General features: G+C 61.1%; 42 protein-coding genes and 2 tRNA genes. 27 read left to right on the top strand and 17 right to left on the bottom strand.

Annotation, left to right across the window (positions count from 1 at the left end; all coding sequences use genetic code 11):
- Positions 1 to 3 precede the first annotated feature (3 nt).
- Positions 4 to 79, bottom strand: a tRNA-Asn gene (locus NAV32_RS15015).
- Between the two features lie 53 nt (positions 80 to 132).
- Positions 133 to 1,329 (bottom strand): amino acid aminotransferase, encoded by a 1,197-nt coding sequence (locus NAV32_RS15010; protein WP_256053601.1) that lies wholly within the window; start codon positions 1,327 to 1,329, stop codon positions 133 to 135.
- Positions 1,330 to 1,571: 242 nt separating this feature from the next.
- Between NAV32_RS15010 and uvrB the strand changes: the two genes are divergently transcribed.
- The gene (uvrB, locus tag NAV32_RS15005; protein WP_256053600.1) at positions 1,572 to 3,590 is read left to right on the top strand and encodes an excinuclease ABC subunit UvrB; all 2,019 of its coding nucleotides are present in this window, start codon (positions 1,572 to 1,574) and stop codon (positions 3,588 to 3,590) included.
- Between the two features lie 13 nt (positions 3,591 to 3,603).
- Here the strand turns inward: uvrB and NAV32_RS15000 are convergent, their stop codons facing one another.
- From NAV32_RS15000 to NAV32_RS14975, 6 genes are all read right to left on the bottom strand, one after another.
- Positions 3,604 to 4,002, bottom strand: a complete 399-nt coding sequence (locus NAV32_RS15000) for a MerR family transcriptional regulator (protein WP_256053599.1) — start codon at positions 4,000 to 4,002, stop codon at positions 3,604 to 3,606.
- An 18-nt stretch (positions 4,003 to 4,020) separates the two neighbouring features.
- Positions 4,021 to 4,923, bottom strand: coding sequence for a hydroxymethylglutaryl-CoA lyase (locus NAV32_RS14995; protein ID WP_256053598.1), 903 nt, complete (start codon positions 4,921 to 4,923; stop codon positions 4,021 to 4,023).
- Positions 4,924 to 5,019: 96 nt separating this feature from the next.
- Positions 5,020 to 7,026 (bottom strand): acetyl/propionyl/methylcrotonyl-CoA carboxylase subunit alpha, encoded by a 2,007-nt coding sequence (locus NAV32_RS14990; protein WP_256053597.1) that lies wholly within the window; start codon positions 7,024 to 7,026, stop codon positions 5,020 to 5,022.
- Positions 7,023 to 7,823 carry a gamma-carboxygeranoyl-CoA hydratase gene (locus NAV32_RS14985; RefSeq protein WP_256053596.1) on the bottom strand — a complete coding sequence of 267 codons (801 nt, stop codon included), beginning with the start codon at positions 7,821 to 7,823 and terminating at the stop codon, positions 7,023 to 7,025. Before NAV32_RS14985 ends, NAV32_RS14990 begins: the two co-directional genes overlap by 4 nt.
- 80 nt (positions 7,824 to 7,903) lie before the next feature.
- Positions 7,904 to 9,511: a carboxyl transferase domain-containing protein gene (locus NAV32_RS14980; protein WP_256053595.1), complete on the bottom strand. Its 1,608-nt coding sequence runs from the start codon at positions 9,509 to 9,511 to the stop codon at positions 7,904 to 7,906.
- Between the two features lie 85 nt (positions 9,512 to 9,596).
- Entirely contained in the window at positions 9,597 to 10,760 is a 1,164-nt protein-coding gene (locus NAV32_RS14975; protein ID WP_256053594.1) for an isovaleryl-CoA dehydrogenase, read from the bottom strand.
- A gap of 232 nt (positions 10,761 to 10,992) precedes the next feature.
- On the opposite strand from NAV32_RS14975, the gene NAV32_RS14970 reads away from it, so the two are divergent.
- Positions 10,993 to 12,180: an acetyl-CoA C-acyltransferase gene (locus NAV32_RS14970; RefSeq protein ID WP_256053593.1), complete on the top strand. Its 1,188-nt coding sequence runs from the start codon at positions 10,993 to 10,995 to the stop codon at positions 12,178 to 12,180.
- Between the two features lie 155 nt (positions 12,181 to 12,335).
- Here NAV32_RS14970 and NAV32_RS14965 read toward each other — a convergent pair whose 3' ends face one another.
- Positions 12,336 to 13,574 carry an ABC transporter substrate-binding protein gene (locus tag NAV32_RS14965; RefSeq protein WP_256053592.1) on the bottom strand — a complete coding sequence of 413 codons (1,239 nt, stop codon included), beginning with the start codon at positions 13,572 to 13,574 and terminating at the stop codon, positions 12,336 to 12,338.
- A gap of 283 nt (positions 13,575 to 13,857) precedes the next feature.
- Here NAV32_RS14965 and NAV32_RS14960 point away from each other — a divergent pair, with 283 nt between their 5' ends.
- On the top strand, positions 13,858 to 15,636 hold the full coding sequence (locus NAV32_RS14960) for a PQQ-dependent methanol/ethanol family dehydrogenase (RefSeq protein ID WP_256053591.1): 1,779 nt from the start codon (positions 13,858 to 13,860) through the stop codon (positions 15,634 to 15,636).
- Between the two features lie 62 nt (positions 15,637 to 15,698).
- Here the strand turns inward: NAV32_RS14960 and NAV32_RS14955 are convergent, their stop codons facing one another.
- From NAV32_RS14955 to pqqA (NAV32_RS17690), 6 genes are all read right to left on the bottom strand, one after another.
- The gene (locus NAV32_RS14955) at positions 15,699 to 16,493 is read right to left on the bottom strand and encodes a phosphoserine aminotransferase (protein WP_256053590.1); all 795 of its coding nucleotides are present in this window, start codon (positions 16,491 to 16,493) and stop codon (positions 15,699 to 15,701) included.
- Positions 16,480 to 17,604, bottom strand: coding sequence for a 3-phosphoserine/phosphohydroxythreonine transaminase (gene serC, locus NAV32_RS14950; protein WP_256053589.1), 1,125 nt, complete (start codon positions 17,602 to 17,604; stop codon positions 16,480 to 16,482). Before serC ends, NAV32_RS14955 begins: the two co-directional genes overlap by 14 nt.
- On the bottom strand, positions 17,585 to 18,082 hold the full coding sequence (locus NAV32_RS14945; protein ID WP_256053588.1) for a urate hydroxylase PuuD: 498 nt from the start codon (positions 18,080 to 18,082) through the stop codon (positions 17,585 to 17,587). The genes serC and NAV32_RS14945 overlap by 20 nt, the downstream gene beginning before the upstream one ends.
- An 84-nt stretch (positions 18,083 to 18,166) precedes the next feature.
- Positions 18,167 to 19,309, bottom strand: a complete 1,143-nt coding sequence (gene pqqE / locus NAV32_RS14940; protein WP_256053587.1) for a pyrroloquinoline quinone biosynthesis protein PqqE — start codon at positions 19,307 to 19,309, stop codon at positions 18,167 to 18,169.
- Positions 19,278 to 19,571, bottom strand: a complete 294-nt coding sequence (gene pqqD, locus NAV32_RS14935) for a pyrroloquinoline quinone biosynthesis peptide chaperone PqqD (RefSeq protein ID WP_256053586.1) — start codon at positions 19,569 to 19,571, stop codon at positions 19,278 to 19,280. Before pqqD (NAV32_RS14935) ends, pqqE (NAV32_RS14940) begins: the two co-directional genes overlap by 32 nt.
- A gap of 55 nt (positions 19,572 to 19,626) precedes the next feature.
- Positions 19,627 to 19,701 carry a pyrroloquinoline quinone precursor peptide PqqA gene (pqqA, locus tag NAV32_RS17690; RefSeq protein ID WP_181087187.1) on the bottom strand — a complete coding sequence of 25 codons (75 nt, stop codon included), beginning with the start codon at positions 19,699 to 19,701 and terminating at the stop codon, positions 19,627 to 19,629.
- Between the two features lie 413 nt (positions 19,702 to 20,114).
- On the opposite strand from pqqA (NAV32_RS17690), the gene exaC reads away from it, so the two are divergent.
- The 21 genes from exaC to queF all read left to right on the top strand — a co-directional run bounded on the left by exaC (position 20,115) and on the right by queF (position 43,560).
- The gene (exaC, locus tag NAV32_RS14930) at positions 20,115 to 21,635 is read left to right on the top strand and encodes an acetaldehyde dehydrogenase ExaC (RefSeq protein WP_256053585.1); all 1,521 of its coding nucleotides are present in this window, start codon (positions 20,115 to 20,117) and stop codon (positions 21,633 to 21,635) included.
- A 313-nt stretch (positions 21,636 to 21,948) separates the two neighbouring features.
- A complete protein-coding gene (gene pqqA, locus NAV32_RS14925; protein WP_074436856.1) occupies positions 21,949 to 22,020 on the top strand; it encodes a pyrroloquinoline quinone precursor peptide PqqA in 72 nt (23 codons plus the stop codon).
- A gap of 48 nt (positions 22,021 to 22,068) precedes the next feature.
- Positions 22,069 to 22,980, top strand: coding sequence for a pyrroloquinoline quinone biosynthesis protein PqqB (pqqB, locus tag NAV32_RS14920; protein WP_256053584.1), 912 nt, complete (start codon positions 22,069 to 22,071; stop codon positions 22,978 to 22,980).
- Between the two features lie 82 nt (positions 22,981 to 23,062).
- Positions 23,063 to 23,815 (top strand): pyrroloquinoline-quinone synthase PqqC, encoded by a 753-nt coding sequence (gene pqqC, locus NAV32_RS14915; protein WP_256053583.1) that lies wholly within the window; start codon positions 23,063 to 23,065, stop codon positions 23,813 to 23,815.
- Positions 23,812 to 24,093 (top strand): pyrroloquinoline quinone biosynthesis peptide chaperone PqqD, encoded by a 282-nt coding sequence (gene pqqD, locus NAV32_RS14910; protein ID WP_156859994.1) that lies wholly within the window; start codon positions 23,812 to 23,814, stop codon positions 24,091 to 24,093. The genes pqqC and pqqD (NAV32_RS14910) overlap by 4 nt, the downstream gene beginning before the upstream one ends.
- On the top strand, positions 24,065 to 25,216 hold the full coding sequence (pqqE, locus tag NAV32_RS14905; protein ID WP_256053582.1) for a pyrroloquinoline quinone biosynthesis protein PqqE: 1,152 nt from the start codon (positions 24,065 to 24,067) through the stop codon (positions 25,214 to 25,216). Before pqqD (NAV32_RS14910) ends, pqqE (NAV32_RS14905) begins: the two co-directional genes overlap by 29 nt.
- Positions 25,217 to 25,325: 109 nt before the next feature.
- Positions 25,326 to 27,200 carry an alpha/beta hydrolase family protein gene (locus NAV32_RS14900; protein WP_256053581.1) on the top strand — a complete coding sequence of 625 codons (1,875 nt, stop codon included), beginning with the start codon at positions 25,326 to 25,328 and terminating at the stop codon, positions 27,198 to 27,200.
- 111 nt (positions 27,201 to 27,311) lie between these two features.
- On the top strand, positions 27,312 to 28,475 hold the full coding sequence (ercA, locus tag NAV32_RS14895) for an alcohol dehydrogenase-like regulatory protein ErcA (protein ID WP_256053580.1): 1,164 nt from the start codon (positions 27,312 to 27,314) through the stop codon (positions 28,473 to 28,475).
- Positions 28,459 to 30,183: a PAS domain-containing hybrid sensor histidine kinase/response regulator gene (locus tag NAV32_RS14890; protein WP_256053579.1), complete on the top strand. Its 1,725-nt coding sequence runs from the start codon at positions 28,459 to 28,461 to the stop codon at positions 30,181 to 30,183. The genes ercA and NAV32_RS14890 overlap by 17 nt, the downstream gene beginning before the upstream one ends.
- A gap of 18 nt (positions 30,184 to 30,201) precedes the next feature.
- Positions 30,202 to 30,570 carry a hypothetical protein gene (locus NAV32_RS14885; RefSeq protein ID WP_256053578.1) on the top strand — a complete coding sequence of 123 codons (369 nt, stop codon included), beginning with the start codon at positions 30,202 to 30,204 and terminating at the stop codon, positions 30,568 to 30,570.
- A 90-nt stretch (positions 30,571 to 30,660) separates the two neighbouring features.
- Positions 30,661 to 31,908, top strand: coding sequence for a TolC family protein (locus tag NAV32_RS14880; protein ID WP_256053577.1), 1,248 nt, complete (start codon positions 30,661 to 30,663; stop codon positions 31,906 to 31,908).
- Complete coding sequence (locus NAV32_RS14875; RefSeq protein WP_256053576.1) at positions 31,905 to 33,407, top strand: efflux RND transporter periplasmic adaptor subunit; 1,503 nt, start codon at positions 31,905 to 31,907, stop codon at positions 33,405 to 33,407. The genes NAV32_RS14880 and NAV32_RS14875 overlap by 4 nt, the downstream gene beginning before the upstream one ends.
- Positions 33,404 to 36,532, top strand: a complete 3,129-nt coding sequence (locus NAV32_RS14870; RefSeq protein WP_256053575.1) for an efflux RND transporter permease subunit — start codon at positions 33,404 to 33,406, stop codon at positions 36,530 to 36,532. The genes NAV32_RS14875 and NAV32_RS14870 overlap by 4 nt, the downstream gene beginning before the upstream one ends.
- Positions 36,533 to 36,870: 338 nt before the next feature.
- Positions 36,871 to 37,515 carry a response regulator transcription factor GacA gene (gene gacA, locus NAV32_RS14865; protein WP_256053574.1) on the top strand — a complete coding sequence of 215 codons (645 nt, stop codon included), beginning with the start codon at positions 36,871 to 36,873 and terminating at the stop codon, positions 37,513 to 37,515.
- Positions 37,515 to 39,335: an excinuclease ABC subunit UvrC gene (gene uvrC / locus NAV32_RS14860; protein WP_423836440.1), complete on the top strand. Its 1,821-nt coding sequence runs from the start codon at positions 37,515 to 37,517 to the stop codon at positions 39,333 to 39,335. Before gacA ends, uvrC begins: the two co-directional genes overlap by 1 nt.
- Positions 39,336 to 39,368: 33 nt before the next feature.
- Complete coding sequence (pgsA, locus tag NAV32_RS14855; RefSeq protein ID WP_256053573.1) at positions 39,369 to 39,926, top strand: CDP-diacylglycerol--glycerol-3-phosphate 3-phosphatidyltransferase; 558 nt, start codon at positions 39,369 to 39,371, stop codon at positions 39,924 to 39,926.
- Between the two features lie 69 nt (positions 39,927 to 39,995).
- Positions 39,996 to 40,071 (top strand) — tRNA-Gly (locus tag NAV32_RS14850).
- A gap of 246 nt (positions 40,072 to 40,317) precedes the next feature.
- Positions 40,318 to 40,725 carry a PA2817 family protein gene (locus NAV32_RS14845; RefSeq protein ID WP_256053572.1) on the top strand — a complete coding sequence of 136 codons (408 nt, stop codon included), beginning with the start codon at positions 40,318 to 40,320 and terminating at the stop codon, positions 40,723 to 40,725.
- 217 nt (positions 40,726 to 40,942) lie between these two features.
- A complete protein-coding gene (locus NAV32_RS14840; protein ID WP_256053571.1) occupies positions 40,943 to 41,872 on the top strand; it encodes an ABC transporter ATP-binding protein in 930 nt (309 codons plus the stop codon).
- Positions 41,869 to 42,648, top strand: a complete 780-nt coding sequence (locus tag NAV32_RS14835) for an ABC transporter permease (protein ID WP_256053570.1) — start codon at positions 41,869 to 41,871, stop codon at positions 42,646 to 42,648. Before NAV32_RS14840 ends, NAV32_RS14835 begins: the two co-directional genes overlap by 4 nt.
- 81 nt (positions 42,649 to 42,729) lie before the next feature.
- Complete coding sequence (gene queF, locus NAV32_RS14830; RefSeq protein ID WP_256053569.1) at positions 42,730 to 43,560, top strand: NADPH-dependent 7-cyano-7-deazaguanine reductase QueF; 831 nt, start codon at positions 42,730 to 42,732, stop codon at positions 43,558 to 43,560.
- A 54-nt stretch (positions 43,561 to 43,614) separates the two neighbouring features.
- On the opposite strand, the gene NAV32_RS14825 is transcribed toward queF, so the two are convergent.
- On the bottom strand, positions 43,615 to 43,881 hold the full coding sequence (locus tag NAV32_RS14825; RefSeq protein ID WP_256053568.1) for a DUF4404 family protein: 267 nt from the start codon (positions 43,879 to 43,881) through the stop codon (positions 43,615 to 43,617).
- Positions 43,882 to 44,073: 192 nt separating this feature from the next.
- Here NAV32_RS14825 and NAV32_RS14820 point away from each other — a divergent pair, with 192 nt between their 5' ends.
- On the top strand, positions 44,074 to 44,775 hold the full coding sequence (locus tag NAV32_RS14820; RefSeq protein WP_256053567.1) for an MlaA family lipoprotein: 702 nt from the start codon (positions 44,074 to 44,076) through the stop codon (positions 44,773 to 44,775).
- 27 nt (positions 44,776 to 44,802) lie between these two features.
- Here NAV32_RS14820 and NAV32_RS14815 read toward each other — a convergent pair whose 3' ends face one another.
- Complete coding sequence (locus NAV32_RS14815) at positions 44,803 to 45,102, bottom strand: PilZ domain-containing protein (RefSeq protein ID WP_256053566.1); 300 nt, start codon at positions 45,100 to 45,102, stop codon at positions 44,803 to 44,805.
- Positions 45,103 to 45,306: 204 nt separating this feature from the next.
- Between NAV32_RS14815 and rssB the strand changes: the two genes are divergently transcribed.
- Together rssB and rssC are read left to right on the top strand one after the other, a co-directional pair.
- On the top strand, positions 45,307 to 46,491 hold the full coding sequence (gene rssB, locus NAV32_RS14810) for a two-component system response regulator RssB (protein WP_256053565.1): 1,185 nt from the start codon (positions 45,307 to 45,309) through the stop codon (positions 46,489 to 46,491).
- The gene (gene rssC / locus NAV32_RS14805; RefSeq protein WP_256053564.1) at positions 46,488 to 46,970 is read left to right on the top strand and encodes an anti-sigma factor antagonist RssC; all 483 of its coding nucleotides are present in this window, start codon (positions 46,488 to 46,490) and stop codon (positions 46,968 to 46,970) included. The genes rssB and rssC overlap by 4 nt, the downstream gene beginning before the upstream one ends.
- Positions 46,971 to 46,979: the final 9 nt, after the last annotated feature.

Genomic DNA, 46,979 nt, shown 5'->3' with positions numbered 1-46,979 from the left:
ATTTGGCTCCGCGACCTGGACTCGAACCAGGGACCCAATGATTAACAGTCATTTGCTCTACCGACTGAGCTATCGCGGAACTGCGGTGCGTATCCTACTGTTTATTAAGGGTAAGTCAACCCTGGGCCCGGTTCAGATCACCTGTACGATGGCATCGGTGACGTGGTCCAGATTGTCGTGGTTCAGGGCGGCGGCGCAGATGCGTCCGGTGCCGATGGCGTAGACGCCGAATTCCACGCGCAGGCGCTCGACCTGTGCCGCTGTCAAGCCGGAATAGGAGAACATGCCGCGCTGCTTGGCGACGAAGCTGAAGTCCTGTTTGGCGCCTTTTTCGGCCAGCTGGCGAACCATGCTCAGGCGCATTTCCTGGATGCGGGTACGCATCTCGCCCAGTTCGGTTTCCCACATGGCGCGCAGTTCGGGATTGTTGAGAACGGCCGAAACCACGGTCGCACCATGGGTCGGTGGGTTGGAATAGTTGGTGCGAATCACGCGCTTGATCTGCGAGAGCACGCGAGTCGACTCTTCACGACTTTGGGTAACCATCGACAGCGCGCCGACGCGCTCGCCATACAGCGAAAAGGATTTGGAGAAGGAGCTGGAGACGAAGAAGGTCATGCCCGATTCGGCAAACAGGCGCACGGCGGCAGCGTCTTCCTCGATGCCGTCACCGAAGCCCTGATAGGCGATGTCGATGAAGGGCACATGATCCTTGGCGCGCAGGACTTCCAGCACCTGTTTCCAGTCTTCTGGCAGCAGGTCGACGCCGGTTGGGTTGTGGCAGCAGGCATGCAGCACCACGATGGAGCGGGGCGGAAGGCTGTTCAGGTCTTCGAGCATGGACGCGCGGTCGACGTCATGGCTGCTTGCGTTGTAGTAGCTGTAGTTCTGCACGGCGAAGCCGGCCGACTCGAACAGGGCGCGGTGGTTTTCCCAGCTCGGATTGCTGATGGCGACGACGGCGTCCGGCAGGATGCGCTTGAGGAAGTCGGCACCGATTTTCAGTGCGCCGGTACCGCCCAGCGCCTGGGTGGTGACGACGCGACCATCGGCAACCAGTGCCGAATCCGCGCCGAACAGCAGGCCCTGGACCGCCATGTCATAGCTGGCGATCCCTTCGATGGGGAGATAACCGCGTGGTGCATTCAGCTCCAGGCGCGCCATTTCCGCCGCGGCAACGGCGCGCAGCAGGGGAATGCGACCTTCTTCGTTGTAATAGACGCCAACTCCCAGATTGACCTTGTTCGGCCGCGTGTCGGCGTTGAAGGCTTCATTGAGGCCGAGAATCGGATCGCGCGGCGCCATTTCGACAGCAGAGAACAAACTCATGGTGGGAGGCTCGAAGACAAGGAGGTGAGTGATACAGCACCCTCGCTTCGCGCTGAGGGCTGTGCGCAAACGGGGCAAGAGTATAGCGGCCCCGGCTCTTCGTCGCGAGATGCCTGAGCGGTTTTTCTGACAGAATCGCTCGGTTCACACGGGCGCATTGCCGTTGTTCGGCGTCCGGAAATGGCACAATTGGCAATTCAGCCGCGCCCTGACAGGGTCGGTTCGCAATCCAAGAGGTCGCTATGTCGCAGCAGTTCGAATTGGTCACACGCTTCAAGCCTGCCGGTGACCAGCCCGAAGCCATTCGGCAGATGATCGAAGGCATCGAGGCCGGCTTGTCGCATCAGACACTGCTGGGTGTTACGGGCTCCGGCAAGACCTTCAGCATCGCCAACGTCATTGCCCATGTGCAGCGCCCGACGCTTGTGCTGGCACCGAACAAGACCCTGGCCGCGCAGCTCTATGGCGAGTTCAAGGCGTTCTTTCCGCGCAACGCGGTGGAGTATTTCGTTTCTTATTACGACTACTACCAGCCTGAAGCCTATGTGCCGTCGTCTGACACCTTCATCGAGAAGGATGCTTCGATCAACGACCATATCGAGCAGATGCGCCTGTCCGCGACCAAGGCGCTGTTGGAGCGCAAGGACGCCATTATTGTCACCACGGTGTCGTGCATCTACGGCCTGGGCGATCCGCAGTCGTACCTGAAGATGGTGCTGCACGTGGACCGCGGCGACCGGCTCGATCAGCGTGAATTGTTGCGTCGCCTGACTGGTCTGCAATACACCCGCAACGACATGGATTTCGCCCGTGCGACCTTTCGTGTGCGTGGTGATGTGATCGATATCTTCCCTGCTGAATCCGATCTGGAGGCGGTGCGTATCGAGCTCTTCGATGACGAGGTCGAAAGCCTGTCGGCCTTTGATCCGCTGACCGGGGAGATCATTCGCAAGCTGCCGCGCTTCACCTTCTACCCCAAGAGCCACTATGTGACGCCGCGCGAAACCCTGCTGGAGGCGGTGGAAAAGATAAAGGTCGAGCTCAAGGACCGGCTGGATTACCTGCGCAGCCAGAACAAGCTGGTGGAAGCGCAGCGGCTGGAGCAGCGCACCCGTTTCGATCTGGAAATGATCATGGAACTCGGTTACTGCAATGGCATCGAGAACTACTCGCGCTACCTTTCGGGCCGCGACAGTGGCGAGGCGCCGCCAACCCTTTATGACTACTTGCCGGCGGATGCGCTGCTGGTGATCGACGAGTCCCACGTCAGCGTGCCGCAGGTCGGCGCCATGTACAAAGGCGACCGTTCGCGCAAGGAAACCCTGGTGGAGTACGGCTTTCGCCTGCCTTCGGCGCTGGATAACCGGCCCATGCGCTTTGATGAATGGGAGGCGATCAGCCCGCAGACCATCTTCGTTTCCGCCACACCAGGCCCCTACGAGGCCGAGCATGCAGGTCGGGTGGTCGAACAGGTGGTGCGACCTACCGGACTGGTCGATCCGCAAATCGAAATACGCCCGGCGTTGACGCAGGTCGATGATCTGCTGTCGGAAATCAGCAAGTGCGTGGCCAAGGAAGAGCGCGTGCTGGTCACCACCCTGACCAAGCGCATGGCCGAGGATCTGACCGACTATCTCGGTGACCACGGCGTGCGGGTGCGCTATCTGCACTCGGATATCGACACCGTTGAGCGAGTCGAGATCATTCGCGACCTGCGCCTTGGGGTGTTCGATGTGCTGGTGGGTATCAACCTGCTGCGTGAAGGGCTGGATATGCCGGAGGTGTCGCTGGTGGCGATCCTCGATGCGGACAAGGAAGGTTTTCTGCGCTCCGAGCGTTCGCTGATCCAGACCATTGGCCGGGCCGCGCGTAATCTCAATGGCCGGGCCATTCTTTATGCCGATCGCATTACCGGGTCGATGGAGCGGGCGATTGGCGAAACCGAGCGGCGGCGTAATAAGCAAATTGCCTTCAATGAGGCGCACGGCATCATCCCGAAAGGCGTGTTCAAGGACGTTCAGGACATCCTCGAAGGCGCCACCGTGCCGGGTTCGCGCAGCAAGAAACGGCGCGGTGAGGCCAAGGCTGCGGAGGAAGCGGCGCGTTACGAGAACGAGCTGCGTTCACCCAGCGAGATCACCAAACGTATCCGTCAGCTGGAAGAAAGAATGCTTGCCCATGCCCGTGATCTGGAGTTTGAAGCCGCTGCACAGACGCGCGACGAGATCCACAAGCTGCGTGATCGGCTGTTGCAGGTCTAAACCCTCAAGCACCTCAGTCTGACTCCGCCTGTTCTGCTGTCGCCGTCAGCGCCTGCAGGCAGCGTTCCTCGGCAGTGTCGAGTTCCAGTTGCATTTGCTGGATATCCAGTAGCTGCTGTTCGAGTTGCAGGCGGCGTTCGGCGATCATGGCGAGCATGATCTGCAGCTGCTTCCGGTTGCCGGCACGGGGATCGTAGAGCTCGATCAGGGTCTTGCATTCGGCCAGGGAAAAACCGATGCGCTTGCCGCGCAGAATCAACTTCAAGGCAACGCGGTCCCTGGGGCTGTAGATGCGCTCCTGGCCGCGCCGCGTGGGGGCGAGCATGCCCTGTTCTTCATAGAAGCGGATGGCACGGGTGGTGATATCCAGTTCGTTGGCCAGATCGGAAATGCTGTAGGTCGGCTGCGCCATGAGACGTCTTCCTGTATGTCAAACGGCGTTCTGCCGCGCCCGCGCGACTCGCGAGGCGTTGGGGCGGCCCAGCACATCGCTGATGCGCTGTCCGGCGGCGACCAGCGCAGCCAGGTCGATGCCGGTGTCGATGCCCAGTCCGTCGAGCATGTAGAGCACGTCCTCGCTGGCCACATTGCCGCTCGCGCCCTTGGCATAGGGACAGCCACCGAGCCCCGCGACCGAGCTGTCGAATACGCAGAGGCCTTCGAGCAGGCTTGCATAGAGGTTTGCCAGTGCCTGGCCGTAGGTGTCGTGAAAGTGCCCGGCAAGCTTGTCGCATGGTACGCCGTGGCTGACTACTTCGATCAACTGACGGGTCTTGCCAGGCGTGCCGGTGCCGATGGTGTCACCCAGGGAAATCTCGTAGCAACCCATGGCGAACAGCTCACGCGCGACATGGGCGACGTGCGCCGGATCGACTTCCCCTTCATAGGGGCAGCCCAGTACGCAGGAGACATAGCCACGCACCTGAACGCCATTGGCGCGGGCCATTTCCAGCAGGGGAGCGAAACGCGTCAGGCTTTCGTCGATGGAGCAGTTGATGTTCTTCTGTGAGAAGGCCTCCGACGCGGCGGCAAACACCGCGACTTCACTGACGCCTGCCGCGATGGCCGCTTCCAGTCCCTTGAGATTGGGTGTCAGGGCGGCGTAGGTCACGCCTGGCTTCTGCTCGATCCGCGCGAAAACGTCGGCGGAACCGGCCATCTGCGGCACCCACTTGGGCGAGACGAAACTGCCGACCTCGATGTACTGCACGCCGGCAGCGGAGAGGTCGTTCACCAGTTGCACCTTGTCGGCGATGCTGATCGGCTGTTTCTCGTTCTGCAGGCCGTCGCGCGGGCCGACTTCGACCAGACGAACGTGTTTGGGCAGGGTCATACGTGCTCCGTAGGGTGGAAAACTGCGCAGCATTTTCCACCTGATCATGGTTTGCGTGTGGTGGAAAAACCTTCGGCGTTTTCCACCACACGATATTCAGGGTTCGTCCATCTCCAGCAAGACCGCACCTTCGCTGACCATCTCGCCTTCGCTGCAGAACAGGCGCTTGACCACACCGGCCTGGGCGCTGCGAATGCTGTGCTCCATCTTCATGGCTTCCAGTACGATCAGCGCGGTGCCGGCTTCAACCCGCTGGCCGACCTCGACCAGCACGCGGACGATGTTGCCGTTTATCGGGGCCGTCAGGCCGCCCTGGTGCGAGTGGTCGGCTTGCGCGGCGGCGATGGGGTCGAATGCCGTGACCGCCTGCAATTCGCCGTTCCACTGCAGATATAAAGTGTCGCTCTGGCGAAAGGCCTTCGGCTGGCGCGATACCCCTGTAGGCGCGAGCTTGCTCGCGAAAAGGGTTCTGGTTGAACTTGTACCGTCACCGTCACCGTCACCGTCACCGTCACCGTCGCGAGCAAGCTCGCTCCTACATGAAGCTGCCGCGAGTCGAACTCGACGGCTTTCACCGTTGCATTTCACATGCACGCAGATTTGCCTGGACATGCCCAAGCGCAGGCCCTCACGTTTCGCCCAGGGTGAATGCACATCGTCGCTGCGTACCCGAGCCGGTTCGGTTTCGACGAACAGCTCGGCAGCCACATGCCAGAATTCATCCGTCAGTTCGCCGGCTGTGCGCAGCAGCTCATCTGCATAGCGCGGGATAAAGCCGGTGTCCAGTTCGGCAGCGGCAAACGCCGGATGGCCGAGCACTCGACGCAAAAAGGCGAGGTTGCTGCGTACACCGCCAATATGAGTTTCAGCGAGCATCGCCAGCAGGCGCAGGCGCGCTTCCTCACGGTTCTCGCCCCAGGCGATCAGCTTGCCGAGCATGGGGTCGTAGAAGGGCGAGACGCTGTCGCCCTCGGTTACGCCGCTGTCCACACGCCGGCCGGGTCCGGCTTGAGGTTCACGGTACAGGTCAAGGCGACCGGTGGCGGGAAGAAAATCCCTGTCCGGGTCTTCGGCGTACAAACGCACTTCGATGGCGTGACCGTTCAGCGGAACCTGTGTCTGAGTAATCGGCAACGGCTCGCCGCGGGCGACACGAATCTGCCAGGCCACCAGATCCAGACCAGTGATGGCTTCAGTGACCGGATGCTCCACCTGCAGACGGGTATTCATCTCCATGAAGAAGAACGCGCCAGCGGCGTCGAGCAGAAATTCCACGGTGCCGGCGCCGACATAACCGATGGCCTGCGCCGCCTTGACAGCGGCCTCACCCATGGCGCGGCGCAACTCCGGCGAAAGGCCGGGGGCTGGTGCTTCTTCGACGACTTTCTGGTGGCGGCGCTGGATTGAGCAGTCGCGCTCGTTGAGGTAGAGGCAGTTGCCGTGCTGGTCGGCGAACACCTGGATTTCCACATGGCGCGGCTTTAGCAGGTACTTCTCCAGCAGCATGCGTGAATCGCCGAATGCCGACTGCGCCTCGCGCTGGGCCGACTGCAGGGCTTCGGCCAGATCGGCTTCGCGCTCGACCACTTTCATGCCTTTGCCGCCGCCACCGGCAGTGGCCTTGAACAACAACGGATAGCCAATGCGCCCGGCGGCGGTGCGGAAGCTGTCCAGCGTCTGGTCGTCGCCGTGATAACCGGGCACCAAGGGCACGCCGGCCTTTTCCATCAGCGCTTTGGCGGCGGACTTGCTGCCCATGGCGTCGATGGCAGAGGCGGGCGGGCCGAGAAAGATCAAGCCGGCGTCTTCGACAGCGCGAGCGAAATCGGCGTTTTCGGAAAGAAAACCGTAGCCGGGATGAATCGCCTGAGCGCCGCTGGTCTGCGCGGCGGCAATAATTTTATCGATCAGCAGATAGCTTTCGGCCGGCTTGGCGCCACCCAGATCGACACATCGGTCGGCCTCGCGGACATGCCGGGCGTCGCGGTCAATGGCGCTGTGAACCGCCACCGTGGTCAGGCCCGTGGCTTTTGCGGTGCGCATCACGCGGCAGGCGATCTCGCCCCGGTTGGCGACCAGCAGGGTATCGATGGGGCGGGTCATGATTGGCTCTCCTGCCAGGCAGGGCGGCGTTTTTCCAGAAAGGCATTCAGGCCTTCCTGGCCCTCGGGGCTGACGCGAATCTGCGCGATGGCGTTCTCGGTATAGCGGCGCAGGGCCGGGTTGAGCGAGGCGCTGGCCGTTTCACGCAGCAGATCCTTGCAGGCGCGCATGGCGTGCGGGCCGTTGAGCAGCAGGGTGCCGATCCAGTCCTCCACGCATGCGTCCAGCTCCTCGGCGGCGTAGATCTCCGACAGTAGGCCCAGCTCACAGGCCTTTTCAGCGCTGAAGCGCTCGCCAGTCAGGGCGTAGCGGCGTGTCGCGCGTTCGCCGATGGCCTTGAACAGCAACGGACTGATCACCGCCGGAGCAAGGCCGATGCGCACTTCCGACAGTGAAAACTCCGCGCTGCTCGCACCGATGGCCATGTCGCAGGCGGCAATAAGGCCGAGTGCGCCGCCGAACGCAGCTCCCTGCACCACGGCCAGCGTCGGCAGTTTCAGGTGGTAGATGCTGTACATCAGTTTGCCCAGCTGACGCGCATCGCCGAGGTTGGCCTCGAAATCCAGCGCTGCGCATTGCTGCATCCAGGCCAGATCGGCGCCGGCGCAGAAATGTCGCCCGCGCCCGCGCAGCAGCAGAAAACGCAATGACGGATCCGCCTGTACCTGGTCGATGGCGAGTACCAGTTCGCGAATCATTTCGGCATTGAAGGCGTTGTTCTTTTCCGGCCGATTCAGCCAGAGGGTGGCTAAGCCGCGCGGGTCGGTTTCAAGCTGTACGGTAGTGAAATCGGTCATCTGAACTCCAGCGCCGGGCGGGTGAAACCCGCGAGTGTTCGGCGGGCTGCGCCCGTCCTACGGTTATCACATGCGGCCCTTCACATACGGAATACGCCGAAACGCGTTGGCTCGATGGATGCATTGAGGCTGGCCGAAATCGCCAGGCCCAGCACGTCGCGCGTCTGCGCCGGATCGATTACGCCGTCATCCCACAATCGTGCACTGCAATAGTACGGGTGGCCCTGGCGCTCGTACTGTTCGAGGATTGGCTGTTTGATGGCTGCCACCTCTTTGTCACTGAGCGTGTTGCCGGCACGCTCGCTCTGTTCCTGCTTGACCTGGGCCAGTACGCCGGCGGCCTGTTCACCACCCATCACGGCGATGCGTGCGTTGGGCCACATCCACAGAAAACGCGGATCGTAGGCGCGCCCGCACATGCCGTAGTTACCCGCACCGAAGCTGCCGCCGATGATCACCGTGAACTTCGGCACCCGCGCGCAGGCCACGGCGGTGACCAGCTTGGCGCCGTGCTTGGCGATGCCACCGGCTTCGTATTTCTGCCCGACCATAAAACCGGTGATGTTCTGCAGAAACAGCAGCGGGATGCCGCGCTGGCAGGCCAGTTCGATGAAGTGCGCGCCTTTCTGCGCGGCTTCAGAAAACAGGATGCCGTTGTTGGCCAGGATGGCGACGGGGTAGCCGTGCAGGTGGGCGAAGCCGCACACCAGCGTGGTGCCGAACAGCGCCTTGAATTCATCGAACTCGCTGGCATCCACCAGTCGTGCGATCACTTCGCGCACGTCGTAAGGCTGTTTGGTCTGGGCTGGAATGATGCCGTACAGCTCATCAGCCGGATAGAGCGGCGGCCTTGGCTCGCGCACCTGCAGTTGTCCGTGCTTGCGCCAGTTGAGATTGGCCACACAGCGGCGGGCGAGTGCGAGGGCGTGTTCGTCGTTCTCGGCGTAATGATCGGCGACGCCGGAGGTCTTGCAATGCACCTCGGCGCCGCCCAGTTCCTCGGCGGTTACCACCTCGCCGGTGGCGGCTTTGACCAAGGGTGGGCCAGCCAGAAAGATGGTGGCCTGTTCGCGCACCATGATGGTTTCGTCGGCCATCGCCGGCACATAGGCTCCGCCTGCCGTGCAGGAGCCCATGACCACAGCGATCTGCGGGATGCCCAGGGCGCTCATATTGGCCTGATTGAAGAAGATCCGACCGAAGTGTTCGCGGTCGGGAAACACCTCGTCCTGGCGCGGCAGGTTGGCGCCGCCGGAATCCACCAGATAAATGCACGGCAGACGATTTTCCTGGGCGATGGCCTGGGCGCGCAGATGCTTTTTTACTGTCAGCGGGTAGTAGGTGCCGCCTTTTACCGTGGCGTCATTGGCAATGATCATGCACTCGATGCCTTCGACTCGGCCTATCCCGGCCACCACGCCGGCGGCGGGCACTTCTTCGCCATACACCGCGTGCGCGGCCAATGGCGACAACTCCAGAAACGCCGAGCCGGGATCGAGCAGGCTGTCGATGCGCTCGCGCACCAGCAGCTTGCCGCGTGAAACATGGCGTTGCTGGGCCGTTGCGCCGCCGCCTTCGCTGATACGACCGAGCAGGGTGCGTAACTCGTTCACCTGATCCAGCATCGCTTCGCGGTTGGCCGAGAACTCGGGTGAGCGGCTGTTGATCCGGGTATTCAGGATGGCCATGGTGTGGCTCCGGTTTCGGGTGGATGACGCTTTATCCATCCACCGGCTCTGGTGGAAAATGCTTGGTGATTTTCCACCCTACCGCTCACTTGGTTTCGTTGAACAACTCGCGCCCGATCAGCATGCGGCGAATCTCGCTGGTACCAGCGCCGATCTCATAGAGCTTTGCGTCGCGCAGCAGGCGGCCAGTGGGGAATTCGTTGATATAGCCATTGCCACCGAGAACCTGGATCGCCTGCAGTGCCATTTGCGTCGCCGCCTCGGCGGTGTACAGGATCACCCCAGCGGCGTCCTTGCGGGTGGTTTCGCCACGGTCGCAGGCTTGCGCAACGGTGTAGAGGTAGGCGCGGCTGGCGTTGAGCTGGGTGTACATGTCGGCCACCTTGCCCTGGATGAACTGGAACTCACCGATGCTCTGCCCGAACTGCTGGCGGTCGTGGATATAGGGCAGTACCACGTCCAGACAGGCCTGCATGATGCCGACCGGGCCACCGGCCAGCACTACGCGCTCGTAATCCAGACCGCTCATCAGCACCCTGACGCCACCGTTCTCGGCGCCCAGCAGGTTCTCTTCCGGGACTTCGACATCGTCGAAGAACAGCTCGCAGGTGTTGGAGCCGCGCATGCCGAGCTTGTCGAACTTGTTGCCACGGGAGAAGCCTTTCCAGTCGCGCTCGACGATAAAGGCGCTGATGCCATGCGCGCCTCCGCTCGGGTCGGTGCGGGCGTAGATCACGTAAGTGTTGGCGTCGGGGCCGTTGGTGATCCAGGTCTTGCTGCCGTTGAGGATGAAGCGGTCGCCTTTTCTCTCGGCACGCAGTTTCATCGAAACCACGTCGGAGCCGGCATTGGGTTCGCTCATTGCCAGTGCGCCAACGTGTTCGCCGCTGATCAGCCTGGGCAGGTACTTCGTCTTCTGTTCGGGGTTGCCGTTGCGGTTGATCTGGTTGACGCACAGGTTGGAATGCGCGCCGTAGGACAGCGCCACCGAGGCCGAGCCCCGGCTGATTTCCTCCATCGCCAGCACATGGGCCAGGTAGCCGAGGCCGGCACCGCCGTACTCCTCGGAGACGGTCACGCCGAGCAGGCCCATGTCACCGAACTTGCGCCACATGTCGTGGGGGAAGGCATTGTCGCGGTCGATGGCTTCGGCGCGCGGCGCCAGCTCGCTGGCAACGAAGTGCGCCACCTGATCACGCAGCATGTCGAGGGTTTCGCCAAGTGCGAAATTGAGCCCGGAATGATTCATCAAACCACCTGCCTGTTGTTGTTCTGGTCAGTGGAGCGCCGTGCGCTGGAAACAATTCGTTCCCTTTACGTTAACGTAAGGCGGGCCTTGCGCTATTGTCAATTGGGCTCAGCCTGCCCAGGATTTTCCAGTGTGATTTCAGTAGCGAAGGCTGTCCGGCACCCTGGCGTCAGAGGGTCGGGCCCGGTCGATGCCTTCAAGAAAACCTTTTCGGAAAGCCGCGGAGAAGACAATGAACACCGATTCAATCGTGATTCTAGCCAGCGCCCGCACGCCCATGGGCGGCTTTCAGGGTGATCTGAAAAACCTCCGTGCGCCGGAGCTGGGAGCGGCGGCCATTCGCGCCGCAGTGCAGCGCAGCGGAGTCGCAGCTGACAGCGTGCAGCAGGTGCTGATGGGCTGTGTGCTTGCCGCCGGCCTTGGCCAGGCGCCTGCGCGGCAGGCGGCGCTGGCTGCCGGGTTGGGCCTGGGCACCAGTTGCACCACGCTGAACAAGATGTGCGGCTCCGGTATGCAGGCGGTGATCATGGCCCACGATGCGCTGTGTGCCGGTAGCGTCGAACGGGTGGTCGCGGGCGGTATGGAGAGCATGTCCAACGCACCCTATCTGCTGGAAAAGGCCCGCAGCGGTTATCGCATGGGGCACGGCAAGGTGCTTGATCACATGTTTCTTGACGGCCTCGAAGATGCCTACGACAAGGGTCGACTGATGGGCACCTTTGCCGAGGATTGCGCGCAGAGCCATGGCTTTACCCGTGAGGAGCAGGATGCCTATGCCATGACCTCGCTGCAGCGCGCCCGTGACGCCATTGCCACTGGGCGATTCGCTGATGAAATCGTCCCGCTTCAGATTACACAGGGCCTCGAGCAGCGCGAGATTCGTGATGATGAGCAGCCGCCGAAGGCGATGCCGGAGAAGATCGCTACCCTCAAGCCGGCCTTTCGCGAGGGCGGTACCGTTACGGCTGCGAACTCCAGTTCCATTTCCGATGGTGCGGCGGCATTGGTGCTGAGCCGTCTTGGCGAAGCCGAGCGACTGGGCCTGACGCCACAAGCGGTGATTCGCGGCCATGCGGCGTTTGCCGATGCCCCCGGCCTGTTCCCGACGGCCCCCATCGGCGCCATCCGACGGTTGCTCGAACGCACCGGCTGGCGACTCGACGAGGTGGATCTGTTCGAAATCAACGAGGCATTTGCCGTGGTCAGCATGGTCGCCATGCGCGAGCTGGGTCTGGATCACGCCAAGGTCAATGTCAATGGCGGCGCTTGTGCGCTCGGCCACCCGATAGGGGCGTCCGGCGCGCGCATCCTCGTCACCCTGATTGCGGCACTGCGCGCCCGCGGCTTGCGCAAGGGCATCGCGGCCATCTGCATCGGCGGCGGCGAAGCGACGGCCATGGCCATCGAACGGGTTGGTTGATCGGGACTCGTCGACTCGATGGAGCGTGAACCGATTTACGAAGCCAGAGCGTGGGAGCGAATCCATTCGCGAGCTTTTCATGGCGTCCAGAGCAAAAGCTCGCGGACAAGTCCGCTCCCACCAAAAAGCCGAAGGCGTAATCCGGCGACCCGAGGCTATTGCAAGGTCAACTCTTCGCCACGCTCCTGTTGCCAGTCGTCCAGGCTGGGCGCCGCTTCTTCGCCATCCAGGCGGTGGATGATGCTGAAGTAATCCTGCTTGAAGCGGTCCTGCATGATGTCGTTGCGCGAGCGCACGCGCACGGCGTAGATGCCCTGCACGTTCTGGTGATCGAAACCGCGCCAGTACTGTTCGTCCTTGAGCAGGCTGTAGCGGTGGTCTTCGAGCGCCTCGATGACCGCCTGGCTCTCGACGCTGCCTGCTCGCTGCGCGGCAGCCGCCCATTGTCGGACAATGCCGTAGGCCGAGGCTGCGGTGCTGCCCGGATAGCTCTGATGCTGTTTGATATAGGCCTCGACGAACGCCAGACCCTCTTCGCTGCCCGTCTGCGCCGGAACACGCCAGGTCCAGGCCTTGGTGCCGACGACGTGCTCCATGACCTGTGGTCCGGCCTGTTCGACGATGCTGGCGGTCAGGTTGGGCACGATGACCTGTGCGCGCCTGTTGAACTGGAGATCGCTGGCAAGGCGCATGGTCTGTACCAGGTCCTGTCCCAGCAGCACGACCACCAGCACATCGGCATTGCTGGCCTCGGCCTTCTTCAGCGCCGCCAGGTAGTCGTCATGGCGTGCGCCATGGGCTGGAATGCGTGTGTAGCCGTGCCGTGCCCGGTCCCGGCTTTTGGTTGCTTCGCGCAAGGCCTGTTCCATGCTGTGACCCCAGGCATCATCGAGGCTGATGTAGTAATAGCGCCGGTTGGGCAGGTGCCAGCTGAGGTATTCGCCCAGCACCCGCGCGCTCATCCAGGCGCTGTTGGTCTCCCGGAACAGATGGCGATGACCTTCGCGGCCAGTGATTTCATTGGCATAACCCAGCGTGGGGAAATACAGCAGCCCCAGTTGTCGCGCGCGCTTGCCGGCGGCGATGGCCTCTTCGCTGGTGGCACCACCGAATATCATGCGCACGCCCTGGGCGGCGAATCGATCGATATTGGCCAGCGCCTTTTCTTCCCGTGCCGCCGAGTTTCGGCTGATGAGTTCCAGCGGCTGGCCCAATACACCGCCCCGGCGGTTGACTTCCTCGACAGCAAGCAGCGCGCCACGCCGCAACTCAAGACCTTCTGATTTGTAATTGCCGGTGCTGGGGTAGTTCAGCCCCAGACGGATCGTTTCGCTTGCCTGGGCACTGGCGGCAACAAGGGTCAGCAACAGGCAATGAAAGAGCGAACGGAACATGGCTCGTGTCCTTGTGAGCGGAGGAGGGGCTGTTGTACGGCGTGTGCAGGGTGCGCGAAATACTCTTTTCAGGCACATGGGACGCGACTTCGGTGCAGGTTGATGGCCCTTTGAACAGTCGAAACACAAGGTTTGCGCGCCCTCTGGTGGGGTATTGCTACCAAGGAAGGAGGGAAATCGGTACTGCGGGCAATTGTTGAGATGGCGCCTTGATCCAAGAATCGGCAGCAGACCGGGAAAACTTCCCGGCGACGATAACAATGAACCCGCAGAGGTAGCCGCAATGAAGCACACCGGTCTTCGCAAACCCTTCGCATTGACAGCGTTATGCGCCAGCATCGCACTGTCCAGCGTATCGGCCTGGGCCGTCACCGATAAGGACATAATCAGTGACGCCAAGACTACCGATCAGATCGTGACCAACGGGCTGGGGCTGCAAGGGCAGCGTTACAGCACGCTGGATACGCTCAATACCGAAAACGTCACCCAGTTGCGACCGGTCTGGGGCTTTTCTCTGGGTGGAGAGAAACAGCGTGGCCAGGAATCGCAGCCGATGATCAAGGACGGGGTGATGTACGTCACCGGTTCCTACTCAAGGGTGTTCGCCATCGACGCACGCACCGGTAAGGAACTCTGGCAGTACGATGCGCGGCTGCCGGACGGCATCATGCCGTGCTGTGACGTGATCAACCGTGGCGTGGCGCTGTACGGCGACCTGGTGATCTTCGGCACACTGGATGCCAAGCTGGTCGCACTGAACAAGGACACCGGCAAGGTCGTCTGGCGCAAGACGGTCGCTGACTACAAGGCCGGTTACTCCATCACTGCGGCGCCAACCATCGTCAAGGGCAAGATCATCACGGGCGTTGCCGGTGGCGAGTTCGGTGTGGTCGGCAAGGTCGAAGCCTACGACGCGAAAAACGGTGAGCTGCTCTGGAGCCGCCCGACCGTTGAAGGGCACATGGGCTTCGTGATGAAGGATGGCAAGAAGGTCGACAACGGTATATCCGGTGGCGAAGCCGGCAAGACCTGGCCGGGTGACCTGTGGAAGACCGGCGGTGCGGCGCCCTGGCTGGGTGGTTACTACGACCCGGATACCGACTCGCTGCTGTTCGGTACCGGTAACCCGGCGCCGTGGAACTCGCACCTGCGTCCCGGCGATAACCTGTACTCCTCGTCCCGTCTGGCCTTGAACCCGGATGATGGCTCGATCAAATGGCATTTCCAGACCACGCCGCATGACGGCTGGGACTATGACGGTGTCAACGAGCTGATTTCCTTCGACTACAAGGAAGGTGGCAAGACCATCCAGGCTGCCGCCACTGCAGACCGTAACGGCTTCTTCTACGTACTCGATCGCACCAACGGCAAGTTTATCCGCGGATTCCCGTTCGTGGACAAGATCACCTGGGCCAAGGGCCTCGACAAGAATGGTCGTCCGCTCTACAACGACGATTTCCGTCCGGGCGCTCCAGGCAGTGCCGACAAGGGCAAGTCGGTGTTCGTGGCGCCGTCGTTCCTCGGCGGCAAGAACTGGATGCCAATGGCCTACAGTCAGGACACCGGGCTGTTCTATGTGCCCTCCAACGAGTGGGGCATGGATATCTGGAACGAGGACGTGGCCTACAAGAAGGGCGCAGCCTATCTGGGCGCGGGCTTCACCATCACGCCGCTCAACGAGGAATACATCGGCGTACTGCGTGCCATCGATCCGAAGACCGGCAAGGAAGTCTGGCGCTACAAGAACTACGCGCCTCTTTGGGGCGGCGTGCTGACCACCAAGGGCAACCTGGTCTTTACCGGCAACCCGGAAGGCTATCTGATGGCCTTCGATGCCAAGAGCGGCAAGAAACTCTATGAGTTCAACACCGGCTCCGGCATCGTCGGCTCCCCGGTCACCTGGGAAATGGACGGCGAGCAGTATGTCTCCGTGCTCTCCGGCTGGGGTGGTGCGGTTCCGTTGTGGGGCGGCGAAGTGGCCAAGCGTGTGAAGGACTTCAACCAGGGCGGCATGGTCTGGACCTTCAAGCTGCCGAAGGAGCTGGTCACGGCCAAGCGTTGATAACAGGCGTGCTGTAACGAAGAAGGTCGGCTATCTAGCCGGCCTTTTTTCCGTCTGCCGTTTTATATCACTCGAACAATTCGCGACTGATTCAGCAAGTCTCCGGCAATCCCCGGACCCTGATGAAGCAGGGCGGTATGTATCTGCACCAGTTCGGCTCCAGCGGACAGGCGTGCCTGAAGGTGTTCGCGGGTCTGGATGCCGCCCACCGACATCAACGCCATATCCTTTGCGCACAGCCGATGTAATGCCTCGATCTGGCGGCAGGCCTGTTCCTGATGTGCAGGGTTTTGCCAATCCAGGTAGCGTTGGCGAGTCGCTGGCGGACCGGGGTCATGAGCGGCCAGCAAGCCGTCGTACCCCAGCTCGAGGAGCATTTGCGCCAGCGCCAGCGGAATCTGTCCGGGCAGGCTGCGCACCTTCACGGCCAGCGGTACATGGCGTGCCGTGGTTTGTTCCAGAGCGTGCCGCTGACGCAGGAGTTCGCTCAACAGGTGACACAGACGGGGTCGTTCCCGCCTGTCGAGCAGCACCTCGCTGCCAGGACCGATCAGGTTGAGCATCAGGTAGTCGGCGTGTGGCCAAGCGCGTGCAAGTCCCTGGCACAGCGCCTGATCAGAACGGCCTGGATCAAGCCTCAGATTGATCCCAAGGAGTGCGCTTCCTTGCAGGTTGAGCGGCAGCCTGTCCGGCAGTGATGCCGCGTCCAGACTGCCGATTTCATTGAAACCGAAACCCAGCGCCGATGCGCTTTTGCCCAAGTGACCGAGCGGGTCGAAACCGGCGGCGACGCCCAGCACGGTCGGGAACTCCAGCCCCATGGCCTGAATGCTTTGCCGAAGTTCAGGCCCAGCCATGACGCCGCTCGAATTCAGCCATGAATCCCAGCAGCCGCTCGACGCCCGCGAGCGGCATCGCGTTGTAGAGGCTGGCGCGAATGCCGCCCATCGCGGCATGTCCACGCAGATTGTGCAGGCCCTCGAACTCAGCCTGAGCGAAAAAGGGCTCCAGTAGACGATCATCGTTCAGATGAAAACAGGGGTTGACCCTCGAACGGTCGTCTGCGCGCTGTCGGCACCGATAGAGCGGGCTGGCGTCGATGAAGTCATACAGATGTGTACTTTTCTCCAGGCTGGCCGCGGCCATGCGTACCAGTCCACCCTGGTTCTGAATCCAGTGCAGCATCAGCGCGGTGCAGTAGATAGCGAACGTCGGCGGTGTGTTCAGGCGGCTTTGCTGCTGTGCTTGCAAGGTATAAGAGAAGGGGGATGGCAGTCCCGGTCTGGGCAGTCTGAGCAGGTCTTCATGAATGATCACCAGGCAAAGCCCGGCAATGCCGAGGTTTTTCTGAGCGCTGGCGTAGATGAGTCCGAAGCGCTCGATTGGCACCGGGCGGGTGAGAAAGTCCGAGGTCATGTCCGCCACCAGTGGCACCGCCAAGTCAGGGAAATGCTGCATCTGCAGGCCGTTGGCGGTTTCGTTGCTGGTGACATGGCAATAACCCGCATTTGGATCGAGGCGCCACTGGTGGCGTGGTGGCATGGCCTGAAAACCGTTGCCGGCGCTGCTGGCAATGACATTCAGCGGGGCATGGCGGCGCGCTTCCAAGATCGCCTTGGATGACCAGTGGCCACTTTCCAGATAGTCGGCGGACTGGCCGGGGGCGAGCAGGTTCAGCGGCAACAGTGCGAACTGGGCGCTCGCACCGCCCTGCATGAACAGCACCCGATAGTTCGAGGGGATCGCCAGCAACTGGCGCAGATCCGCCTCGGTCTGCTCCATGAGCGCCCTGAAGCGTGAACCTGTAAAGGGCTGCTCCAGAATCGACTGCCCACTGCCTTGCCAGTCGGGCAGTTCCTCGCGGATCTGTTCGATGACGGCCTGTGGCAGCATCGCCGGACCGGCGGCGAAGTTGTAGGACTCGGCCTGCGCTGCACGGGCGGGCGCCTTAAAGGAGATGCAGGCCATGACCGGCGAACGCCATCAGAAACAGCACAGGGAAGGACAGGATGGTGTTGGTGCGAGAGGACAAAAAGGTGATCCGTGAACAGCGAATCCGTTCTTCCAGCGTGGCCGGAACGAAGCCGAGCAGCTTCTTCTGGTGCGGCCAGAGCACCAGCCACAGGTTTAGCAGCATCAGGGTGCCCAGCCATGCACCCAGACCGATGGCGGCCAGCGGTCCTTGAAGCAACAGTGCATCCGGCAGCCAGCCGCGTTGCCAGAGCATGAACAGGCCGCTGAACCAGACCACCAGCGAGGCGTAACGGAAGATGCCGTGCTCACGCTTCATGCGTGCTTCCAGGTCGCGGTTCAGTGTCGTCACATCGATGCCGTTGTGCAGGGGGACGAACCTGGGGTTCTGCACGAAATTGGCGTAGTTGTGGCCAACCCAGACCAGCGCGAACAGCAGGTGCCCATAGCGGGCCAGCAGATCGAGGAAAGACATGCGTACTCCTAGACGAGCCAGCGCAACAGCAGATAACAGGCCAGTGTCAGCCCAATGCCGGCGCTGAGGGTGCCGGCAAAGGAGTCATGAGGCAGTTTCAATATTCACCCCCTGGCTGGCGTGCCGTGGAATCAATTGCCCATCGGCCGTCGGATGCTGTGCCAGTTCCACTGCCTGGCGAATCAGATGGTGGTGGGGCGATTTGCTGCAGGCCGGGTCGGTGTTGTCGCCGGAGCCGGTCAGCAGCAGTGCCTGACAGCGGCAGCCGCCAAAGTCCTTCTCCTTTTCATCGCAACTGCGGCAGGGCTCCGGCATCCAGGCGTCGCCGCGATACAAATCGAATACCGAGGACCCGTGCCAGATTTTCTCCAGCGGCTGCTGGCGCACATTGGGAAATGTCAGGTGGCTGAAGTTGGCGGCCTGGGAGCAGGGCAGTGCATCGCCATTGGGTGCAATGGTCAGGTGAATTGCCCCCCAACCGTTCATGCAGGCCTTGGGGCGGCCTTCGTAGTAATCGGGTATCACGAAGAAGATGGTCAACTGATCGCCCAGGCGCTGACGGGCTTCACGGACTTGCGCCTCGGCACGTTGCAGTTCGGCGCGGGTGGGCATCAATTGCTCGCGGTTGAGCAGCGCCCAGTTGTAATACTGGACGTTGGCCAGTTCCAGGTATTCGATGCCCAATTCGGCAGCGAAGGTGATGATCTCTGGCACCTGCGCGATGTTCTGCCGGGTGATGGGCACGTTGAGCACCATCGGAAAATCCATGGCCTTGATCAGTCGTGCCATGTCCCGCTTGCGTTGCCAGACATCGACCCCTGCCAGCTGCTTTGCGACCCCGGGGTCGGTGGATTGGAAGCCCAGCTGGATATGTCGCAATCCGGCTTCCTTAAGTGCACGCAGGCGTGCTTCGGTCAGGCCGATGCCGGAGGTGATCAGGTTGGTGTAATAGCCCAGGCGGTCGGCTTCGGCCACCAGGGTTTCAAGGTCCTTGCGCAGCGTCGGCTCGCCGCCCGAGAAGCCGATCTGCAGGGCGCCAAGGGCGCGCGCCTGGCTCATTACATCGATCCACTCGGCGGTGCTCAACTCGTCCTTGCGATAGTCGGCAAAGTTGCGCGGATTGCTGCAGAACACACATTGCAACGGGCACTGGTAAGTCAGTTCCAGCAACAGCCAGACCGGATTGCCACTGCCATCAAGCCTTAATTCGGATCCAGCCTTTGCCATGGGATACCTCCAGAAAATTCATGACGCCGCTGCGTACGGCGGCCAGATCCGATGCGCAATACAATATTGCAAGGTGTTCGATCAGTTTCTTGACACTCCTCTGGCCATCACAGAGATTGAGAATCTGCCCGCCGGTTTCATTCAACTTCACGATGCCTTCTGGATATAAGAGGACATAAGCCTGCTGGGATGCTTCCCAGCGAAACATGAACGGTGGGCGTATTTCGTAGATGTTCTGGGAACAGATGCCTGTATCTTTCATGGTTCCTCCCGCGAGACCTGCATGGCCAGAAGATCCGCCCATGCAGGCGATTCATCTAGCGAACGTAGACGTACGCCGTCACTTCAAAACCCAGGCGCAGGTCGCAAAACTCCGGATTGATCCACTGCATGTTGTGTCTCCTTCAATAAGTTCGGAATGAAGTGTTGCAAGTGGAAGCTAGAACGCTTGAAGGAATTGGCTAATACAACTTTCGGGCTGTTTTGATGCTCAGTTGGTAGTGTTCGGCTTGCTTATTTAAATTATTTTCATATCGGCTTGTTGATCTTGTCGTTGGTCAATTGTGTTTGGCCGAACAGGGTTAGATTGGCCGGTTTTTTCTGGGCGAAAGTGAAGCGGCGAGTCGATCTTTTCCATTCCAGCAGGCTGTTCCTGCGTCGGATCAAGGCCTTCGCGTCTACTACCAAATGAGGACGGCATCTGGTCATAGGGTGCATTCCGGTAGGCGACTCGGGCTGCCTAAGATCGCTCCATGTCCTGGCCATATCCCGGCCAGGCTCCAACAAGTGAAGAGAGAGGTCGCTCATGATCTACGCCAAACCCGGTACCGCAGGCGCCGTCGTCACCCTCAAGCCCCGCTATGGCAACTACATCGGTGGCGAGTTTGTTGCGCCGGTCAAGGGTGAGTACTTTGCCAACACCAGTCCGGTGGATGGTTCGCTGATCGGTGAATTCCCGCGCTCCGGTGCCGAAGACATCGACAAGGCCCTGGATGCCGCCCATGCAGCCGCCGATGCCTGGGGCAAAACGTCCGTTCAGGAGCGTTCGCTGGTCCTGCTGAAGATCGCTGACCGCATCGAAGCCAACCTGGAAAAGCTTGCCGTCACCGAGACCTGGGACAACGGCAAGGCCGTGCGTGAAACCCTGAACGCCGATATTCCGCTGGCAGCTGACCATTTCCGTTACTTCGCTGGCTGCCTGCGCGCCCAGGAAGGCAGCGCTGCCGAGATCAACGAGCACACCGCCGCCTACCATTTCCACGAACCGCTGGGCGTGGTCGGTCAGATCATTCCATGGAACTTCCCCTTCCTGATGGCCGCCTGGAAACTGGCTCCGGCGCTGGCCGCAGGTAACTGCGTGGTCCTCAAACCCGCCGAGCAGACCCCGCTGTCCATCACGGTGTTTGCCGAAATCATCGGCGACCTGCTGCCGCCAGGCGTGCTGAACATCGTTCAGGGCTTCGGCCGTGAAGCGGGTCAGGCGCTGGCCACCAGCACCCGCATCGCCAAGATCGCCTTCACCGGCTCGACCCCAGTCGGTTCGCACATCATGAAGTGCGCCGCCGAGAACATCATTCCGAGCACCGTGGAGCTGGGCGGCAAGAGTCCGAACATCTTCTTCGAAGACATCATGAATGCCGAGCCGGCGTTCATCGAGAAAGCCGCTGAAGGGCTGGTGCTGGCGTTCTTCAACCAGGGCGAGGTCTGCACCTGCCCGTCCCGTGCGGTGATTCAGGAATCGATCTTCGAGCCCTTCATGGAAGTGGTGATGAAGAAAATCCTGCAGATCAAGCGCGGCGACCCGCTGGATACCGACACCATGGTCGGCGCCCAGGCATCCGAGCAGCAGTTCGACAAGATCCTGTCCTACATGGATATCGCCCGTGGCGAAGGTGCGGAGATTCTCACCGGCGGCGCCGCCGAGAAGCTCGAAGGTGGTCTGGCGACCGGTTATTACGTGCAGCCGACCCTGATCAAGGGCCACAACAAGATGCGCGTGTTCCAGGAAGAGATCTTCGGGCCGGTGGTGGCCGTGACCACCTTCAAGGACGAGGCCGAAGCGCTGGCCATCGCCAACGACACCGAATTCGGCCTGGGTGCCGGTGTCTGGACTCGCGACATCAACCGCGCCTACCGCATGGGCCGCGCCATCAAGGCCGGTCGCGTCTGGACCAACTGCTATCACCTGTATCCGGCGCATGCCGCGTTCGGTGGCTACAAGAAATCCGGCGTCGGCCGCGAAACCCACAAGATGATGCTCGACCACTATCAGCAGACCAAGAACCTGCTGGTCAGTTACGACATCAATCCGCTGGGCTTTTTCTAACGCTTCTCGGTGGACCCGGCGCGCTTGCTCCCGCGCGTCGGTTGACTTGCAGAGCGCCCAAGGGCGCGGGCATTCCGGCCAGCGTTATCCCACGAGCACGGATGTCCATTGTTGCAGCGCGGCTCAGGCCGCGTTTTTTTTCGTCTGTAAATCGGCTTTCTCGCCTTGCCTCTCAGGCGCTCTGGTCTGCACCAAAGGCACTACCAATGCAGGTTGCTGTCTCCTTCCAAAGTACCATTCTGTTTGCAAAGGCATAGGGTGCTTAATGAGGTTGTCGGAATAACTCCGGCATCAACGACAAGAGGAACAAGCCATGTGGACCAAGCCTGCTTTCAGCGACCTGCGCATCGGTTTTGAAGTCACCATGTACTTCGCCAACCGCTGATCGACCAGCCCCGGCCCGGTCGGGGCTTCATATTTTCGGGAGCTGCCCATGTTCATCCAGATTCTCGGCTCTGCTGCTGGCGGCGGCTTTCCACAATGGAACTGCAATTGCGCCAACTGCGCCGGCCTGCGCGCCGGCACCTTGCGCGCACTACCGCGCACCCAGTCTTCCATCGCCATCAGCGACAACGGTATCGACTGGATACTGTGCAACGCCTCGCCGGACATCCGTGCCCAGCTGGAGGCCTTTCCCAAGCTGCAGCCGGCGCGCAAGCCGCGCGACACGGCCATCGCCGCGATCATCCTGCTCGACAGCCAGATCGACCACACCACCGGCCTGCTGACCCTGCGAGAAGGTTGCCCTCATGAGGTCTGGTGTACTGAGATGGTCCATCAGGACCTGACCAGCGGTTTTCCGCTGTTCAACATGCTTGAACACTGGAATGGCGGCCTGAAGTGGAATCCAATCCCCCTGCAGGGCAGCTTCGTCATTCCGGCTTGCCCGAACCTGCTGATTACGCCTATTCCACTGCGCAGTTCTGCGCCACCGTATTCGCCGCACCGCAATGACCCGCATCCGGGCGACAACATCGGCCTGCTGATCGAGGATCGCCAGAGCGGTGGCACGCTGTTCTATGCGCCGGGGCTGGGCCAGGTCAGCCCCGAGTTGCTGGAAACCATGCGCCGCGCCGACTGCCTGCTGGTGGACGGCACGCTCTGGCGTGATGACGAGATGCGCGTGCGCGAGGTGGGCGACAAGCTCGGCAGCGAGATGGGGCATCTGCCGCAGAGCGGTTCGGGCGGCATGATCGAAGTGCTCGACGGACTGCCGGCGACGCGCAAGATTCTCATCCATATCAACAACACCAATCCGATCCTGGACGAAGATTCCGTCGAGCGCGAAATACTCGGCGAACAGGGCATCGAAGTGGCGTTCGACGGTATGAGCATCGAACTCTGACGCTGGCCCTGCGCCATTGCCTCATAGACCATCAGCGCGCCTGTTCGAGCGACTGGCGGCGCACAACCAAGGAAGTCCCGTGATGACCCAGCCAGCCATGACCCCCACCGAGTTTGAGCAGGCCTTGCGCGCCAAGGGCGAGTACTACCATATCCATCACCCTTTCCACCGCGCCATGTATGAAGGGCGCTCGACCCGCGAACAGATTCAGGGCTGGGTCGCCAACCGCTTCTACTATCAGGTCTGCATTCCGGTGAAGGATGCGGCAATCATGGCCAACTGCCCGGACCGGGCTACGCGGCGCGAGTGGGTCCAGCGCATCATCGACCACGATGGCAGGCCCGGTGAGGAGGGCGGTATCGAGGCCTGGTTGCGTCTGGCCGAGGCAGTGGGGCTGGACCGCGAGCAGGTACTGTCGCAGGAACTGGTGCTGCCCGGCGTGCGGTTCGCCGTGGATGCCTACGTCAATTTCGCACGGCGGGCGGTATGGCAGGAGGCGGCCAGCAGCTCGCTGACCGAACTCTTCGCGCCCACCATCCATCAGTCACGGCTCGACGCCTGGCCGCAGCATTACGACTGGATCGACACGTCCGGTTATGACTATTTCCGTAAGCGCCTCACTGAGGCTCGCCGGGACGTCGAGCACGGCCTGCGTATCACCCTTGAGCACTACACGACCCTCGAGGCCCAGCAGCGCATGCTGAACATCCTCCAGTTCAAACTGGACGTGCTCTGGAGCATGCTCGACGCCATGAGCATGGCTTACGAGCTGGATCGCCCGCCCTATCACACGGTTACCCGCGAACGCATCTGGCACAGGGGCATCACACCATGACCCATGAAGACGTGCTGCCTCGGGTTCCCGTGCTTCGCCGCGGCTACCGTTTCCAGTTCGAGCCGGCGCAGGGCTGCCATGTGCTGCTCTACCCGGAAGGCATGATCAAGCTCAACGACAGTGCCAGCGAAATCCTCAAGCGGGTCGATGGCGCACGCACGGTGGGCGGCATCGTGGCTGACCTGCAGGCGAACTTCCCTGGTGCCGAAGGGATTGAAGAGGACATTCTGGCGTTTCTGGAGGTGGCCGTTGAACGGTTCTGGATCGAGCTTCGCTAAGCCGGACGTGGTTGTCGGCCCGCCGTTGTGGTTGCTGGCCGAGCTGACCTACCGTTGCCCGCTGCAATGCCCGTATTGCTCGAATCCGCTGGATTTCGCCCGTAGCCATGAAGAGCTGAGCACCGCCGAGTGGATCGAGGTGTTTCGTCAGGCGCGGGAGATGGGGGCGGCACAGTTGGGCTTTTCCGGCGGTGAACCGCTGGTGCGTGAGGACCTGGTCGAGCTGATCGCTGCTGCGCGCGAACTGGGTTACTACACCAACCTGATCACCTCTGGTATCGGCCTGACCGAAGCCAAGATCGCCGCCTTTGCCGAGGCCGGGCTCGACCATATCCAGATCAGCTTCCAGGCCGCCGACGAGGACGTGAACAACCTGCTGGCCGGCTCGAAGAAGGCTTTTGCGCAGAAGTTGGCCATGGCCCGTGCGGTCAAGGCGCACGGCTATCCGATGGTGCTCAACTTCGTCACCCATCGGCACAACATCGACAATATCGAGCGCATCATCCAGTTGTGCCTGGAACTGGAGGCGGACTTCGTCGAGTTGGCCACCTGCCAATTCTACGGCTGGGCCGAACTCAATCGTGCCGGCCTGCTGCCCAGCAAGGAGCAGCTGGTGCGTGCGGAGCGCATCACCAATGAGTGGCGTGAAAAGCTGGCCGCCGAAAATCACCCCTGCAAACTGATCTTCGTGACGCCCGATTATTACGAAGAGCGCCCGAAAGGCTGCATGAATGGTTGGGGCAATCTGTTCCTCGATATCACCCCGGACGGCACCGCCTTGCCCTGCCACAGTGCGCGCCAGTTGCCGGTGCAATTTCCCAGCGTGCGCGAGCACAGCATTGAGCACATCTGGAAGCACTCCTTCGGCTTCAACAAGTACCGCGGCTATGACTGGATGCCCGAACCCTGCCGCAGTTGCGATGAAAAGGAGCAGGATTTCGGCGGCTGCCGCTGTCAGGCCTTCATGCTTACCGGCGATGCGGCCAATGCCGATCCGGTCTGCAGCAAGTCAGCACACCACGGCAAGATTCTCGCGGCGCGAGAGCAGGCCGAGCAGGGCGCGCCGCTCGAGCAACTGCAATACCGCAACGAAAAGGCCTCGAAGCTGATACTCAAGGCATGATGGAGTCGGTGACGCTTTTTTCGCGGCTAACGCCGCTCCCACAATCTGGAGTATCACACCGACCCCGTGGGAGCGGCTTTAGCCGCGAAGCTTCTGGAGGTCCAAGACGATGATTCAGGCCGAATGGCCCCATGGCTTCTGGCCCAGCGACTGGAGCGCTGAGAAGGCGGCCTGCGCCAGCCGTGACTTCGCCGAACTGCGCGCCGGTCACGCGGGGCTGCTCTGGATCGAATACAACCCGGTGGACGCACGCTGCACGCTTTGGCACTGGGCAGGCAGCTCTGTCCGTTGTCTGACGCCCCCCGGCATATCCGTGCGCAGTCGTGTCTACGAATACGGCGGCGGCGCCTTCTGCCTGACCAGCGACGGCGTGGCTTATGTCGATGAGCAGGATCAGCAGGTTTACCTGCAACGAATCGAAGGTGATAGCACGCCGAGCATCCTGACCCGGCACCCGGACTGCCGTTATGGCGACCTGCAGTTTGATGGGCGCCACGCAGCCATCCTGGCTGTGGAGGAAAGTAGAGCGGATGAGTGCGTAGAGCATCGTCTGGTCAGTATCTCGCTTACCGATGGCCAGCGCAGGGTGCTGGCAGAGGGGGCCGACTTCTATGCATCGCCTACGTTGGATGCCAGCAGCGGTCGCCTGGCCTGGGTGCAGTGGCAGCGCCCCGAACAGCCCTGGACGGCGACCAGTCTCTGGGTTGCCGAGCGCACAGCAGAGGGTGGCTGCCAAACGCCTCGGTGCCTGGCCGGTGCGCAAGGGGGCGAGTCGTTGCAGCAACCGCGCTTCGCCGACGATGGCCGTCTGTATTGCTTGAGTGACCTTGGAGGCTGCTGGCAACCCTGGTGCGAGCAGGGTGATGGGCTGGTGCCGGTGGGCGGTTCGGCAGAATGCGATCATGCACCAGCGCCCTGGCAGCTGGGCACGGTCAGCTATCTGCCTTTGCCTGAAGGCTCACTGTTGCTGACACGCATGTTGGAAGGTCACGGCCTGCTCTTCGAGCAGTACGGCGGAACCGGCGAGCGCCATCTGGCCAGGGCATTCAGCCGGTGCCGGCAACTGGCAGCCGACGAACAACATTTCTACTGCATCGCCGGCTCGCCAGACCGGATGCCGGGCGTGCTGTCGATCGATCGCATCAGCGGCCAGACCCGCTTGCTTGCCGGGGGTGAGCAACCGCTGCCGGCTGATCAGTTGTCCAGGCCGCAACCGTTCAGCTTTCCAAGCGGCGCTGGCGAGACGGCCCACGGCTTTTGCTATCCGCCAGGCAATGCCCGCTATCGTGCCCCTGAAGGAGACAAGCCCCCACTGGTGGTGTTCGTCCACGGCGGCCCGACGTCGGCCTGCTATCCGGTGTTTGATCCGCGCATCCAGTATTGGACCCAGCGCGGTTTTGCCGTGGCGGACCTCAATTACCGTGGCAGCAGCGGTTTCGGGCGCGCCTATCGCCAGCGCTTGCGTGGCCAGTGGGGCGTGCTGGACGTGGAAGATGCCTGCGCCGCGGTGACCGAGCTTGCACAGCGCGGGCAGATCGACCCGGCGCGTAGCTTCATCCGGGGTGCCAGCGCTGGCGGCTATACCGCGCTCGGCGCCCTCGTGGCTGATGCCGGTTTCCGTGGTGGGGCGAGCCTGTATGGCGTCAGCGACCCCCTGGCGCTGCGGCGGGTCACGCACAAGTTCGAAGCCGATTATCTGGACTGGCTGATCGGCGATCCGCAGGCCGATGCCGAACGTTACCGGCAGCGCACGCCGCTGGCCCATGCCGGGCGGATTCGCGTGCCGGTGATTTTTTTCCAGGGTGGGCAGGATGCGGTGGTGCTACCGGAGCAGACCGAATCGATGGTGGCGGCACTGCGCGAACAGGGCGTCGCCGTTGAATACCGGCTTTATCCCGAGGAGCGCCACGGCTTTCGCCAGGCGCACAATCTGGCCGATGCGCTGGATCGGGAATGTCTCTTCTATCAGCGGCTGCTGGGTTGAAGCTTCGGGGCGAGAGGATGAATGCATCCATACATACATTCGGCACATTGCTTTAACAGTGGAAAGCAGTAGTCTTGCCGGTCGAGACACATAATAACTATAGGCCGTGGTATGAGCCCGAATCTTAGCCTGCAGCGCAAATTCGTTTCACCCGAGATCGTCTTCGGTGCGGGATGCCGGCACAGTGCCGGCAACTACGCAAAGAACTTCGGCGCCCGCAAGGTGCTGCTGGTTTCCGACCCCGGTGTGGTGGCAGCCGGCTGGGTTACGGATATCCAGGAAAGCCTGACGCGCCAGAACATTGAGCATCATCTGTTTACCCAGGTCTCGGCCAATCCGCGTACCGAAGAAGTGATGCTGGGCGCCGAGGTGTATCGCGCCCAAGCGTGCGATGCCATCGTTGCCGTGGGCGGCGGCAGCCCGATGGATTGCGCCAAGGGCATCGGCATCGCCGTCGCGCATGGACGCAACATCATCGAGTTCGAAGGCGTCGATACCCTGCGCGTGCCGAGCCCGCCGCTGATTCTGATCCCGACCACAGCAGGTACCTCGGCTGACGTCTCGCAGTTCGTGATCATTTCCAACCAGGACGAGCGGATGAAGTTTTCCATCGTCAGCAAGGGCGCAGTGCCCGACGTGTCGCTGATTGATCCGGAAACGACCTTGAGCATGGATCCGTTCCTTTCCGCCTGTACCGGCATCGATGCGCTGGTACACGCCATAGAGGCCTTCGTCTCCACCGGCAATGGCCCGCTGACCGATCCACATGCACTGGAAGCGATGCGCCTGATCAATGGCCATCTGGTGCAAATGATCGCCAACCCGGCAGATATCGAGCTGCGCGAGAAAATCATGCTGGGTAGCATGCAGGCCGGCTTGGCCTTCTCCAATGCGATCCTCGGGGCAGTACATGCGATGTCCCACAGCCTGGGGGGTTATCTCGACCTGCCGCATGGCCTGTGCAACGCAGTGCTGATCGAGCACGTGGTGGCGTTCAACTACAGTGCCGCGCCCGAGCGCTTCAAGACCGTCGCGCAGACCTTCGGTATCGATACGCGCGGCATGACCCACTCGCAGATACGTGATCGCCTGGTGGCCCATCTGATTCAGCTCAAACAGGCGATTGGTTTCAGCGAGACTCTGGGCTTGCACGGAGTGAATATCTCGGACATCCCGTTTCTGTCCAGGCATGCCATGCAGGACCCCTGCATCCTGACCAATCCGCGCTCTTCAACCCAGCGTGACGTCGAAGTGGTCTATGCCGAAGCGCTCTGAAAACAACGACGCGCTTGCCGGTCTGCTCGGTCTGGGCACGCACTCGGCACGCAAGAGTCACTACCCTGAACTGCGCACCCGCCTCGAAGAGCTGGAAGCCGAACGCAATCGCTACAAATGGCTGTTCGAGCATGCGGTGCATGGGATATTCCAGGCCAGTCTGCACGAAGGTATACGCGCCGCCAATCCGGCATTGGCGCGCATGCTTGGCTATGGCAGCGCCGAGGAAGCGCTCTGGGCGCTGACCGATCTTTCCCATCACCTGTTCATTGGTGGTGAAGAAGAGCTGCAGCAGATTCGCCACGTGCTGAGTACCCGGCTGGGCCTGTTCGGCTACGAAACCCGGCTGCGGCGCAAGGATGGCAGCGCCATCGACGTGATCATGAATCTGTTGCTCAAGCCGGACGAGGAGGGGCTGGTTGAAGGCTTTGTTGCTGATATCACCGAGCGCAAGCTGGCGCAGTTGCATCTGCAGCACCTCAACGAGCAGCTTGAGCAGCGTGTCGCCGAACGTACTCTGGAGCTGCGTCAGGCGCGTGATGCCGCCGAGGCGGCCAATCGGAGCAAGGACAAGTATCTGGCGGCGGCCAGCCATGACCTGTTGCAACCGCTGAATGCCGCACGTCTGCTGATTTCCACCCTGCGCGAACGGAGCCTGCCGAATGCCGAGCAGAATCTGGTGGAACGTGCGCATCAGGCGCTGGAAGGGGCCGAAGACCTGCTTACCGACCTGCTGGATATTTCCAAACTCGACCAGCAGGCGATCAAGCCCGACATCTGCATTTACCGCCTCGATGAGGTGTTGTTGCCACTGGTTTCTGAATTCGAGTCGGTGGCGCAGGCGAAAGGGCTTGGCTTTGAGCACTACATCCCGGCCTACGCGCTGCACAGTGATTTCCGGCTTCTGACGCGCATTCTGCGCAACTTTCTCAGCAACGCCTGCCGTTACACAGACCAGGGTCGCGTGCTGCTGGGAGCGCGCAAGCGCGGTGACAATCTGCGTATCGAGGTATGGGATACCGGGCGCGGCATCGCGGCGGATCAGATGCACTCGATATTCCTCGAATTCAACCAGCTGGGTGTCCAGCGAGCCGCCGAGCGCACCGGGGTCGGTCTGGGTCTTGCCATCGTTGATCGCATTGCGACGATGCTGGGTTATCAGATACTGGTCCGCTCGCAGCCGGCCCGCGGCTCCGTGTTCAGCATCGATGTGCCGTTGGCCGATGCTCCCGCGCCGCAGACAGGCGAAGTGCCAGTGCTGCCGGTACTGGGTGATCCTTTGCCCGGGCGGCGCCTGCTGGTGCTGGACAATGAGCTGAGCATCCTGCACAGCATGGCTGCGCTGCTCGGTCAGTGGGGCTGTGAGGTGCTGACTGCGACCGATGAGGCCGAGGCAAGTCTGGTGTTGGCGGGCTCGCCGCCCGAGCTGATTCTGGCTGATTATCATCTGGATCAGGGGGTGACCGGCTGGCAGGCGGTACAGAGATTACGGGCACGTTTCGGTTACCCGATTCCGGCGGTCATGATCACTGCCGACCGCAGCGACCAGTGCCGGCGCGAATTGCAGGGTGCCGGTGTGCCGGTCTTGAACAAACCGGTAAAAGCCGGGAAACTGCGCTCGGTCCTGAGTCATCTGCTCCAGAACAAGGGGCGCGATGGTTCCGAACAGCCCAAAGCCGATTCGGATCAAGTATCCGGACACCACTGAGCGGCTAGAATCCCTGCCATGAAACCTCTTCTGCGGCTCTGTCTGATGTTCCTGATCAGCTTCTCGCTTCCCGTCAACGGGATAGCGGCTGTCGGGCTGGTGACGGAGGCCTGTCAGATGACGGATGGCGAAATGACGATCTCCGCGCCGGCAGACCATACGGCCCATATGGCGCCGGTCGATCCAGGTGCCGGGGAAGAGATGGATCATTCCCATGGGCAGAATCCGCTCTGCAAGAGCGGCCACCAATGCAAGACAGCTTGCATGTTGCAGGTGGCTGTCATCAAACCGGTGCTGACGACGGCTGCCCACCTGCTGATCGCCTATGAACCCGGGTACATACCCTCCGGTTCGGGCAACGACCTCTGGCGCCCGCCACGCTTCTGATTCCGCTGACCTGACGCACCCATTGCTGAAACGCTGATGGGAGCCGTGTGCGTGCCCGTGGGCGCGCAGGATCTTCAAGGAATCAGAGAGATGTTCCGAATCTTGTGCAATATCCGGCCGTTCGACGCCGTGATCTGCTGTGCACTGATGCTGCCGAGCCTGGCCAGTGCACTGACCTTCAATGATGCGCTGAGGATTGCCGATCAGCAGGCGCCTTCTCTGCAGGCCGAAACCGCCAAGTTGCAGGCCGCCCGTAGCGACGCCATACCGGCTGGCGAGCTGCCCGACCCGAAACTGCTGCTTGGCGTGCAAAGCGTGCCGATCGAAGGTTCCGAGCGCTGGAGCCTGGACCGTGACGGCATGACCATGAGCATGGTCGGAGTGATGCAGGACATGCCCAACCGCGACAAGCGCCGTGCCCGCGTCGAAGTGGCGCGCGCCGGTATCGAGCGCGCCGCAGCCGAGCGCGATATCGAAGCGCTGAATGTTCGCCAGGCCACCGCCCAGGCGTGGATTGTCAGCCATGCCATCGAACGCAAGCTTGCAACATTCGACGCCCTGTACGCAGAGAACCGCCTGCTCGCCGAGATTGTGCAGGCGCGCATTGCCGGTGGGCGTGGACAGGTTGCCGAGAGTGTTCAGCCGCGTCAGCAGGCAGCACTGCTTGCCGAACGCGCTGATGAGCTGCAGCAGCAGCGCCGGCAGGCGCGAGCCACGTTGGAACGTTGGGTCGGTGATGTGGCACGCGAACCACTGGATGGCGGACTGCCACACTGGCAGCTCGATGCCCAGGCGCTGCAGCATCAGCTGCGCAATCATCCGCAACTGCAGGCCTATGCGCCGATGACGCAGCAGGCACAGGCGCGTATTCGCGAGGCGACGGCGGAACGGAAGCCGGACTGGAGCTGGGAAGTCGATTACCTGCGGCGCGGACGCGAGTTCGGCGACATGGTGAATCTGCAAGTCAGCTTCGACCTGCCGATTTTTCAGCGTTCGCGACAGAGTCCGCGTATCGCCGCCCGGCATGCCGAACTCAACCAGCTGGAAGCCGAACGTGAGGCGCTGGAACGTCAGTTTACAGAGCAACTGGGCAGCGAACTGGCTGAGCTTGAACGCCTGCAGCGTGCCCTGACGCGCACCCGCGAGGTGTTTCTACCGCTGGCGCGCGAACGCGCCGAACTGAGCCTGGCCGACTACCGCGCCGGGAGCGGCGAGCTGGGTACGGTGTTGGCGGCGCGCAGCGAGCTGATCGAAACCCAGCTCAAGCAGATTGACCTCGAAGGCCTGCAGGCAATTGCCGCCAGCCGTCTGTATTTCGCCTATGGAGATGCCCGATGAGCCGGATTGTTCTCAAAACTGGCGCGTTGCTTGTTACGACCGCCGCCCTGGGGCTGGTCGGCGGATATTGGTTCGCTCAGCAGCCGCCGCACAATGTTGTCCAGGATGCACCGGCCGGCGTTCACGACGAGCGCAGGGTGCTGTACTGGTACGACCCGATGGTCCCGCAGCACAGGTTTGATCAGCCGGGCCGATCGCCATTCATGGACATGGATCTGGTGCCGCGCTACGCCGATGATGATGCGGGCACCTCCGGCTCACCGACGATCAGCATCGATGCCGCCATCACCAGCAACCTCGGAGTGCGCCTGGCCAGCGTCAGCCGCGGGCAGTTGTCCCACTCCGTCGAGGCGGTGGGTGTGCTGGGCTTTAATGAGCGCGACGTGGCGTTGGTGCAGGTTCGGTCGGCGGGCTTCGTCGAGCGTGTCTACCGACTGGCGCCCGGCGATGTGCTGGAATCGGGTGCACCCCTGGTAGACCTGTTGATGCCGGAGTGGGTGGCCGCGCAGGAGGAGTTTCTCGCATTGCGACGCGCTGGCGACCGTGCGCTGCTTGAGGGTGCGCGCCAGCGTCTGCGTCTGGTGGGTATGTCGACACAGACGATCCGGCAACTGGAGCGTTCCGGGCGGGTCCAAGCGCAGCAGACCGTGCGTGCGCCCATAGGTGGTGTGCTGCAGGAACTGAATGTACGCGAAGGCATGAGCGTTGCCGCCGGAGCGCCGCTGGCGCGGATCAACGGTCTGGACAGCGTCTGGCTGGAAGTGGCGGTGCCTGAGGCCCAGGCCGGACACATTGTTGTTGGCCAGGCGGTGACCGCCCACTTGCCGGCGTTGGCAGGCGAGCCGGTGCAGGGCGCCATTACTGCTGTGCTGTCCGAAGCCACTGCGGCCACCCGCACCCTGCGTGTGCGGGTGGAACTGCCCAATACCGACGGGCGCTTGCGTCCTGGTTTCAGTGCGCGGGTCGAACTGGCTGCACAGCCGGCGCAAAGCACGCTGCTGGTGCCCAGCGAGGCGGTCATACGTACCGGCAAACGCACCCTGGTGATGCTCGCCGAGGCTGGCGGTCGCTATCGCCCGGTGGAAGTGCAGGTCGGTGACGACAGCGGCAGCCAGACTGCGATTCTGCAGGGTCTGGAAGAGGGGCAGCAGGTGGTCGCATCGGGGCAATTCCTGATCGACTCCGAAGCCAGCCTGCGCGGCATTACCGCCGTGGCCGAGCCGGCGGCGCATGAGCATGACCATGCACAAGAGCACGTGCTGGCTCCCGCGCTGCATGAAGCCGAAGGGCGCATCGTCGAGATAACCGGGCAGGGTGTGAAAATCGCTCACGGACCATTCCGAACACTGGGCATGGCAGGCATGACCATGCGTTTTGCCGTTGCCGACCCGCACCTGCTGCATGGGGTAAAGAGCGGTGACCGGGTACGCTTCGCCGTGCGCGAAACCGACAGCGGTCTGGTCATCGAACAGCTACAGCTTCAGGAGCCGCAGCCATGATTGCCGCACTGATTCGCTGGTCTGTATTCAATCGTTCCCTGGTGTTGCTGGTGACGCTGCTGATGACTGCAGTGGGCATCTGGTCGCTGCGTACCACGCCGATCGATGCCTTGCCGGACCTGTCCGACGTGCAGGTGATCATCCGCACGCCGTATCCGGGGCAGGCGCCGCAAATTGTCGAGAACCAGGTGACCTATCCGCTGACCACCACCATGCTCTCGGTGCCCGGTGCGAAAACCGTTCGCGGTTACTCGTTCTTCGGCGACAGCTATGTCTACGTGCTGTTCGAGGACGGCACCGACCTGTACTGGGCGCGTTCTCGGGTGCTGGAGTATCTGAGTCAGGTGCAGGGTCGGCTGCCGAGTGGTGCCAAGCCGTCGCTCGGTCCGGATGCCACCGGCGTCGGCTGGATCTACCAATACGCACTGGTCGACCGCAGTGGTAACCACGACCTGGCGCAATTGCGCAGCCTGCAGGACTGGTTTCTCAAGTACGAGCTGATCACTCTGCCCAATGTGGCCGAGGTCGCCACCATCGGTGGCATGGTCAGGCAATACCAGGTGGTCCTCGACCCGCTGAAGATGGCCAGTCTCGGTGTGCCGCAGTCACAGGTGATCGAAGCCATTGGCAGGGCCAATCAGGAAACCGGTGGCGCGGTGCTGGAGCTGGCGGAAACCGAGTACATGGTGCGTGCTTCCGGCTACCTGGAAACACTGGACGACTTCCGGCAGATTCCGCTGCAACTCAGCGTTGCCGGAGTGCCGGTGACTCTGGGTGATGTCGCGCGCATCCAGCTCGGCCCGGAGATGCGGCGTGGAATCGCCGAGCTGGACGGTGAGGGCGAAACCGTTGGCGGCGTGGTGATCCTGCGCAGCGGCAAGAACGCCCGGGAAACCCTCGCCGCCATACATGCCCGGCTGGAGGAACTGAAAGGCAGCCTGCCAGCGGGGGTGGAGATCGTCACCACCTACGACCGCAGTCAGCTGATCGACCGCGCGGTGGCAAACCTCAGCTTCAAACTGCTGGAGGAGTTCGTCGTTGTCGCGCTGGTCTGCGGCATCTTCCTCTGGCATCTGCGCTCATCGCTGGTGGCCATCGTTTCGCTGCCGATCGGTGTGCTGATTGCGTTTGCGGTGATGCGTTACCAGGGGGTCAACGCCAACATCATGTCGCTCGGTGGTATCGCCATCGCCATTGGCGCCATGGTCGATGCGGCGGTAGTGATGATCGAGAATGCCCACAAGAAGGCCGAAGCCTGGCGTCACGCCAACCCGAACAGAACGCTGGAAGGGGAAGAGCACTGGCGCGTGATGACCGCCGCCGCCCAGGAAGTCGGCCCGGCGCTGTTCTTCTGCCTGCTGATCATCACCCTGTCGTTCATTCCCGTGTTCACACTTGAAGCCCAGGAAGGCCGTCTGTTCGGGCCGCTGGCGTTCACCAAGACGTATGCCATGGCCGCCGCGGCAGGGCTTTCGGTGACCCTGGTGCCGGTGTTGATGGGGTACTGGATACGGGGTCGCCTGCCTGACGAATCGCGCAACCCGCTGAACCGTCTGCTGATTCGCCTCTACCGCCCGGCGCTGGATGCGGTGCTTGAGCATCCGAAGCTCACCATTGCGGTTGCGCTGCTGTTACTGGCGACTACGTTCTGGCCGATGACGCGTCTGGGTGGGGAATTCCTGCCGCCGATGGACGAGGGCGACCTCCTTTACATGCCATCAGCGCTGCCGGGGCTTTCCGCACAGAAGGCCGCGCAGCTGCTGCAGCAGACCGACCGGATGATCCGCACAGTGCCGGAGGTTGCCAGGGTGTTCGGCAAGGCCGGACGCGCCGAATCGGCCACCGATCCCGCGCCGCTGGAGATGTTCGAGACCACCATCCAGTTCAAGCCGCGCGAGCAGTGGCGTGACGGGATGACGCCGGAAAAGCTGATCGACGAACTGGATCGTGCGGTACAGGTGCCGGGGCTGACCAATATCTGGATTCCGCCTATCCGCAACCGCATCGACATGCTTGCCACCGGCATCAAGAGCCCCATCGGAGTCAAGATTGCGGGCGCCACACTGGAGGAGATCGACCGCGTTAGCCAGCAGGTGGAGGCTGTCGCCAAGGGCGTGCCGGGCGTCAGTTCGGCGCTGGCCGAACGCCTGGTCGGGGGGCGCTACATCGATATCGATATCGACCGTCAGGATGCCGCGCGCTACGGACTGAACATCGCCGATGTGCAGTCCATCGTTGCCAGCGCCATCGGTGGTGAAACCGTCGGCGAGACAGTCGAGGGGTTGGCGCGTTATCCGATCAGCGTGCGTTATCCGCGCGAATGGCGTGACTCGCCCCAAGCCCTGGAGCAACTGCCGATACTCACCCCGCAGGGGAGCCAGATCACCCTGGGCAGTGTGGCGCGGGTGCGCGTCAGCGACGGTCCGCCGATGCTGCGCAGCGAGAACGCGAGGCTGTCCGGCTGGGTGTACGTAGATGTGCGCGAGCGCGATATCGCTTCGGTGGTGTCCGATCTGCGCCAAGCAGTCAGCGATCAGGTTCCATTGCAACCGGGGGTGAGCCTGAGCTATTCGGGTCAGTTTGAATACCTCGAACGTGCCAATGAACGGCTCAAACTGGTGGTGCCGGCGACGTTGCTGATTATCTTCGTGCTGCTCAACCTGACATTCGGGCGCTTCGACGAGGCGCTGTTGATCATGCTCACCCTGCCGTTCGCGCTTACCGGAGGCGTCTGGTTCCTGTATCTGATGGATTACAACCTTTCGGTGGCTACCGGCGTCGGCTTTATCGCGCTTGCCGGCGTGGCGGCGGAGTTCGGGGTGATCATGCTGTTGTACCTGAAGAATGCCTGGAGTGAGCGACAACAGGCTGGTCAATGTGACGAGGCCGCTCTCTGCGAGGCCATCCGCGAAGGTGCGGTGCAGCGTGTGCGCCCCAAGGCGATGACGGTGGCGGTGATTGTTGCCAGCTTGCTGCCGATCCTGCTGGGTGCCGGCACCGGCAGTGAGGTCATGAGCCGCATTGCCGCTCCGATGGTGGGCGGCATGCTCAGCGCGCCCTTGTTGTCACTGTTCGTGATTCCGGCAGCCTACAGGCTGATGCGTCGCGGCAGGGCAACGCTGTAGCAGTGGTGCAGGCAACGCCTGTGTGACACGTATCAGCTGGAGTCGACTCGCCTCTGTTGCGAGACAGGATGAAGATGCCATGAGGCCACTGTCTCGCAACATTCGTCGCGCTTCGATGTCTTCCCACCTGGTGGCAGCCCTGTAATCAAAAGGCGCCATCTATGCGCTGGTTTTTGAGTGCGATAGCGAGCGAGTTGCATGATGCAGGCTGCTCGTGTGTGTATTTGAGTGATGTTATATGGCCATAACGTGACGTGCGGTCTGGGTATATGGGTCATTTTTTGGTAATGTCTGACGCTTGTGACGCGAGCTTTCAATACCATTGATGAGGTGTCTGCTTGATTAGGGTGCTGGTGGTCGATGACCATGACCTGGTACGCACAGGCATTTCCCGGATGCTCGCCGATATTGATGGCCTGCAGGTAATTGGGCAGGCTGACTCCGGTGAGGCGGCGATCAAGAAGTCGCGCGAACTCAAACCGGATGTCGTCCTGATGGACATCAAAATGCCCGGAATCGGTGGCCTTGAAGCGACCCGCAAACTGCTGCGCAGCCATCCGGACATCAAGGTCATCGCCGTGACCATCTGCGAGGAAGACCCTTTCCCCACGCGCCTGCTGCAGGCCGGAGCGGCCGGCTACCTGACCAAGGGCGCAGCGCTGGAAGAAATGATCCAGGCCATTCGCATGGTGTTTGCCGGGCAGCGCTACATCAGCCCGCAGATCGCACAGCAACTGGCGCTCAAGTCCTTCCAGCCGAAACTCAATGGCTCGCCCTTCGATCTGCTTTCGGAGCGAGAAATCCAGATTGCCCTGATGATTTCCAACTGCCAGAAGGTCCAGGCCATCTCCGACAAGCTCTGCCTGTCGCCCAAGACGGTCAACACCTATCGCTACCGCATCTACGAAAAGCTGTCGATCACCAGTGACGTTGAACTGGCCCTGCTGGCGGTACGCCACGGCATGGTCGACACCATCAACTGATGAGCGCGTTCGATTCTTCGGCGTTTCTCGCGTCATGCAGCGTGCGCCCCGGTGTCTACCGGATGTTCGATGCCGAGGCCAAACTGCTGTATGTCGGCAAGGCGAAGAACCTCAAAAAGCGCCTGGCAAGTTATTTCCGCAAGACTGGACAGGCGCCCAAGACGGCAGCGCTGGTGGCGCGGATTGCCCAGATCGAAATCACCATCACGGCGAACGAAACCGAGGCGCTGCTACTTGAGCAGACGCTTATCAAACAGTGGCGCCCCCCCTACAACATCCTCCTGCGCGACGATAAATCCTATCCGTATGTCTTCCTCTCCAGCGGTGATTTCCCGCGTCTGAGTATTCATCGCGGCGCGAAAAAGGAATCTGGACGCTACTTCGGCCCGTATCCGAGTGCCGGTGCGATCCGCGAAAGCCTGGGCCTGCTGCAAAAGGCCTTTTTCGTTCGTCAGTGTGAAGACAGCTTCTACCGCAATCGAACCCGACCTTGCCTGCAGTACCAGATCAAGCGTTGCAAGGCGCCCTGCGTGGGGCTGGTGGATGTCGAGGAATATGCTCAGGACGTGCGTCATTCGGTGATGTTCCTCGAAGGGCGCAGCAATGCCCTGACCGAAGAGCTTTCCACCAGTATGGAAACCGCCGCGATGGCGCTGGATTTCGAGCGTGCCGCAGAAATTCGCGACCAGATCGCGCTGCTTCGTCGGGTCCAGGATCAGCAGAGCATGGAAGGCGGCAGCGGTAATGTCGATATTGTCGCGGCGGTGGTCAGCCCCGGTGGCGCCTGTGTGCACCTGATCAGCGTGCGTGGCGGCAGAGTGCTGGGCAGCAAGAATTTCTTCCCCCAGGTCGCCATCGAGGAAAGTGTCAGCGACGTACTGCAAGCATTCCTTGAGCAGTATTACCTCGGCTCGATGGAGCGGGAGCTGCCTGCCGAATTGATCGTCAACAGTACTCATGAAGGCTTCGCCACACTGATCAGCGCCCTTATCGAACTGCGCGGCGAAGAGCTCGTCATCACCCATCGCGTTCGTGGGACACGCGCGCGCTGGCAGCAGCTCGCGCTGACCAACGCCGAGCAGGCGCTGGGTGCGCGCTTGGCGAATCGCCAGCATCTGGCTGCACGCTTCCAGGCGCTGGCCGAGGCGCTAGGCTTGGACAAGCCGCCGGCGCGGCTGGAATGCTTCGATATCAGCCATTCCAGTGGCGAGGCGACAGTGGCGTCCTGTGTGGTTTTCGGCCCGGAAGGGCCGCTGAAATCCGATTACCGCCGCTACAACATCGAAGGCGTTACGGCGGGTGATGACTATGCGGCGATGCATCAGGCCTTGTCGCGTCGCTTCAAGAAAGCGGCTGAGGGAACGGGGAAACTGCCTGATGTTTTGCTGGTTGACGGCGGGAAAGGGCAGCTGAACATGGCTCGCGAGGTACTGCAGGAACTTGCCGTGCCCGATCTGATCCTGCTCGGCGTGGCCAAGGGCGTCACCCGCAAGCCAGGGCTGGAAACGCTTTACCTGAACGATGTCGAACACGAATTCACCCTGCCGGGCGATTCGCCTGCACTGCATTTGATTCAGCAGGTGCGTGATGAGGCGCATCGCTTCGCCATTACTGGCCACCGCGCGCGGCGTGGCAAGGCGCGCACCACCTCGACGCTGGAAGAAGTGCCGGGTATTGGGCCGAAGCGGCGTCGCGAGCTGCTCAAACATTTCGGCGGTTTGCAGGAACTGAGCCGTGCCAGCCTCCCGGAAATCGCCAAAGCGCCCGGTATCAGTAAAAAGCTTGCCGAGTTGATTTATGCCAACCTGCACAGTGAGTAGAATCCCCTTCAAATTCGCGGACCCCTGGTATCAATGAACATTCCAAACATTCTCACCGTGTTGCGTGTGCTGCTGATACCGATCATCGTCCTGCTGTTCTATCTCCCCTTCAAGTGGAGCTATCTGGCCGCCAGTGCAGTGTTTGCATTTGCCGCCGTGACGGACTGGCTGGATGGCTATCTGGCACGACGCTTGAAACAGAGCACCCCGTTTGGCGCTTTTCTTGATCCGGTGGCAGACAAGCTGATGGTGGCTGTTGCTTTGGTATTGCTGGTGGAAGAGCACGCCAATCTCTGGCTGACCTTGCCGGCGGCGATCATCATCGGTCGCGAGATCGTCATCTCGGCCCTGCGCGAGTGGATGGCTGAACTGGGCGCAAGGGCGCATGTGGCGGTGTCCAGCCTGGGTAAGTGGAAAACCACTGCACAAATGGTGGCACTCATCATTCTGCTGGCAAATCCGCCGCTGATGACGATCTGGGTCGGTACCGGCTATACCTTGCTGATCATCGCTGCAGGGCTGACGCTGTGGTCAATGGTCAATTACCTGATGGCAGCCTGGCCTCACCTCAGTCCGACAGAAAAGAAATAAAGACTTTTTTAATCAAGGGGTTGACGGGCGGCGGCGAAACTATAGAATGGCGCCCATCACCAAGACGATGCGGGAATAGCTCAGTTGGTAGAGCACGACCTTGCCAAGGTCGGGGTCGCGAGTTCGAGTCTCGTTTCCCGCTCCAGATACAGATGCAGGAGGTTGAATATCTCTTGCAGTTGAAAAAAGGGACCTTCGGGTCCCTTTTTTCGTTTCGTTGTTCCACGTGTCGATTGCCTTCATGCGAATGACTTCTCGGGTCGTCGGTCCATTTGCCGTGTCGCGATTGGCGCTCAGTGCGAACCCGAGTGCTGTCAACGAGTCAACCGGACAGTCCCACTCGCTGGCGCGCGCACCTATAATCGCGTGCCCATATCAAGACAGGTGAAGCATGGCAAACGCATATCACGATCACAATCTGGCGCTCCTGGCCCATCTGCGCGGCATTCTGCTCGCCATGGGTGAAACCGGACAGGTTTCCGACGAGAGTCATGCACTGTTTCTCGAGCGTTTCGACGAGTTGGTCATGAATCTGAAAGACCTTCCCGAAGAGCGGCATCTGGGACAGGATCTGATTTGCCAGGTGTTCCACCGTTATCCGCAGATCGCTCATCTGGTACCGCGCGACCTGCTGTGGTTTTTCGGTGGTGACTGTCTGCATTTCATGCCGGACGAAGAGATTGAAGTGTTCCAGAAGCTGGAGGATCGCCGCTATGAAGCGCAGAGCAGTGGCGAGCCGTTTGACTGGAATATGGAAAAGCAGCTGCTCAGCATGTCCGAGCAAAGCGTCAGGCATTAAGCGTTGCGCTATTGCTGAGTTTGGCGGGCTGCCTTGGTCGCCGAGACGGGCAGCCAGGCTTGCCAGTAGGAATCCGAGCCGTGCAGACGTGGCCGGAAAAGGCGCGCGGTTGAAAATGCCTGTGCGCGTCCTCATCTAACTTCTTTGGTCGTTTCGTTTCGATTGTTAACGAAGTGGCTGCCCCTGGCTTTCATTTCCTGCGTTGTGTGCATTTTCTATGAGTACTGCTCTGTCCATTCGGCAGCTGACCAAGACCTATGGCAATGGCTTTCAGGCCCTCAAGGGCATCGACCTGGATGTGGCCGAAGGTGATTTCTATGCATTGCTCGGACCCAACGGGGCCGGCAAGTCCACCACCATCGGCATTCTGTCCACTCTGGTAAACAAGAGTGGCGGCACGGTCAACGTGTTCGGTCATGACCTTGATCGGGACCCCGCCGGGCTCAAGCGCTGTTTGGGCGTGGTGCCGCAGGAATTCAACTTCAACCAGTTCGAGAAAGCCTTCGATATTCTCGTCACCCAGGCTGGTTATTACGGTATTCCTGCGAAGATCGCCAGGGAGCGTGCCGAGCGTTACCTGAACCAGCTGGGTCTTTGGGATAAGCGTGATGTGTCGTCGCGGATGCTGTCCGGCGGGATGAAGCGGCGTTTGATGATTGCTCGTGCGTTGATCCATCAGCCGCGCCTGCTGATTCTCGACGAGCCAACGGCGGGCGTGGATATCGAGCTGCGCCGCTCCATGTGGTCGTTCCTCACCGAGCTCAACCGTGAGGGCATCACCATTATCCTCACCACGCATTATCTGGAAGAAGCCGAGCAGTTGTGCCGCAACATCGGCATCATCGACCACGGTCAGATCGTCAAGAACACCAGCATGCGTGAGCTGCTCAAGCAGCTGCATGTGGAAACCTTCCTGCTTGATCTGAAGGAGTCGCTGCTGGTGCCGCCGGAATTGGGCAGTTATCCGGCCAGGCTGGTCGATCACCACACGCTGGAAGTGCAGGTGGACAAGAGCCAGGGCGTTACCGATCTGTTTCGTCTGCTGTCGACGCAAGGCATCGAGGTGGTGAGCCTGCGCAACAAGACCAACCGTCTGGAGGAGTTGTTCGTGTCGATGGTGGAGAGCAACCTGAAGGAGGCCAAATGAACACGGAATTTCGGGCCAATCTGGTTGCGCTGCAGACCATCGTGTACCGAGAGATCCGCCGTTACATGCGGATTTGGCCGCAGACCCTGCTGCCGCCAGCGATCACCATGGTGTTGTACTTCGTCATCTTCGGCAATCTGATCGGTGCGCGGATCGGCGAGATGGATGGCTTCAGCTATATGGAGTACATCGTGCCGGGGTTGATCATGATGTCGGTGATCACCAACTCTTACAGCAACGTGGTTTCCAGTTTTTTCAGCAGCAAGTTTCAGCGTTCCATCGAGGAATTACTGGTTTCGCCGGTCTCGCCCCACGTGATTCTCATCGGTTTCGCACTGGGCGGCATCACTCGCGGGCTGGCGGTTGCGTTGATCGTCACGCTGTTGTCGATGTTCTTCACCGACCTGCAGGTGCACCATCTGGGCATTACGCTGCTTGTGATTGCCCTGACCTCGGCGATCTTCGCCCTGGGTGGCTTTCTCAATGCGATTTTCGCGCGCAACTTCGATGATATTTCGATCATTCCCACTTTCGTACTGACGCCGCTGACCTATCTGGGCGGGGTGTTCTACTCGATCAACCTGTTGTCGCCTTTCTGGCAGACGCTGTCGCTGGCCAACCCGGTGCTGCATATGGTCAATGCGTTCCGTTACGGTATTCTCGGGGTTTCGGATATCAGCATCGGTATTGCCATTGGCTTTATGGCGGCTGCTGCGGTGCTGATGTACCTGTGGTGTATTCGTCTGCTGAAAAGCGGTCGCGGCATGCGCCAGTAATCGCGGGTAGCGCCACAGCCGCTGGAAAAACCGCCGCGAAGCGTTAAACTTCGCGGCGGTTTCGTTCAGGTTCTTCTCAATATGCAGCATCCCGCCGAACTCTCACCGCTGGGCAAGTCCAGCGCCTATGTCGCGACTTACAGTCCCGAGCAGCTGTTTCCCATTGCGCGCGCGCCCAAGTGGGCCGAGCTTGGGTTGACGGCTGAAACGCTGCCCTATCAGGGCGTCGACATCTGGAACTGCTACGAGCTGTCCTGGCTGCTGCCGTCCGGCAAGCCGGTAGTTGCCATCGGTGAGTTCAGAATACCGGCCGACTCGCCGAACATCATCGAATCCAAGTCGTTCAAGCTCTATCTCAACTCGCTGAACCAGTCAGTCTTCGACAGTCGTGAAGCGTTGCTTGCAGTGATGACGAAGGACCTTTCAGCCGCTGCCGGCAAGCCGGTCGAGGTGCGTTTGCGTACGCTGGATGACGTCGCCGCAGAGGGCATCGCGCCCTTGCCTGGTCGTTGCATCGATGATCTGGACGTGATGATCGGGCACTACGATTCGCCCCGGGCCGAGCTGTTGCATTGCGATGCGGCACGTCAGGTTGAGGAGTGCCTGCACAGCCATCTGCTCAGATCCAACTGTCCGGTTACGGGGCAGCCGGATTGGGGCACGCTGGTGATCGATTATCGCGGTGCGGCGCTGGATCCGGCGAGCCTGCTGGCATACCTGGTGAGTTTTCGCCAGCATGCCGATTTCCACGAGCAATGTGTCGAGCGCATCTTTCTCGATTTGCAGCGCCTACTGAAGCCGGAACGGCTGAGTGTTTATGCGCGCTACCTGCGTCGTGGCGGGCTGGATATCAATCCGTATCGCAGCACCGAGACCGTTGCGGTCGATAACGGGCGTCTTGTCAGGCAGTGAGTGACCGCTGGAGGCGTGGGCGCTGTTGTCGCCCGGTCTCCAGCGTCGTGCTATCTAGATGCCCATGTTCGCCAGGGTCTGCATGATATTGCGCAGCGTCATGGCGGTATTCGGATGGCTGACTTCGAAGCGCTCCACGGCAAGGTGAACGCCATCGACCAGCGAATCGTTCTGATCGACAACACCTTGGTTGGCCAGGCGAAGTTCGATGTCCTGGGCAATGGCATGCAATGCGGCGCGTTCTTCTTCACTCAGTGGAGTGTCCTCGGCCAGGTGGCTGCGCAACTCCGCAAGCTGCGACTGCAGATCATGTTCCGGCATGGTGCTTCCCTCTCGTGTGGCCTGTTCGATGAAGGAAGGTTAAACCAGCGGCCTGGGCTTGTCTGTCTCTTTGATGCCTGGAGTGGCTCGGCAATGGCCGCATATCTGCGGACTGCCGATAACGCCCGGAATGGATTTATACTGCCGCGCACATGAGGCGGCGGCGCCATTTGAATAATGAGGAAGTTCAGCATGCAAATGATTGGCAAGGACTGGGTCGGATACTGCAAGGTCGCGCTGGTCGCTGCGCTGACCACCTTCGGTGCTTCATCTGTGCAGGCCGCCGAAGAAGACCCCTGGGAGGGTGTGAACCGTGTGGTGTTCCGCTTCAACGACACCCTGGACGCCTATACCCTCAAGCCGCTCGCCAAAGGCTATCAGAAGGTGACACCGGACTTTCTTGAGGATGGCATTGGTAATGTGTTCAGCAATCTCGGCGACTTTGTCGTGCTGACCAATGATCTGCTGCAGGGCAAGATCCGTGATGCCGGCATCGATACCAGCCGCATCCTGTTCAACAGTACCTTCGGCGTGCTGGGCTTCTTCGATGTGGCTACGCGGATGGGGTTGCAGAAGAACGACGAGGACTTCGGGCAGACGCTGGGCGCCTGGGGTCTGGGCAGTGGTCCCTATGTCGTGCTGCCGCTGCTGGGGCCCAGCACCGTTCGTGATGCAGCGGGGCGTGTGCCTGATTCGTTCCTGCAGCCCTATCCCTACATGGATCATGTGCCGACCCGAAATCTGACGCGCGCGACCAGCCTGGTCGATATGCGCGCCGGCCTGCTATCTGCCGAGAGGATGATTACCGGCGACAAATATATCTTCGTGCGCAACGCCTACCTGCAGAATCGCGAATTCCGCACCATGGATGGGCAGGTCGAAGACGATTTCTAGCAGGCTGAAACCCCTGGCGCGGCCGGCTTAGCTCATGGACAGGATGGCCAGCCCGAGGGCTTGGCGGCCATCCTCATGCTCTGCAACCCGCACGACTTCGGTCTCGGCATCCAGCCCCTTCAGTTCACTGTGCGGGGAGGGGATGTGGACCTGAACCCGGTCACCCAATTGCAGTGCGGTTTCGGCCAGCACCTGCATGCCCGTGCTTGAAAGGTCCAGGCAAACGCCGTCACAGGACTGATCGCCATGGGTAAGGCTTATGGCCGTTTCGACCTGCATGCGGATGAAGTCGCGTTTTTCGCTGTAATAGCGGTCACTCTGGGTCATGTTTCTATCCTTGCAAGTGAGGCTGTACGCGTTCTTATAGCCCCCGTTTATCGGGCCTGTAAAGCCGGGCGGGGTAACCCCACCCGGCTTGAAACGCATGTCGTATGGGAGTACCGTCTGCGCCTTGAAAAGATCCCTTTGCCCAGCGCCTGCGCGGGGCCGATGCTTTCGCCAGTAACCCTGGCGATACCGCCTGGTAGGAACATGCACAACCCAAGCGCGACGCTACTGATCATAGATGACGACGATGTAGTACGGGCCAGTCTGGCTGCCTATCTGGATGACAGTGGTTTCAAGGTCCTGCAGGCCCAGAACGGACCTCATGGGCTGGAGCTGTTCGACGCCGAACAGCCTGACCTGGTGATCTGCGATCTGCGCATGCCGCAAATGGATGGCCTTGAGCTGATCCGTTTGATCAGCGAGCGCCAGGCCGATCTTCCCGTCATCGTCGTGTCAGGTGCCGGTGTCATGACTGATGCCGTTGAGGCGCTACGTCTGGGCGCTGCGGACTACCTGATCAAGCCCCTTGAAGATCTGGCAATGCTCGAACATGCGGTTCGGCGTGCGCTCGACCGTTCCCGCTTGCGCCTGGAAAATCGTCGTTATCGCGAGCAGCTGGAAACAGCCAATCGTGACCTGCAGGCCAGCCTGCATCTGCTTCAGGAAGATCAGGATGCCGGTCGCCAGGTGCAGATGAACATGTTGCCGGTCACGCCGTGCACGCTCGACGATTTTCACTTCGACCATCAGATCATTCCGTCGCTGTATCTTTCCGGCGATTTTGTTGACTACTTCCGGATTGATGATCACCGCATCGGTTTCTACCTGGCGGATGTATCCGGTCATGGTGCGTCTTCGGCATTCGTGACGGTACTGCTGAAATTCATGACGACGCGGCTGCTGTATGAGTCGCGGCGTGGTGGCGCCTTGCGCGAGTTCAAGCCTTCGGAAGTGCTTGATCACATCAATCGCGGGCTGATTAATTGCAAGCTGGGCAAGCACGTCACGATGCTTGGTGGGGTTATTGATCAGGAGCGCAACTTGCTGCACTACAGCATTGGTGGGCACCTGCCGCTACCTGTGCTGTATAGCGGTGGTTCGGCCAGGTATCTGGAAGGGCGGGGCTTGCCGGTCGGGCTCTTTGTCGAGGCGACCTACGACAACCATGAGATCGAGCTGCCCGAGTCCTTCAGTTTGACGCTGCTGTCCGATGGCATTCTGGACCTTTTGCCTGGTGCGACCCTCAAAGAAAAGGAAGCACAGCTGCCCAGACTCGTTTCCGAGGCGGGAGGCACGCTTGATGGCCTCCGCCAGACATTCGGTCTGGGCGGGCTGGAGGATATGCCTGATGACATCGCATTGCTGGTATTGAGCAGGAACCTTGCATGAGCACCGGTAAAATCCAGTTTGCCGAGCAGGACGGCACCTTCGTACTCAAGTTTATCGGTGAAATCCGCCTGACGCTGTGTTCGGCGCTGGATGCGACCATCGAGCAGATTTTCTCGTCCAAGAATTTCTCCTCGATTGTCATTGACCTGACCGAGAGCAGCAGTGTCGACAGCACAACCCTCGGTTTGCTGGCCAAACTCTCGATCCTTTCCCGGCAAAAGGTCGGCCTGTTGCCTGCGCTGGTCACGACTCACGCCGACATCACCCGTCTGCTGCATTCCATGGGGTTCGATCAGGTTTTCAATATCGTTGATCAGCCATTGCCTACCCCCGAGCAACTGGCGGATCTGCCTAGTCAGGATCAATCAGAGGAAGTGGTCAAGGCCAAGGTGCTTGAGGCTCACCGCATTTTGATGAGCCTCAATGAGTCCAATCGCGAGGTTTTTCGGGACTTGGTTATGGCGCTGGAGCGCTCCTAGCAGGCCGTT

This window comes from Stutzerimonas stutzeri (genome assembly GCF_024448695.1).
Lineage (GTDB): Bacteria > Pseudomonadota > Gammaproteobacteria > Pseudomonadales > Pseudomonadaceae > Stutzerimonas > Stutzerimonas stutzeri_T.
This window is presented reverse-complemented; position numbering and strand designations above follow the sequence as displayed.

Coding starts and splice junctions, on each gene's coding strand:
- queF (WP_256053569.1), top strand. CDS start 42,730: ATGCAGCATCCCGCCGAACTCTCACCGCTGGGCAAGTCCAGCGCCTAT.
- NAV32_RS14835 (WP_256053570.1), top strand. CDS start 41,869: ATGAACACGGAATTTCGGGCCAATCTGGTTGCGCTGCAGACCATCGTG.
- NAV32_RS14900 (WP_256053581.1), top strand. CDS start 25,326: ATGATTCAGGCCGAATGGCCCCATGGCTTCTGGCCCAGCGACTGGAGC.
- uvrC (WP_423836440.1), top strand. CDS start 37,515: ATGAGCGCGTTCGATTCTTCGGCGTTTCTCGCGTCATGCAGCGTGCGC.
- NAV32_RS14980 (WP_256053595.1), bottom strand. CDS start 9,511: ATGGCCATCCTGAATACCCGGATCAACAGCCGCTCACCCGAGTTCTCG.
- NAV32_RS14970 (WP_256053593.1), top strand. CDS start 10,993: ATGAACACCGATTCAATCGTGATTCTAGCCAGCGCCCGCACGCCCATG.
- pqqB (WP_256053584.1), top strand. CDS start 22,069: ATGTTCATCCAGATTCTCGGCTCTGCTGCTGGCGGCGGCTTTCCACAA.
- NAV32_RS14815 (WP_256053566.1), bottom strand. CDS start 45,102: ATGACCCAGAGTGACCGCTATTACAGCGAAAAACGCGACTTCATCCGC.
- pqqE (WP_256053587.1), bottom strand. CDS start 19,309: ATGGCAAAGGCTGGATCCGAATTAAGGCTTGATGGCAGTGGCAATCCG.
- pqqD (WP_156859994.1), top strand. CDS start 23,812: ATGACCCATGAAGACGTGCTGCCTCGGGTTCCCGTGCTTCGCCGCGGC.
- NAV32_RS14985 (WP_256053596.1), bottom strand. CDS start 7,823: ATGACCGATTTCACTACCGTACAGCTTGAAACCGACCCGCGCGGCTTA.
- NAV32_RS14945 (WP_256053588.1), bottom strand. CDS start 18,082: ATGTCTTTCCTCGATCTGCTGGCCCGCTATGGGCACCTGCTGTTCGCG.
- NAV32_RS14880 (WP_256053577.1), top strand. CDS start 30,661: ATGTTCCGAATCTTGTGCAATATCCGGCCGTTCGACGCCGTGATCTGC.
- NAV32_RS14975 (WP_256053594.1), bottom strand. CDS start 10,760: ATGAATCATTCCGGGCTCAATTTCGCACTTGGCGAAACCCTCGACATG.
- NAV32_RS14840 (WP_256053571.1), top strand. CDS start 40,943: ATGAGTACTGCTCTGTCCATTCGGCAGCTGACCAAGACCTATGGCAAT.
- pqqD (WP_256053586.1), bottom strand. CDS start 19,571: ATGAAAGATACAGGCATCTGTTCCCAGAACATCTACGAAATACGCCCA.
- NAV32_RS14825 (WP_256053568.1), bottom strand. CDS start 43,881: ATGCCGGAACATGATCTGCAGTCGCAGCTTGCGGAGTTGCGCAGCCAC.
- NAV32_RS14820 (WP_256053567.1), top strand. CDS start 44,074: ATGCAAATGATTGGCAAGGACTGGGTCGGATACTGCAAGGTCGCGCTG.
- rssB (WP_256053565.1), top strand. CDS start 45,307: ATGCACAACCCAAGCGCGACGCTACTGATCATAGATGACGACGATGTA.
- NAV32_RS15000 (WP_256053599.1), bottom strand. CDS start 4,002: ATGGCGCAGCCGACCTACAGCATTTCCGATCTGGCCAACGAACTGGAT.
- ercA (WP_256053580.1), top strand. CDS start 27,312: ATGAGCCCGAATCTTAGCCTGCAGCGCAAATTCGTTTCACCCGAGATC.
- rssC (WP_256053564.1), top strand. CDS start 46,488: ATGAGCACCGGTAAAATCCAGTTTGCCGAGCAGGACGGCACCTTCGTA.
- NAV32_RS14955 (WP_256053590.1), bottom strand. CDS start 16,493: ATGGCTGGGCCTGAACTTCGGCAAAGCATTCAGGCCATGGGGCTGGAG.
- NAV32_RS14890 (WP_256053579.1), top strand. CDS start 28,459: ATGCCGAAGCGCTCTGAAAACAACGACGCGCTTGCCGGTCTGCTCGGT.
- exaC (WP_256053585.1), top strand. CDS start 20,115: ATGATCTACGCCAAACCCGGTACCGCAGGCGCCGTCGTCACCCTCAAG.
- NAV32_RS14845 (WP_256053572.1), top strand. CDS start 40,318: ATGGCAAACGCATATCACGATCACAATCTGGCGCTCCTGGCCCATCTG.
- pqqC (WP_256053583.1), top strand. CDS start 23,063: ATGACCCAGCCAGCCATGACCCCCACCGAGTTTGAGCAGGCCTTGCGC.
- NAV32_RS14965 (WP_256053592.1), bottom strand. CDS start 13,574: ATGTTCCGTTCGCTCTTTCATTGCCTGTTGCTGACCCTTGTTGCCGCC.
- pgsA (WP_256053573.1), top strand. CDS start 39,369: ATGAACATTCCAAACATTCTCACCGTGTTGCGTGTGCTGCTGATACCG.
- NAV32_RS14960 (WP_256053591.1), top strand. CDS start 13,858: ATGAAGCACACCGGTCTTCGCAAACCCTTCGCATTGACAGCGTTATGC.
- NAV32_RS14995 (WP_256053598.1), bottom strand. CDS start 4,923: ATGACCCTGCCCAAACACGTTCGTCTGGTCGAAGTCGGCCCGCGCGAC.
- serC (WP_256053589.1), bottom strand. CDS start 17,604: ATGGCCTGCATCTCCTTTAAGGCGCCCGCCCGTGCAGCGCAGGCCGAG.
- NAV32_RS14870 (WP_256053575.1), top strand. CDS start 33,404: ATGATTGCCGCACTGATTCGCTGGTCTGTATTCAATCGTTCCCTGGTG.
- NAV32_RS14990 (WP_256053597.1), bottom strand. CDS start 7,026: ATGACCCGCCCCATCGATACCCTGCTGGTCGCCAACCGGGGCGAGATC.
- NAV32_RS14875 (WP_256053576.1), top strand. CDS start 31,905: ATGAGCCGGATTGTTCTCAAAACTGGCGCGTTGCTTGTTACGACCGCC.
- NAV32_RS14885 (WP_256053578.1), top strand. CDS start 30,202: ATGAAACCTCTTCTGCGGCTCTGTCTGATGTTCCTGATCAGCTTCTCG.
- NAV32_RS15010 (WP_256053601.1), bottom strand. CDS start 1,329: ATGAGTTTGTTCTCTGCTGTCGAAATGGCGCCGCGCGATCCGATTCTC.
- uvrB (WP_256053600.1), top strand. CDS start 1,572: ATGTCGCAGCAGTTCGAATTGGTCACACGCTTCAAGCCTGCCGGTGAC.